Here is a 57,671-nt window from a genome sequence, read left to right on the forward strand (position 1 = left end):
ATCTCAAAAATAGCAGTGTCAGATAGCGCTTCTGGAAAATTGTTCCCTAATCCAAGTTCTGGATTCGTATCACTAGATACAAGCGAAAATACTAGTGTAAAAGTGTTTGATTTTAGTGGTGCCATTGTTTGGCAAAAAAAATTCTTTCAAGAAGAAAAGGTTCTTATGGATTTAAGTGAATTAAAAACGGGAATTTACATTGTACAAACCGATGTAAATGGTACTGTTGAATCTCATAAACTAATTATCCAAAAATAAAAGAAGCTATAAGTCTAAAACTTTTAATCTTTATAGTGAGCTTCAGATAAAAAATTAACCTACGGTTCAATAAAAGTTGAATCATTTTAAATACAATTATGAAAAAAAATAAACTAAGAGGCTTTATTACCTCTTTAAAAACGATCCTTCTACTCTTAATATCTAGCTTTATTTATGGTCAAGGAGCAATCCCATTTACCATTAATAATACCTCAACATTTAATGACAATGAATTATATGTAGCAATTGTAGGTATTGATAACAACAGTGGAAATCATGTTTGGGTAAATGCCAAAACGAGTCAAGTATTACCGATGGACGCAACATACAATACAGTTACAGGACCCACTATTAACGGAAACAAAGGCCCAGGATTAAATTCAAAATACGCCAATTGCTTCACAAAACTAAGTGACATTCCTAACAAAACTTTTACTTTGCCTTTGATTTCTGGCTGTAGAGTTTTTATTGCTAGAGGACAACAATTGTATTTTTATTTTTTTGGAGCTAACGGAGCCCCTTCTGGCTATACTTCACCAAATCCTTTAAATGCATCAGACCCTAATCAAGGCATTTTATACGAAATTATTGAGTTAACAAATAATCAATATGGTTTTTTCGGAAACCCATCAAGAGTCGACTCGTATAAATACCCAATGGGGCTTGAATTGTTTGGAACTAATGGCTATCAAAAACGTGTAGGAGAACTAAAAAAACATGAAGATATTGTTGCTGCTTTCAAAGCAAATGTACCAACTGAATTTCAAGGCTGCGTAAACAATACAACAGGAGAAATTACAGCACCATCTAAAACACCCGCTTTTGCAGACGGAACAAATGGAACAACAGCTGGAGCTCAAGCCTTTTATTTGAAATCCTATATTAATCAAATATGGGAAAAATACAAAAATGAAGATTTGATATTTTACGCTGGTAATGCAGGCGTTTTTAAAGGTAGAATTATAGGAGAACAATTAGAAGTGGTTGGACAATCTGGTGGTTTTACTGGACGCACTGGAAGAGTTCAAAGCAGACCTTCAACTCAAGAAGCTCTTGAAGGCAAAGGTGTTTTAGATAGAAGATTAGTTGACGGAGATTTAGATCTTGTTATTCAAGCACAGTTAACAGCTGCCATAAACAGACACGTTATTAATGTAACAACAACAAATCCTGGACAACAAAATTGGTATGATGCGTCAAAATTCTACCAAGCTAATCCTACAAATCATTATTCAAAATTTTGGCATTTACCAGGTATCAGTGTTGATAATTTGTCCTACGGATTTGCTTATGATGATGTAGCAGATCAATCTCCATCACTACACACATCACAGCCTACTAAGGTTGTTGCTACTTTTGGAGGTTATGCCAGCTCAACCCCATCCATACCAGCAACAACAGATGTTGTTACTGCTTATAATGATTGTAATTATGGCGGTTTTTCTGGCGGTTTAACTATTGGTGATTATAATTTAGCTCGTTTAAAAGTATTAGGATTGCAAGAGGATGCCATTTCATCGCTGCGAGTTGCTAAAGGCTTTCAGGCTATATTGTTCCAAGACGACAATTTTAGTGGTGCTTCTACAAACATTAGTGCGGATATTAGCTGTTTTGATGCCATTTGGAACGATAAAGTGAGTTCTATTCGAATTCTTGCAAATGGTGCAACAAATCTAGGAAATACAACCTACTATTTGCAAAGCAGAAACAGCGAATTAAACATGGAAGTTACCGGTTTAAGCAAAGCTGACAATGCTAATATTGCACAAGGAACTCCTACAACTGCTGATAATCAAAAATTTATTTTTACCCATTTAGGTAATGGGTTATACAAAATCATAGCAAAAAATAGTGGTTTGTCTCTAGATGTAAAAGCATTTGACAAAGCAAACGGAGCCAATATTGAGCAATATACCTACGCAGGATCCTCAAATCAACAATTTGTATTAGTTTCAACTGGAGATGGATATTATAAAATTGTAGCCAAACATAGTGGAAAATTAGTAGAAGTAGCTGCTTTTAGCACTGTCAATAACGCCAACATTCAACAATGGGAAAATGTAGATCAGTTAAGTGGGCAATGGAAATTAGTACCCGCAACTACAACCGTTTCTACATTGATTCAAGCCGAAGACTACTCTTCAATGAGTGGTATCCAGACAGAAACCACCACTGACACAGGAGCAGGTTTAAATGTTGCTTATACTGACACTGGTGACTGGATGGCCTACAAAAACATCAACTTTGCAACATCTGGTTTTTACTTAATAGAATACCGAGTAGCAAGTGCAGTTAATGGAGCTAAAATATCATCTGACCTCAATGCTGGATCAATAGTACTAGGATCACTTGATATACCAAACACTGGGGCTTGGCAAAATTGGCAAACAATATCACATACCGTAAGTGTAAATGCTGGAACCTATAATTTTGGATTATTTATTAAAAATTCAGGTGTAAATATCAATTGGATAAAAATAACTAAAACAGACAGTACAGCTAAGTTAAGCGTAGACTCTGAAATTAAAATTCAAAATTTACAAGATGACACAACACTTATTATTTATCCAAATCCAGTGGAGAATACATTGTTGTTTTCTAAAGATATTACAGGAATTACTGTTAATATTGTTGACTCTCAAGGAAATTTAGTTACGCAACAAAAAATAAGTAGTAATAGCCTTGACGTATCTCAACTAAAAGGGGGGATTTATTTTATAGTGTTAGAAAAAGAAGGTGTAAAAACTGTAAAACGATTTATTAAGAAATAAAAAAAACTTTAATATATTCAATCTATTAAAAAATTATTCAGTTTGTTATGATTTGCTTTATTTGCAACGTATAGCAACTGAATAATTTTAATAACACAAAATTAATTTTATGAAAAAAGAATATAAAACAACTTTTATCTTATTGTTTTTTATGACAATGGGGTATTCCCAAAATTGGCAACTGGTTTGGCAAGACGAATTTAATAACAATACTATAAGTTCCGATTGGGTTTTTGAAACAGGTTTTGGGGTAAACAATGAACAGCAATTTTACCGCAAAGAAAACGCAACAGTATCCAATGGGAAATTAATTATAACTGCTAAAAAAGAATCTTTTGGCGGAGGTAATTACACTTCGGCTAGGATGACAACTAAAGGAAAAAAATCATGGAAATACGGCAAAATAGAAGCCAGTATTGCCATGCCTTCTTTTCAAGGAATATGGCCTGCCTTTTGGATGTTAGGAGATAATATTGATTCTGTTCAATGGCCAATGTGTGGCGAAATTGACATAATGGAACATGTGAACACAGGAGGAGATATCTATGGCACAATTCACTGGGACGATAACGGGCATGTACAATATGGCGGTCCTACAAACACCAATGTAACAGCATTTCACACTTATGGAATTGAATGGGATGAAAATACTATTAAATGGTTTTTGGATGGAGTAAAATATCATGAAGTTAGTATTGCAGGGAACGTAAATAGCACCGATGAGTTTCATAATAATTTTTTCATTTTATTTAATTTAGCTGTTGGAGGTGATTGGCCTGGACAAAATATCGACAACAATGGTTTTCCTGCAGAAATGCAAGTAGATTATGTTCGAGTATATCAAAAGGTAAACACCCCGTCAATACCTGCAACTATAGATGTTGTTACGGCTTATAAAGATTGTAATTATGGCGGTTTTTCTGGCGGTTTAACTATGGGCGATTATAATTTAGCACGATTAAAATCACTGGGACTGCAAGAAGATGCAATCTCATCTTTGCGAGTTGCCAAAGGTTTTCAAGCTATATTGTTTCAAGATGATAATTTTAGTGGTACTTCTACAACAATTACTGCTGACAAAAGTTGTTTTGATATAACTTGGAACAACAAAGTAAGTTCTATTCGTATTCTTGCAAATGGCGCAACAAATCTAGGAAACACAACCTACTTTTTGCAAAATAGAAACAGCGGATTAAACATGGAGGTTACCAGCTTAAGCACAGCTAACAATGCTAACATTGCTCAAGGAAACCCTACTGCCAGCGATAATCAAAAATTTATTTTCACACATTTAGGAGATGGATTATACAAAATCATAGCAAAAAACAGTGGCTTATCACTAGACGTAAAAGAATTCGCCAAAACAAATGGTTCCAATATCGAGCAATATACTTATGCAGGATCTGCAAATCAACAATTTATATTAGTCCCAACAGGAGATGGATATTACAAGATTGTAGCCAAACATAGTGGGAAATTAGTAGAAGTAGCTGCTTTTAGCACTGCCAATAATGCTAATATTCAACAATGGGAAAATGTAGACCAATTAAGTGGCCAATGGAAATTAGTACCAGCAACTACAGCGGTTTCTACTTTAATTCAAGCCGAAAATTACACTTCTATGAATGGTATTAAAACAGAAACCACCACAGACACAGGAGGAGGTTTAAATGTAGCTTATACTGACACAGATGATTGGATGGCATACAAAAACATTAACTTTCCAACATCTGATTCTTACTTGATAGAATACAGAGTGGCTAGTGCTGTTAATGGAGCCAAAATATCATCTGACTTAAACGCAGGGTCAATTGTACTAGGTTCACTAGATGTACCCAACACTGGTGGATGGCAAAACTGGACAACGATCTCACATACTGTAAACGTCAATGCTGGAACCTATAATTTTGGATTATTTATTAAAAATTCGGGTGTAAACATCAATTGGATCAAAATATCTAAAACAGATAGTACAGCTAAGATAAGTGCTGACTTTACAAGTAAAAATCAAACTTTAGAAGCCGATAAAATACTTGCTATTTATCCAAATCCAGTTGAGAATATGCTTTTATTCTCTAAAGATATTGCAGGTACTAATTGCAATATTGTTGATTCTCAAGGTAGTTTAATTTTACAACAAAAAATAAGCTCCAATAGTCTTGATGTTTCTATGCTCAAAGCAGGAATATATTTTATTGTTCTAGAAAAAGAAGGTATCAAAACTGTAAAACGATTTATTAAGAAATAGTGATTTATCTTCTCAGTAAAAATAATTTTAAAAAAAGCCAGTAAAAAATAATTTTACTGGCTTTTTTAGGATCAAGTCTAAAAGTTGTGGGGAAATATTAAAAAAGGGATATTTGTGTTTTTAAAAATAAGATACAAATGCAAGATTCTTTTACCGAACTTCTCAAATTATTACTACCCGAAATTATTGTTGACTATTTTGAGTTAACCTCATACAAGAAAGCAGATGAAGTTTTGCATTTATACTTAAAAGAGATTAATTCCCCCCCTAAAGAATATCGTAATGAGAAACTAAGTTCCAAGGGATTCTTTGATGAAATAACAGTTCAAGATTTTCCCATTCGAGGACATCAGGTTTATCTTCATATCACACGCAGAAGATGGCTTAATGAAGACACTAGTAAAGTTGTATTTAGAGATTGGAATTTAGTAGCAGACGGAACTCGAGTAACACAAGAGTTTGCGTCTTTTTTAAAAGAGATCAATAGATTCCAAGGCTAATGACTGTAATGCCATAGCCTCTTTTTATGGAGTTAAAGGAAAAAATCTACAACATCAATACAAGGATTTTTTAAGTAATTTTAAAATTTGGGATCAAAAACCACATGCTAAACAATGGCTTCTATTTGCCCAAAATATTGGCAAACGTTTGTCTATAGACGAAACTTCACTATCCAATGGTGAACTCTATACTATTTTGACAAACAAAACTGCAAAAGGAAGAAAAGGAGCTATAGTAGCTATGATTGCTGGCACTAAAGCTGAAACAGTAATTTCAATCATTGAAAAAATCCCAATTAAGCGACGAAATTTAGTCACTGAAATCACTTTAGATATGGCAGGAAATATGGGTCTAATCGCCAAGAAATGCTTCCCAAATGCAACACGAGTTACTGATAGATTTCATGTACAAAAACTAGCTACAGAGGCTTTACAAGAAATAAGAATAAAATACCGTTGGCAAGCAATAGACCACGAAAACGAGGCTATAGAAAAAGCTAAGAAAAACAAGAAAAAATTCGAACCTACAATTTTATCAAATGGAGATACCATTAAGCAATTACTAGCCCGAAGTCGATACATCTTGTATAAAAACAAATCAAAATGGTCAGAAAAACAAACGGAAAGAGCCAAATTGCTATTCGAATTATACCCCGATATTGAAAAAGCGTACGGATTAGCTCAAGATTTACGAAATGTTTTTGAAAACACAACTGATAAAATATACGCACTAACCAGATTAGCTAAATGGCATGAAAAAGTAAATCAAGCAGAATTTAAATCCTTTAATACAATATCTAGAACGATACAGAATCATTATCAAACAATACTAAACTACTTTGATAACAGAAGTACAAATGCGTCTGCAGAATCTTTTAACGCAAAGATAAAAGCTTTTAGGTCTCAATTTAGAGGAGTAAGAAACATCGAGTTCTTCCTTTTTAGGCTAACAAATATATATGCCTAATTTTTACTTCCCCACAGGTTTTCGTTATGATCCCTTTTTTATTAAACATGTAATTATAAAAAATGTGAAATTGTAGTAATTCACAACTTAAATATGGAAATAAAAAAAGCCTTTCAATTTCTTGAAAGGCTTTGCAATTTTTGCGGTCTGGACGGGACTCGAACCCGCGACCCCCTGCGTGACAGGCAGGTATTCTAACCAACTGAACTACCAGACCCACTGCTCTATTGCGGTGGCAAAGATACAACAGAAGTCGGATATTACAAGCGTTAAATGCAATTAAAAATTATTATTTTTTCAATAAAAAACCAACTCACTGATTCTTAATAGCAATCAGAAAAAATTTAACATTTTAAAAATCTAATAATTTCCCAAAAACAGCGGAAACAGCTACAATTAGCTATTAAAAGTTTCTAAACTCATTCAAAAGAGAGAACATTTACCTCTAACTAAATCGCTAATTTCATAAACTAATACTCTTATAACAAAAAAAGGATCTAACTTTATTGAAAAGTTAAATCCTTTTTAATCTTTAAATCAGCTCCTAATCCTAATAAACTTTTGCGAAAGCAGCCTATTTTCTTGACTTAGTTGCTTTTTTCAAATCATCTCCACCAGGAATTTTCATTTTATCAGTAAGAACCGAAATCTCATTAAGATCAAAGTCACCCGTTAATGACATCAAAACTGTTTCATTAGCTTGATTAGCTCCTTCAATAAACATCAACAACTCTTTTATATTTGTATCACCAGTAGTAGATTTCACTAATATGCGAATGTTTTTTCCGTTTTCATTTACACGCATCAATTCTTCAAGACCAGCAGTTTTTACATACTTATCTGCAGTTAACTTCATATCAGCAGCAGCTTTAGTATTGGTTGTAGTAAATACTTTTAAGTTGTCTAATTTTTTTATTAGATTCATGTATTGTTGCGTTTCCTTATCTGACGCATCCACTTTTACCTTACTCATTAAGTCAAACATTTTTTTATTGACTACAACTGCAGTAATATTATCTTGGTCATTAAACCTATCTAAACTTGCTTGCGCAAAAAAAGGACTAGCTATTAACAATAGTAATGATGTAATTATAAACTTTTTCATTTTTTCTTATTTATGGATTTTTTGAAAATTAAATTCTTTGATTCTTCGTATTCTCTAATATACAATACACTTTCTATGCCAACATTTACATTAGTAGATAACATCATCAATGCTTTTTGTGTTTCTTTAAAAGCTTGTTCAGGATTGTCACAAGTACCTAAATCATTATTTTTGGATTCAGAATTCCCATTAAAACAAAGTACTAAACTTATTAAGAGCACTATAGAAGCTATTATTAACCAATAAAAACGCTTCTTTTTATTTTCCGCTTGGCTCATATGTTCCAATTTTATGTTAGCAAAACTAATAAATTAATGATTGGTATTAAGTTAAAAATTCAACCTTCCTTTTAGAACAGTATAAAACAACAAACCAGCCTTTCATTTTCAATTAAATACCGTTATAATTTTTATCGAAATCAAAACCTGTTTATCTCAATATAAGTTTTGGCCATTTACTAATAATAAATTCATACTTTTCTTAAAAAAATCAAGCGATTAAAACTAAAGACACTATTTTTACGTTTATATTTTTATACCAAATCAGTAAAAAATGAAATCTACCTACAAAATTGCACTATTATTATTTTTATGCGGATTCGCTTTTCAGAGTTGTCAAGACAATGATGATGTAGCCACAGGACCTAACGACATAGAAATTCAAAACTTTATATGGAAAGGTTTAAATCAATATTATTTATGGCAACCCGATGTGCCTAATTTAGACGAAAAAAAATATGCCTCGCAAGATGAGCTAAACATTTTTCTTAAAGGCTTTCCCGTTCCTGAAGAATTGTTTCAAAGCTTACTAAATAAACCCTCAAGCCTATATCCTGACCCTACACAAGCTATAGATAGATTTAGCTGGATTGTTAGTGACTACCTAGAACTTGAAGGTCAATTACAAGGAACTACAAAAAACAACGGAATCGATTTTGGACTAAGTCTTGTATCTAATGATAGTGATGACGTTTATGGATATGTACGTTACATTATTCCAAATTCAGACGCTGCCACAAAAAACATCTTACGTGGTGAAGTATTTTATGCAGTTAACGGTACAAAACTTACTAGAAGCAATTATTCTAATTTGCTTTTTGGATCATCAGAAAGTTATACTTTAAATTTTGCTACCATTAGTACTGACGCAAGCAGTAATACTGTAGTCACTCCTAATGGCAAATCTATTGATTTGACTAAAACGGTCTTAAATGAAAATCCTATACTGATTAATAAAATCATTAATGAGGGTTCCCACAAGATTGGTTATTTAATGTACAACGGATTCTTTTCAAATTATGACAGCCAGTTAAACAATGCTTTTGGTAGCTTGATAGGAGTGACTGATTTAGTACTTGATTTGAGATATAATGGAGGTGGATCAGTAAATACGGCTACACAATTAGCGAGTATGATTACAGGGCAATTTAAAGGACAAACATTTTCTAAATTAAAATGGAACGATAAAAACAGTGATAACAATACTAATTATCAGTTTGTAGACCCTGCAAGCATCAACAGCCTTAACCTTACTACTGTATATGTTTTAACTTCTAAAAGCACCGCATCAGCAAGTGAAATGATCATAAATGGTCTTAAACCGTACATCAAGGTAGTCCAAATTGGAGACCTGACTTATGGTAAAAATGTAGCTTCGCGAACATTATATGATTCTCCCACTTTTGGTTCTTCTAATAGAAACCCAAACCACCGTTACGCTATGCAGCCTATTGTTGCACACATTGTAAACTCAGTTAACTTTGGCGATTACCTTGGTGGCTTAACTCCTGATTATTTATTAAAGGAAAAGATCAGTACTTTAGGTATATTAGGTGATAGAGACGAACCTTTATTAAGTACTGCGATTGGAAAAATAACAGGAACTGGTAGAATGATCAAACAAAACAAAGAAAAAGGTATAGAATACTTTACCGATTCTAAAGCATTGAATCATCAAAACCAAATGTACATTGAAAATACAACTGAAAGTATTTTGAAAGATTTGGACTAAAAATAATCATCCTTTTTAAAATAAAAAAGCCAGTGAATTTTCACTGGCTTTTTATTTATCCTTTTGAAATACCACTTTCAAAGAACAGTAACAGGACTATAAACCTATTAATTAGTTATTATCGTAAAAACCATTTGGTCCTCTACCAACATTTACTGATTTTAATACTACCCCTTTATCATTGTAAACTGTAACAACACCATCAGCTGTAAAACCACTAGCATCAGCTGTATAAATTCTACCATCAATTGCAGCAAAACCATAAAATGTAGAATAGTTATTATCCGCTACTGTTAATAAAGCCGTTTCACTAAAGCTTGCTGCATTTAAATCCATTACATAAACTCCTACTCCACTTGTATAATAGATTTTAGATCCATCGATATCCATATTGTAAGAATCCTTTAACGTAGTTGATTCAAAAGAAGTAGCAATATCTGTAGTAGTATTAATTTTGAATAATTTAGATTTATCACTGTTACCACATAAAACATAAACCATATTACCAGCAGCTTCTATTGAATTAATTCCTTCTTCAACAGTAATTGTCGTTGCAACAGTATTTGTAAGTGGATTAATAACTGTCACTTGGTTTCCAGAACCATAAGCACCATTCATTACATACAACTTTCCGTTTGCAGCAACAATACGTTCATCAGTTTTATCCAAAGCTATAGATGCGATGTATTCATAAGTGTTAGCATTATAAACAGTAACAGCTTTAGAAATAGCATTTGTAACGTATAACTTACCCTCTAGAACAACACTATAACGTGGGTTCTCTAGTTTTTCAGTAATAACCCCTAAATTTTCAAATGTATAACGATTTACAACCCTAACTTCATTAGAATTATTTACAACGATAAAAGCTTTATCCCCGAAAAAACTCATTGATTGTGCAACATCTCCTAAAACCGCTGTAGCATTTACAGCATTAAAAATATCATCTTGAAAAACAGATAAATCGTTTGATAAAAAAGATACCGAAGCATTTGGTGTTCCAAAATTCCCTTCGTTCAAAATAAAAACACCGTTGTCATAAACTCCCGCAGGGTTATTGTCATCTGAGTCATTATTGCTACAAGAAGTGAATAAAAAAGCAGATGCTAGAATTCCTAAATAAAGATTTTTTAATTTCATTTTTTAATAATTAAGGTTTAAATAAAGTGTTAAATTCCTACCCGGCATGTAACGGCTAGGCAACGTTTGATAATTTTTGTTCCAAAGGTTTCCTGCCTTTAGACCCAATTTAAAAGTATTTTTTTTACTGAAATTATAGTCTACGCCAAGGTTTGAAATGGGGTAACCGTCTAATACATATTTGGGATTATTATCCGAAGTTGTAAAAGCCTCCCCATTATATAAAAATTGATAATAAGCAGCTAGTTTTTTACGACTATAAGATAATGAAGCTGTTAGTTTATGGTAAGGAACATAAAAAAGTTGTTTTTGTGTTCTTTCATCTTTGGAATTAGTATAAGAATAAGTTCCACTTAAATCAAAATTGTGTTCTCTAAAATTCTTGCGCCATCCCAGCAGCACTTCGGCTCCGTATATAGTAACTTTATCTGTATTTATTGGGGACCAATCTCCTGAGTTCGTAGGCAACCACCGAATCATATTATCAATTTTTGAAAAATATCCTGTGACTGTAAATCGAACTTTTTTATAATTAAATTCGTTTCCCACCTCAAATTGATACGCATTCTCTGGTTTTAAATCAATGTTTCCACTTCCTACCCAATACAAATCATTAAAAGTTGGAATTCTATAATTCCTTGACAAATTGAATTTTAGTTCATAAAGCTTCGAGAAATTATAGTTTGAACCAATAGAAAAAAGCACCGGACTTTTATAAACATCTGAAAATTCCTTACGAACACTTCCTTCATAATTCCATTTTTCACTAAGAAAATGTTTCCAAAAGAAACTCACTCCTGCTATTTCTCTGCTACTTTCTCCAATTCCTGAACCCTGACCTTTATTACTGGTATAATCTATAACTGTAGTCGCTTTAATATTTTCGGCTAGTTTAAAATCTAAATTGTATTTAGCAATAAAACTTTTTACACCACCCGAAGTAAAACCATCTCTTTTAATGTCTTCAAAATAGCTGTAATGCTCTGTGATATAAGCCAGTTTCAAGTCGGTATCAAATTTGCCAATAGCACTACTCCACGTTAGTAAATTTCGAATATTATAATCTTGATATTTAGTTTTAGTAGCATTAGGAGATGTTAACGAAAAATGGCGTTCTCCATCATATATTTCGCTATAGAATTTAAGGCTATTTCTAGTATTTATTTTGTACCCAAAAGCTACATCAAGAGTATTATTGTAATATTCTCCATTACTATTTCTGCCGTCTTTTTTTACAAATTTAAAATCATTGTCTGAGCTGTTGCGACTAAAACTTGCATCAAAACTAATTTTATTTGTTGCAGCTGTAATCCCATAAGTAGCACTCAAAGTATTAAAATCGCCATAGTAAATTTGCAAATCGTTTTTAAAAGAATCTGTAAATTTTAAATCATTATTTAAATGAATAGTACCACCTATAGCACCACTTCCATAAACAATACTACCACCACCTGCTTTTACATCAATCGAGTTAAAACCACGTGTAGAAACTGTATTAAAATCTGTTTGCCCTAGTAATTGCGAATTGATATTGATTCCGTTCCAAACCACAACAGTTTGTTGCGCAGTAGTTCCCCTAAATGAGGGAGAGGAAACCATTCCTAAACCGTTTTCTTTAAAGTAAATAACGGTATTATAATTTAATAGTGATGTTAGCGAAGCTTGACTTCTACTTATCAAAGTATCACTTAATCGCTGAATGAATTGGGTGTTCGAGAAAGTCTTTAATTGTTTGTCTGATACAATAACTTCCTTAAGTCTATTAATAGTATCATGCTGCCCCAAAACACATTGGCACAAAAGCAAAAAGAAGTATAAAAAAAGTTTATTTCTAGTCATAATTTCTGAACTCTTTTTCCCGAGAGTTCGATATTTGTTAAGAAAAAAGGCAGGTCTCCTGGCTTGCGTCTTGTTGTTTACCTTCCCGAGAAACTGAAAATTTCAGTTAACTTAGTGGTTTTGTAGTAACAACAAGCATAATAGCTTACAGTTGCGGGAACAGCTTAGGTCTTGAACCTAATTCCCTTTTAATGTGATTTTTGAAAAAAAATAGTATCACAACCTCAATTCGAGTGCAAATATAGAATAAATGAAAGATATTATCGAAAATCCCGCTAGAATTAACCTTAATAAAAAACATAAACACATAAACAGCATATATACAAAGAATTACAATGCTAACTATCCTTATCTTTCTTTTTAGAAAGTTTAATAATTAGCCAAGCAAAGCCGACAACAAAATGCAAAATAATAATGCCTGCCACAATATAAATAAAGGTATTTGAATTATCTCTCATGGTTTATTTTTTAAGTAAAATTACTTCATTCTTATGGAAAAAAATGTATCAAATATCACACAAGTCTATTTTTATTAAAACAAAACAATACTTTTGTAAAAAAATTAGATTTATGAAATTCGTAAAAAACACAGCATTCTTCTTTCTAATTTCTATGTTGTTTATCCAATGTAAAAAAGAAGCTCCTCTTGAAATTAATTCAGTTGTAAAGAATGAAATTCAATACGCTAAAGGATTCGAAATCTATAAATATAAAGGCTTCTCATTACTTAAAGTGACGCAACCTTGGCCTAACGCAACAGCTAGTTTTACTTATATTTTAAAAGAAAAAAACGCAATCATCCCAGACAGCTTAAAACAATATGCAGTTGTAAATGTTCCCATAAAATCGATAGTGGTAACCTCAACAACACACATTCCATCGTTGGAAATTTTAGGCGTAGAGAACAGCTTGATTGGTTTTCCAAATACCGATTATATTTCGTCTGAAAAAACCAGAAAAAACATCGACGCAGGAAAAGTTCGTGAAGTAGGAAAAAACGAAAACCTAAACACCGAAGTACTTATTGATATTGCTCCTGATGTCATTGTAGGTTTTGGACTCAGCAACAGCAATCCGTCGCTAGATATTTTACAAAAAAGCGGACTTAAAGTGTTGTTTAATGGTGATTGGACAGAACAGTCTCCACTAGGAAAAGCCGAATGGATTAAATTCTTTGGTGCCTTATATGGTCTTGATCAAAAAGCGAATACTACTTTTAAAGAAATTGAAAAAGAATATAAAACAACCCTTGCATTGGTTCAAAATACAACTACAAAACCTACTGTACTTTGTGGTGCTATGTACCAAGATCAGTGGTATGTACCTCAAGGTGAAAGCTGGGCTTCTTTGTTTTTAAAAGATGCTAAAGCAAATTATTTATGGGCAAATACAAAAGGAACCGGTGGTTTAGCATTACCTTTTGAAGTTGTTTTAGAAAAAGCCCAACAAGCTGATTTCTGGATTGCTCCAGGAGACTATGTTACATTAAAACAACTATCAGACAGTAATCCCCATTACGCTGAATTTGAAGCTTTCAAAAATAAAAAAGTATATTCTTATGCAATTCATAAAGGTGCAAAAGGAGGGATTTTATTTTTTGAGTGGTCGCCTACTCGTCCTGACTGGGTTTTAAAAGATTTGATTAAAATCTTACACCCTGAATTATTGCCTAATTATACGCCACACTTTTACCAACAATTACAATAATTTGAATCCAAACAAACGAAATAGCATTCTTTTTATAAGCTTAGCACTGGCTGTTGTAGCGCTTTTTGTCGTTAACATTAGCTTGGGCTCAGTTTCGATTCCGTTAAAAGAAGTATTTAAAAGTTTAACAGGTACTATTGCCTCTAAGGAAAGTTGGCAATACATCATTGTGAACTACCGTTTACCTAAAGCTATTACGGCTGTTTTAGTAGGAATGGGGCTTGCAACTAGTGGCTTGTTAATGCAAACATTATTTAGAAATCCGCTTGCGGGACCTTATGTTTTAGGACTGAGTTCAGGTGCTAGTTTAGGTGTCGCCATGATTATTCTTGGCGCGTCTTTTTTGCCTGCTTCTATTGCGAGTTTTTTACTTTCATCATACGGAATTGTATTAGCATCTAGCTTAGGAAGCTTTCTAGTTTTATTATCCGTACTGATGGTTTCTTTTCGATTAAAAGATACTATGGCGATTTTAATTGTAGGACTTATGTTTGGTAGTTTAACAAGTGCTATTGTAAACACTTTAACTTATTTTAGTACTGCCGAAGAGTTGCAAAAATTCACTTTCTGGTCCTTAGGAAGTTTGGGTAATTTATCTTGGACATCCATTCTTATTTTAGCAATAGCTGTTTTAACAGGCTTAGCACTAAGCTTACTAAGTATAAAATCATTAGACGCCCTTCTTTTAGGAGAGAACTACGCTAAAAGCATGGGCCTTAATTATAAAAAATCCCGATTAATTATAATTCTTGCCACAAGTATCTTAGCCGGTAGCATCACAGCTTTTGCAGGACCTATCGCTTTTATTGGGCTGGCGGTACCGCACATTGCTAAACTTGTTTTTCAAACGAGTAATCACACGGTTTTATTCTGGAGCACCTTGCTTTTGGGAGCAATTATTATGTTAATTTGCGATAGTATCTCTCAAGTTCCTGGCCATGATTTCAACTTGCCTATTAATGCCGTAACTTCCATTTTTGGTGCGCCCATTGTGATTTGGTTGTTAGTGCGAAAAAAGAAAATGATGGGGTAATCCTTCCTCCTAAAACACAACTAATGAGTTCCACTATTCTTTGCACTTCAAATTTAAGTATTGGTTATAAAACCAAGAACAACAATACGGTTATTGCCCAAAATTTGAACTTAAATTTCAACGAAGGCAAATTAATTGCTTTAATTGGCGCAAACGGAATTGGGAAATCTACGTTATTAAAAACACTAACTGGAATTCAAAAACCACTTGCAGGAAAAGTAACCATCAACGGAGCGGATATCCATAAAATGAACCCTGCGCTTTTAGCACTAAATTTAAGTGTTGTGTTAACCGAAAAATTACCACCAAGTAATTTAACAGTCTTTGAATTGGTCGCATTAGGGCGTCAGCCTTATACCAACTGGATTGGTAAATTAAGCCCTACTGATATTGCTAAAGTAAACGAAGCGATGGAACTTAGCCAAATCACGCATTTAGCAAATAAAAAACATTACGAAATTAGTGACGGACAACTACAAAAAGTACTTGTAGCTCGTGCCTTAGCTCAAGACAGTCCCATAATTATTCTTGACGAACCCACTACACATTTAGATTTATTGCATAAAGTAGCGCTATTTAAACTCTTAAAAAAACTAACGCAAGAAACCAATAAATGCATCTTATTCTCGACACACGATATTGATATGGCCATCCAGTTAAGTGACGAGATGATCTTGATGACTCCTGAAAAAATAAGCCAAGACATACCTTGCAACTTTATTCAAGATGGTAGTTTTAACCGTTTATTTCAAGATGAAAACATTGTATTTGATAGTCAAAAAGGCAAATTCATCATTAGCTAACACCTTTTTTATTTAGGAGCATTTTCCAGCTATTCGCTATATTCCCTATAAAAAACTACGGCTAAAAAGCCTTGTTTTTCAAATAGGGCGATGCCGCTGCTATCTGGGCTAGGCAATTTGTAAACCCAAACTATTTCAGTTCTATTTGGCGTTTTGCTTCCCCAATTACAAAAGCAACTGAATTCGCAATATTAAAACTCCTAATATTTTCAGACATTGGGATTTTTAAATGATTCTCAAATTGCTTCAAAACCTCTTCATTCAATCCTTTACTTTCTTTACCAAAAACCAACCAATCTCCATCTTGAAATTCGATTTCTAAATATGATTTTTCGGCATGGGAGCTCATCAGGAAAACTCGGGATAAATCAGGAATTTGAGCTTTCCATTCGGCTACATTTTGATATTCGGTTACATCAAGGTGTACCCAATAATCCAAACCTGAGCGTTTTAAATTTTTATCATTGATCACAAACCCAAAAGGATGAATTAAGTGCAACCTACTTTCTGTTCCTACACACAACCTTCCTATATTTCCGGTGTTGTTAGGTATTTCGGGTTCTACGAGAACGATATTCAACATAACTAGCTAATTTTTTAATGGATAAATTGTTAAAATGAATGCTAAAAAGTTTAATAATTAAACTCGTCTACAGCCAATACTTCTCCAGCCTTTAAGGTCTGCAAATGCACGTTTCCTATGCGTACACGAACCAATCTTAATGTAGGAAAACCCACGGCAGCTGTCATTTTACGCACTTGTCTAAACTTACCTTCATTAACAGTAATAGAAGCCCAAGTTGTTGGACCATGACGCTCATCTCTAATTTTCTTAGCTCGTGGACCAAAATCTGGAATTTCATGAATCAAGCGCGCATCACATTTTTTAGTGGTATACTTCCCGCCATCAAAACCTATTTCAACTCCTGCTTTCATTATATCAATAGCTTCTTGTGTAATCACACCATCTACTTGTACAAAATATTCTTTATCAACTTTTTTAGAACGAATAATTTCGCTCATTTTACCATCAGTGGTCAATAAAAGCAATCCTTCTGAATCTTCGTCTAATCTACCAATAGCCATTGTGCCTTCAGGAAAATCATGTAATTCACCAAGCAGTTTTTTCTTTCGTTTTAACTCATATATAAATTGACTCAAATAACCGTAGGGCTTATGAAGTATAAAATGGGAATGTGCCATAAAGAAATTTAGAATAACATTTTAAAAGGCAAAGATAACGTTGTTTTAATAGTATCAAATAGTCTTTAGAACATTAAACTACATCTAAAAGCTTTGATAATTAATTTAAAACATTCCATATTAGCGGTCTATTAAACACAAAAAGTCTTGTAAACTTTTCTCAAAAAAGCATAACACTCAAGAGTAAGTATTGTAGTAATTTTAAATAAAAAATAAACATCATGGAAAATAACAATTCAAATAACGACAATAAGGATACAAACAAAGGATTTAGCGATAAACACATTGACAAAGATGTAAAGTCACAAGACTCGCTGCTAAATAAAGAAATTGAAGTCGATAAAGACGGTAAAGAAAGAGTGGTCGATAGAGCCCGAAACGTTGATGGTTCCATAGCCTCAATTCCAGACGAAGAAAGAACTTGGAACGAAAATGAAAGCATGAGCCGCGGTGTAATCACTGAGGAAGAAGCTATGAATACTGTTGAAAATGAAGATCGAAATTCAGATATCACCGCAAAAAGATATCCAAATTCACATCCAGATAATCATAAAAACCGAGGGAATATGAAACTCGATGAGGAATAATTAATCGTATAACAAACCAAAAATGGGTATAGAAACAATTGTTTTTATACCCATTTGTCTTTAATAATAGTTAAAAACTCAAAGTTTATTCTTTTGTAATTCTTTCGGGATATTTTGGTGATACTTATCGTGGACATTTGCAACAGTAAAAACAAATACAAACTTAACACAAGCATTATGAAAAGACATTTCTTAACAATTATCGCATTAGCATTTATTTCATTATCAATCGTTTCATGTTCTAGTGATGATACCGAAACTGTTACAGTACAAGTTGACTCTACGCAACCTACAGGACAATTTACAGCAACACAAACAGGCACACTGACAGCTCAAAATGGCACACCTACTGCTGGGAAAATAGAAATAGGAACCGACACATCAAACAATACGTTTGTACATTTAGGTTCTGATTTTACTACTGAATTAGGTACTGGTACAGCAACCATTTACTTGTCTAAAACAGCAACATTTACTGCAAGTCCAGGAACTGGAAATCCAGATTTAAAATTAATTGGTATCGTATCACAAAATGGTGAGGCTTACTATAAAGTAAACGGTACAATACCAACTGATTTACAATATGTAATTGTATGGTGTGGTTCTGCAAACATCCCTTTTGGAAACGGAAAATTACAATAGATTATAGTTAATAGTTAATTAAAAGGGCATCAATTATAAAACTGATGCCCTTTATTAAAATTAAGAAAGTCATGAAAAAAACATTTTACCTTACTTTTATAATCGCACTAGTTTTCACCACACTATCTCAGGCGCAAAGTGGTTGGACAAAAGCAAAAGATACCTATTTTTTTAAACTAGATTATAGTTTTTATAACGCTACCGATTTTAGAAACATAGATGGAGACAAATTAAAAACAAGTGAGTTCACACAAAATCAAATTGCACTCTATGGAGAATACGGAATTACTGATCGTTTTACGGTTGCTACATTGGTACCTCTTTTTAAGCAAAACAGTTATGAAACTACTAATAAAGTAAGTGGTTTTGGTGATGTGAAATTAGAACTGAAATATGCGCTATTGCAAAAATCATTTCCATTATCGATAAGTGTCGCTCCTGAATTCCCAACTGGTAAAAAAGAATTATTTGCTAAAAACAATAGCAACCCACTAGATCAAATTAACCTTCCTACTGGAGATGGCGAATTTAATGTTTGGACTACGCTGGCTGTTTCGCACTCTTTTTCTCCAAAAAATCTTTACGCGAGTGCGTACGGAGCATTTAACTACAGAACTAAATACCAAGACAGGGATTTTCAAAACCAATTACAATTTGGTGCTGAAGTGGGTTATAAATTCTTTGATAAATTATGGGTAAATTCTAAAATTTCTATTTTACAAGGAGTTGGAAAAGACCCTCAAATAGCTGATTTTATCCGCGGAGACGGAACTAGCTACACCGGAATATCACTTGGAGGAATGTATGAACTCAATAAAAACTTTGGGATTACAGCACAATATTTTAATTCTAATAGTGCTATTGTGAAAGCCAAAAACGTGTATGCAAACAATATCTTGTCTTTTGGGATTGTATATCAAAAGAAATAGACACTACTCGCTATTTTTTATAAAAAAAGCCAACATTACTTCTGAATAAAGTGTTCTTATAACGCTTTGTTCAGATTTTTTTTTGATAAATACGCCAAGCATCTATATTATACCTATTTTTACTTTCAAATAAAAAAAGTTATAATGTCTACTATGTTGCCTTCGTTTTTGATCCTGTTTATTATTGCATTAGCGATAGGAATTTTCATTGGAAAACTTATTTTTTCTGCGCGATTTCAAACTGAAAAAATAAGTCTTGAAGAAAAACTATTAGCTCTGAACACTCAAATTCATCAATTGAAAGAGCAAATTAATTTTGAAAAAGTCGCTTTCGAAAAAAAAATTGAAACAGCCAACATAGATAAAGAAACAATCCGAAATGAAAAAGATAGTTTTGCGATTCAGCTTTCTAAAAAAGAAGCCGATTTTGAGAATCTCTGGGAACGAAATAAAGAACAACGAGACGAAGTAGATAAATTACAGCAAAAATTCACCAAAGAATTTGAGAATCTTGCTAATAAAATATTAGAAGAGAAATCGAATAAATTCACAGAACAGAATAAGGAAAACATGAAAAACATCTTATCTCCGTTGCAAGATAAGATTCAGTTATTTGAGAAAAAAGTCGAAGATACCCACAAAGAAAGCATTGATTATCATGCAGCTTTACGCCAACAGATTATTGGTCTCCGCGAAATGAATATTCAAATGAGTAAGGAGACTATCAACCTGACCAAAGCACTAAAAGGGGATAGTAAAATGCAAGGAAACTGGGGCGAACTTGTTTTAGAACGTGTTTTAGAAAAATCAGGTTTAGAAAAAGGACGCGAATATGAAGTCCAGCAAGCCTTTACAACCGCAGAGGGCAACCGCGTATTCCCAGATGTAGTGATTAATTTACCTGATGGTAAAAAGATGATTGTAGATTCAAAAGTATCCTTAACTGCTTATGAAAAATTTAGTAATGAAGAGGATGATGATTTAAAAGCGACCTATTTAAAAGAACACGTACTTTCTATAAAACGCCATGTAGAACAATTAGGAAATAAAAATTACCACGATTTATATCAAATTGAAAGCCCTGATTTTGTACTGCTTTTCATTCCTATAGAACCCGCTTTTGCTTTGGCTTTAAGCCAAGATGTTACGCTCTACAACAGCGCTTTCGAAAAAAACATTGTTATAGTTACCCCAGCCACATTATTAGCTACTTTGCGCACGATTGATAGTATGTGGACCAATCAAAAACAACAAGAGAACGCTTATGAGATTGCCAGACAAGCTGGTGCTTTATACGATAAGTTTGAAGGTTTTGTTGCAGATTTAATTCGGTTAGGAAAAAAAATTGATGAAAGTAAAACTGAATATAATGGTGCAATGAATAAGCTTGTAGAAGGAAAAGGAAACCTCATTACCAGTGTAGAAAAATTAAAAAAAATGGGTGCAAAAGCTAAAAAAGCCCTACCCGAAAAAGTAATACAACGAGCAGAACAAAACGAAAACCAATTATAATTTGACCCAAATGAAAAAATTTTTCACGATTACTTTAGGAATAATTATCCTTTCAACGATAAGCTATTTTAGTTTTATCTACTATGCAACGTACAGTGATGGTGTACGCTCAGGACATTTAATAAAAATTAGCCACAAAGGGATGCTCTTTAAAACTTGGGAAGGAGAAATAAGTCAAGGCCTTTCAGGATCACAAATTTTTTCATTCTCTATTTTAGACAAAGACAAACAAGTTATTGAGGATTTAAAAAATTTAGAAGGGCAATACATAAAACTTAATTATATTGAACGCTACAAAACATTTCCTTGGTGGGGAGACACCAAGTATTATGTTACAGAAGTCCACAAAGAAAATTCTCCTTTTAATTCAAAATAAATATGAACCATACTTTTAAAACAGTAGCCTGCTCAAATATCAGTATTTCAGAGCTAATGCTACCTTCACATACCAACTTTAGCGGAAAAATTCACGGGGGATATATCCTATCTTTATTAGATCAAATTGCATTTGCATGTGCCTCAAAATTTTGCGGTAATTATTGTGTAACAGCATCTGTAGATACCGTCAACTTTTTAAAACCTATTGAAGTAGGAGAATTAGTTACGATGAAAGCAAGCGTGAATTATGTGGGAAAAAGCTCGATGATTATAGGCATTCGAGTAGAAGCAGAAAACATTCAAACAGGACATATCAAGCATTGTAACTCGTCTTACTTTACAATGGTATCTAAAGACAGTACTGGAGCAAATGCAAAAGTTCCAGGCTTAATATTATCAAACTTAGAAGAAGTTCGTCGGTTTTGTAATTGCTTGAAGCAAATTTCGCTTAAAAAAGAGAAAGACCGTCACGAAGAAAACTTCAATTACAGTTCAATAGAAACATTAGCAAGTCTAGAAAAATACAATATTCGTGTAGAATTAGGGTGAATTTTTTATCAAAAATAAAACTAGAGGGTCTGAATTATTTCGCCCTCTTTTTTTATGGAAATTAATCTCGTAAAAACCTATCTATCAGTAGTTTTATTTGTAACTTTAAGAGAACGATAAAATGAAATTTTATGAACAGAACACTACTCCTATTTTTATTATTTTTCTCCAATACAATACTAGCTCAAGATAAAATTACAACTTCAAAAGGGACTATCGTATTTGAAGCATCTGTAGCTTTTTTTGAAGCGGTTACTGCCAAAAATGATCAGGTTCATTGCGTTTTATATTCACCCAAAGGACATATCAATTTTGTAGCATACGTACGTGATTTCCATTTCGAAAGAAGCTTGATGGAACAACATTTTAACGAAAATTATTTAGAAAGCGATCGTTACCCTAAGGCTACTTTTAAAGGAATTATTGAAAAGTTTGATTTAAAGAATATTACTACTACTTCAAAGACACATTATATAAAAGGAAAAATTTACATTCATGGTAAGTCAAAAGGGATTCGTGTTCCAGCGAGTATCGTTAAAACGAAAACTGGAATTAAAATCACAACAAATTTTAGTTTGAACACTGATGATTTTAAAATTGAGATTCCGTTTATGGTGAGAAATAAAATCGCAAAAGAAGTGAATGTATCGGTTGATATGGATTTAAAATAATTTCATTATATCGATTTACGCAACGCCTCTTCTATATCATTTACTTCAAAAGAAAATCCTGTTGCTAAGAGCTTATCTGAAGTAACACGTCTACCAGTTAATACAATTTTTGACATTTCGCCCATTCCTAATTTGATTAAAAAAGCAGGGACGTTAGGCAACCATATTTTATAACCATATACTGCTGCAAAAATCTTAGAAAATAAAGCATTAGTAGTGTCATCTTTTAAAGCGACATTATAGGGTCCGTGCATGGATTCGTTATTAATCGCTGCATAAAAGGAAGCGCACAAATCATCAATGTAAACCCACGGCATGTATTGTTTACCTGAACCTAAAGCAGAACCCAATCTATACTTAAAAATAGGTTTTAACTTCTTTAAAAAACCATCATTTTTACCCAGTACTAATCCTGTTCTAATTTTTACGGTACGAATTCCTAAAGCTCCAATAGTATCTGCGGCGGCTTCCCATATTTGACATGTTCTTCCTAAAAAATCATTTGCCGGCGGCGTATTTTCTGAACAAACCTCTTCACCATTTAAAGCGCCATAAATACCAATCGCAGAAGCTGATATAAAACCATCCAGTTTTTTATTGTTTTCTTGCAAAACAGTATGAAGCAATTTAATTGATAATTCTCTACTGTCTACAATAGCACGTTTCCTTTTTGCCGTCCATCGCTCACCTGCTATATTCTCACCTGCAAGATGCACGATATAATCAGCATTGAGTATGGCTTGTTCTTCAATGGTTTGTTTTTTTACATCCCAAGTATAATAGAACACATCTTTAGCATTTGTACGTTTAGTTCTACTTAATATAGAAACTGAAAATCCTTTACTTAAAAGCAATTTTGTTAAGCTTCTACCAACAAATCCGGTACCTCCCGTTATTAAAACATTCTTTTTCATAGGTTTAAAATTTAAGCTCTAACAAAGATACAATTATTTTTGTTTAACTTTAACGTATTATTGTTAAACAATTTATTATCTTTATACTCTCATTTAAAAACAAATAAAATGGCAACTAAGAAAACCCAAATATCAAAGGACAAAATAGTTTCACTATATATGGACTATACATTGGAACACAATGAAAAGCCAAAATCAGTTTATTTATTCTCGAAGGAGAACAATTTCGCTGAATCAGAATTCTATAGCTTCTTTGGAACCTTAGAAAGTATTGAAAAGGAAATTTACAAAATATTTTTAGAAAAAACGGTAACACTTTTACATAATGACCCTAATTATCCTGAATACGATATGAAGAGTAAAATGTTAAGTTTTTATTTTACTTTTTTTGAATTATTAACTGCAAATAGAAGCTATGTAAGTCAAAGTCTAAATTCAAATAAAAACCAGCTTAAAAACCTAACGCAATTGAGTAGTTTACGCACTGCATTTTTAGAATATGTAGTTACTATAATTACTGACGATCAGCGCATCAAAGTGGAGAAACTTCAAAAAATGCAAGAAAAAGCATTGCAGGAAAGTTCCTGGATACAGTTATTAATGACAATGAAATTTTGGTTAGAAGATGATTCAGCTGGATTTGAAAAAACTGATATTTACATTGAAAAGTCGGTGAAACTAAGTTTTGAATTAATGAATATCGCTCCTATTGACAGCCTAATTGATTTTGGGAAATTTATGTTTAAAGAAAAAATGCAAAAAAAATAATGAAAACGATAGACTACATACCTACCTCTAAAATTGAGAGAGCAACGAAGCTAGTGCAAACAGGTGCAAAAGTTGGCGTTAATTACTTGAAATATTACGGCGAAAAAATAGTAAATAGCGACTTAACTCGTGATAAACTAAATGAAGACAACGCCGAAGACATTTACGATGGTTTAAAAAGTTTAAAAGGAAGTGCCTTAAAAGTGGCACAAATGCTTAGCATGGATAAAAACTTTTTACCACAAGCTTATGTGGAGAAATTTTCATTATCTCAATTTTCTGTACCCCCATTATCAGCTCCATTAGTTTTAAAAACCTTTAAAACAAACTTGGGAAAAACACCTTACGAGATATTTGATGAATTTGATGCTAATTCGGTCAATGCAGCAAGTATTGGTCAAGTCCATGTTGCAATGAAAGACGGAAAAAAACTAGCCGTAAAAATTCAATATCCTGGTGTGGCTAATAGTATTTCATCTGATTTGGCTTTAGTAAAACCAATCGCTATTAGAATGTTCAATCTGCAAGGAAAAGATTCTGACAAATACTTTAAAGAAGTAGAAGATAAATTAATTGAAGAAACAAATTATATTTTAGAACTAGAACAAAGCCGAGCTGTAGTTGCGGCTTGTAAGCAAATACAAAATCTTGTTTTCCCTAATTATTACCCTGAATTTTCATCAGAGAAAATAATTACAATGGACTGGATGACTGGTGTTCACTTATCTGAATTTAAAAATACCAATCCTGAAATAGCTAACAAGCTAGGCCAAGCACTTTGGGATTTTTACATGTACCAAATTCACATTTTAAAGAAAGTACATGCTGATCCACACCCAGGAAACTTCTTAGTAAGCGATAAAAACGAATTGGTTGCATTGGATTTTGGTTGTATGAAAACAATTCCAAATGAATTCTATGTTCCTTATTTTGAATTAATAAATGAGAACGTAATTAATGACCCTAAATTATTTAGTGCTAAATTATTTGAATTAGAAATATTGAGAGCAGATGATTCTAAAGAAGAAATTGTTTATTTCACTCAAATGTTTCATGATCTATTGTCGCTTTTTACAAAACCGTTTCAATCAACTACTTTTGACTTTGCCGATGAAGCTTTTTTTGAAAGTATTGCCCAACTAGGAGAACGTTTTTCAAAAGATACTAATCTTAGAAAAATGAATGGAAACCGAGGTTCTAAGCATTTTATTTACATGAATAGAACCTTCTTTGGTCTTTACAACTTAATGTTTGATTTGAAAGCTAAAATAGTAGTTAACGAATACCAAAAATACAATTCATGAATACAACCCTAAATGACATTGACAAAGACCGAATTATTGAAATGGCATGGGAAGACCGTACAACCTTTGAAGCTATACAAATGCAATTTGGATTAAAAGAGCAGGAAGTTATTGACTTAATGCGTACTGAAATGAAGCCTTCTAGTTTTAGAATGTGGCGCGCTCGGGTTCAAGGAAGAAAAACAAAACATGAAAAGTTACGTGATTTTGAAAAAGGTCGTTTTAAATGTAGCCGTCAAAGACAAATAAATAACAATAAGATTTCGAAGAGATAATACTAAAATTATGAAAAACATTTTAATAATAGGCGGTAGTAAAGGAATAGGAAATGCTATTTTATTGCAGCAGTTAGAACATAATAAAATCTACAATATTAGTAGAAATGCTCCTGAGATAACTCATGCTAACCTAACCCATTTTTCTTTAGATGTTTTAGAGCAAGAGCTTCCTGAAATTGCAAATATTGACACAATAATTTACTGTCCTGGTTCTATCAATTTAAAACCAATAGCAAGTTTAAGTATCGAAAATTTCAGAAACGATTTTGAAATCAATGTTATAGGAGCAGTAAAAGTCATTCAAAAATACCTAGCCGTTTTAAAGAAAGGGAATAATCCATCTATCGTTCTTTTCAGTACTGTGGCTGCAAAACTAGGAATGCCTTTTCACGCAAGTATTGCTACTGCAAAAGCAGGAGTAGAAGGATTAGTAAAATCACTAGGAGCTGAATTAGCCTCTGTTGTTCGCATCAATGCTATTGCTCCCACAATTACTGAGACTTCGCTTTCAGCAGGTATTTTACGCAACGACCGCATGAAGGAAAATATGATTGAACGCCACCCAATGAAAGGTTATTTACAACCCGAAGAAGTAGCAGATATGGCAGATTTTTTAATATCTGAAAAAGCAAAATCAATATCAGGACAAATATTTGAAATGGACTACGGAATCGTTACGTTTAAAATATAATATACAATTAAATTGCAATAATAAAGCGCAGGATTAACAAGATGAAAAATTACGAGAAAAAAGAAAATTATAATACAGATATGACAGCTGTATTAGCGGAAAGTTACAAAACAATAATAAACGGTTTAGGCGAAGACGTAACCAGAGAAGGATTAGAAAAAACACCAGAAAGAGCGGCTAAAGCAATGCAGTTTTTAACGCACGGTTATGATCTAGATCCTTTAGAAATATTGAAGTCGGCTTTATTTACTGAAGATCATAGTCAAATGATTGTAGTAAAAAATATTGAGGTCTATTCTATGTGTGAGCACCACATGCTTCCGTTCTTTGGAAAAGCACATGTTGCGTATATTCCAAATGGTAAAATAGTAGGTTTAAGTAAAATTCCTAGAATTGTAGATGCTTATGCACGTAGAATGCAGGTACAAGAAAGGTTAACTGACCAAATCAAGGATTGTATTCAAGAAGCATTAGAACCTCTTGGTGTAGCTGTGGTTATAGAAGCGCAACACATGTGCATGCAAATGCGTGGTATTGAAAAACAAAATTCGTTTACAACGACCTCTTCTTTTACAGGTGCATTCGAAAAAAATAAAACCAGGAAAGAATTCATCAGTTTGATTTCAAACAAATTGAGCTAAACAAAATAATAATATGAAAATTCTCTTAACAGGCGCAACAGGTTATATCGGGAAACGACTTTTACCTATTTTAATAGCACAAGGTCACGATATAGTTTGTTGCGTGAGAGATATCAATCGTTTTTTTGTTCCAATACAATATAAGGATAAGATCACCGTAGTGGAGGTCGACTTTTTAAAAAAAGAAACGCTAAGTACCATACCTGTTGATATAGACGCTGTTTACTATCTTATACATTCTATGTCTAGCTCAGCTGATAACTATGATCAATTAGAAAAAACTTCGGCAGAAAATTTTGTCTCAAGAATCAACCAGACAAAAGCACAACAAGTTATTTACCTCAGCGGAATAATAAATGACAACTCACTTTCAAAACATTTATCCTCACGAAAAAAAGTTGAAGAAATTTTGAACACAGGAACGTATGCAATGACTACGTTACGAGCAGGAATAATTGTAGGTTCAGGTAGTGCTTCTTTTGAAATTATTAGGGACTTGATCAACAAGTTGCCTATAATGATTACCCCAAAATGGCTCAACACAAGGTGCCAACCTATTGCCATAAGCGATGTTCTGGAATTTTTATCAAAATCTTTATTGAATCCCTCAACTTATGACCAGAGTTTTGATATTGGTGGGCCAGATATTCTAACCTATAAGGAAATGTTATTGGCTTTCGCCAAAGCTAAAAAATTAAAACGTTGGATTTTTACGGTTCCCGTAATGACGCCTAAACTCTCCTCCTACTGGCTTTACTTTGTTACCTCAACTTCATACAAGCTAGCCTCGGCTTTAGTGAGTAGCATGAAGGTAGAAGTAGTTTGCAATGACACCCGGATTAATGATTTACTCCATGTAAAACCAATGCCTTATGAAGAGGCATTATCAAAAGCATTGATTAAAATTGAAGCCAATAATGTAGTATCAAGCTGGAAAGACTCCTTAGTTAGCGGACGCTTTAAAACCAACATCTCTACTTATCTTAATGTCCCTGAAAAAGATTGTTTTTTTGACCGTAGACATAAAGAAATCATTGACAAGAACTATACTATCAACCAAATTTGGTCCATAGGCGGCGAAACGGGATGGTATTATGGTGATTGGTTGTGGGATTTACGCGGTTTTATTGATAAATTATATGGAGGCGTAGGTTCCCGAAGAGGGCGAACAAACAAACATGAAATTCATGCTGGCGATGCCTTAGATTTCTGGCGCGTTTTATATGCCAATAAAGAAGAGGGGAAACTAATTCTCTTTGCCGAAATGAAACTCCCTGGAGAAGCATGGCTTGAGTTCAAAATTATAGGAAACACATTGTATCAATCAGCGACTTTCAAGCCCCGCGGTGTTTGGGGGAAATTATATTGGTATGCTGTTTTACCTTTCCACGGATTTATATTTGAGGGAATGTTAAAGAAATTGATCAAATAGTGCTTTTTCAAGGAGCTTAATCCAGCTATCCGCTATATCTTTTACTTTTTTAAATAAAAAAGAAAAGGATGCCGCTACTATCTGGGCTATGAGTCTAGACTCTCAAAATATCTAGTTTTATATTCATATATCGTTTCAGAAAAAGAAAACAAAGCCATCAAGTTTATAATATCCGCATGAAGTATATTTTGTCACTACTTAGTAATAGAAAAAAGCGAAATCAAAATAGTAAATCAATAAGTAATTATACCACATTCAGTATGCACTATTTACTTTTCTTCATGCCTTTGTATTACAAGCATCAACTCAAAAACCAATTAAACTATAAAGAAATTGAGAGACATTCAATATGCAACCCTCCTTCCTAAATGTCTCAATAATTGACAAGATTACCACCAAAACAATAAAACCATTAAAAAAATAAGAATATTAAGCTTTTAATCTTAACTTTTCTTACTCTTTAATGGTTTGTTCCTTTAAAAATTATTGGATTTTTATATTTCTATTTTAAGATTCCTGCTTTATAGGTGCTAATAGCTCGGTCACGGGCCATAGCATGTTCTACCATAGGTTGACCATAACCCAAATCAAATTCTGCGATCCATTGACGAATATACACACCCTTTCCATCAAATTTTTTCAATTGAATTTCGGGATTAAACACTCTAAAATAGGGCGCCGCATCACAACCGGTACCTGCAGCCCACTGCCAGTTTCCCACGTTTGCAGACAGATCATAATCCAATAATTTTTCAGCAAAGTAAGCCTCTCCCCATTGCCACTGAATTAAGAGATGTTTGCATAGAAAACTTGCAACAACCATGCGCACTCTATTGTGCATGTATCCCGTTTCATTTAATTGTCGCATTCCGGCATCCACCATGGGATAACCAGTTTCACCCTTGCACCACTTTTTAAATTCTTCTTCGTTATTGCGCCATTCTATTCCATCGTAAGCTGACTTAAAGTTATTAGTCATCACTTTAGGAAAATTAAAGAGAATTTGCATAAAAAATTCCCTCCATATCAATTCACTTAAAAAAACAGCGTTCTTTTTATTAGCCCAGGTCACTAATTTACGTGTACTAACAGTTCCAAAACGCAAATGAGGAGAAAGATAAGACGTACTATCTAAAGCTGGAAAATCTCTTGTTTCATCGTAATTTGAGATTTTAGTCAAATTATGCGGTTTAACCTGTATCGTACTCTCTGTAAATCCGATGGCTTCAAGAGTGGGAAATTCAAAATTAGAAGGATAGAAGTTAGAAAATTGCTTCTCTTCACTGTAATCAGGAAAAGTCCCTATTTGCTTGAATTTATCTAGCCATTTGTTTTTAAAAGGAGTATAAATGGTATAAGGTAAACCATCTGCTTTTGTGATTTCGAGTTCTTCAAATATAACTTGATCCTTGAAGGCACTAACCGCAACATTATTTTTCAAAGCAAGATCAGCAATTGCTAGGTCTCTCTTTATAGCATAGGGCTCGTAATCTTTATTAAAGAATATAGATTGAATATCATACGCTTCAAAGAGCGCTTTCCAGACTGCTAACGTCTCACCATTTTTGACTAAAAGAGCACTATTAAACGCATTTAAATCAGCGTTAATCTTTTCTAGCGTTTGATGTATAAAAGTAACACGAGCGTCATTTTTAGCCAAGCTTTCTAAAATTGCGGTATCAAAAATAAACAATGGAATCACTGGATAATCACTCTCCAATGCATGAAAAAGCCCCACGTTATCTTCTAATCGCAAATCTCGACGAAACCAAAAAAAAACAACTTTTTGTTTACTCATAATTATTTCCCGTTAAAAAGTTTGTCAACCATTTTTTCTCTGTGAGCGAATATTTCGTTTAACTTCCCTTCTACTACTAAACTATTCATAATACGTCCTAAAAAACCTAATGGTAAGCCATAGTGCACCACGTCTGTCATTTTAACGCCTTGTGGAGTAGCCTCAAAAAAATGCTTGTGGTGCCAGAAAGCGTAGGGTCCAAAACGTTGTTCATCTATAAAATGAGCTTTTTCTTTTACTTGAGTAATCTCTGTTACCCATGATATTTTAACTCCTGCCAATGGCGAGACTTTGTATTGGATTATTTGTCCTGCATACATGTCTTTTCCATCAAAATCAGTGATTTGGAAACCCATATCACCCGGAGTAATTTTTTGTAGATTTTTTGGACTAGAGAAAAAAGCCCAACATTCTTCTAGGCTAGCATTTACATACTGCACTGATTCTTTTTTATAAAGTTTCATGGTATTGTTCTTTAAAAATGAGATTTTCTCGCACAATTTACTGCGTGAGGGATTGAAGGCGGTATCCTCGTAGTCCCTTTTATTTAGGGACGTAGAGATAAAGCCGTAAAGCCCGACTCTTCTCGATTTTTATCGAGAAGAGTCACGCCCTAATACTATTATATCTTATAGTATTTAAAAGGTACAAATAACATCCCGAAACACTCTCCGTGTTCCTTACCTAAATGCTTGTGGTGTACTTTGTGGGCCTTTCTAAGACCTACTAAGTATTTGTTTTTTGTGTTTTTGAACCATTTAAAACGCTGATGAATTAATACATCGTGAATCATGAAATAGCAAAAACCGTAAGCGGTAATTCCTAGACCTATGAAGAACAAATAATTCATTCCACCTTGCACACCGTAGTAGAAAAGTACGATACTAGGAATGGCAAAAATGACAAAGAAAATATCATTTCGTTCAAAAGGGTGTGCGTATTTAGGTTGGTGATGGTCTTCATGAAAATACCACATTAAACCGTGCATAATATATTTGTGTGTGAGCCAAGTTACACACTCCATAACCAAGAAAACGCTAATGAAAATTAAAAAAGAGATCATTGAATTTTATTTAATATTTTTAATCCGTTATTGTGGTTTTGATTACTGTACTAGCCTCAATTTGTACGTTACAAATGATTGAGCAAGTAATCCGGCTTTGGTATAGTTAGATACTCTAATTCTAGCATTCCCTATCTCGTGACAAGGCGTTTTTGCTAATTTTTTTAATAATTTCTTGTAATAAACATAAGCAGTATAGACCCCAAATTTTGCTTCTATTGGTAATTTTTTAATCCCTTCATAGGCAACTTTAAAGTCTTCTTCAATTTCGGCAATAATTTGCGCTTTTGCTTTTTCATCGAAAGAATTTAAATCTACTCCAGGAAAATAATTTCTATTTAAAACAAGATTATCATCTTTTAAATCTCTTAAGAAATTCACTTTTTGGAAAGCAGAACCCAATCGCATCGCTTCTCCTTTTAACTGTTCGTATCGGGCATTATCTCCCTTAACAAATACTTTCAAACACATTAGACCTACTACATCTGCAGAACCATAAATATAGTCGTCATATTCCTCTTTACTGTTATAGTCAGACTTAACTAAATCTAATTTCATACTTTTTAAAAAAGCTTGAATAAGATCATCAGTGATATTATTTTGCTTAACCGTAAATTGAAAAGAGTTCAAAATAGGATTCAAACTAATACCTGATTTATAGGCTTTATAATATTCTTTCTCGAAATCATTTATTAACTCTTCTTTATCATATCCGTGAAAAGTATCTACAATCTCATCAGCAAAACGAACGAAGCCGTAAATACTGTATATAGCGTCTCTAATGCTTGGTGAAAGCATGTACACTGCAGAAGAAAAAGACGTACTGTAGTTTTTTGTTACTAATTTACTACACTTAAAAGATACATCGTCAAATAATTGCTTCATAATTATTGTTCTAAGATTGCTTATTTATTAAATCTGAAACTAATTTACCAGATATTAAAGCCGGAGGAACACCTGGTCCTGGCACGGTTAATTGTCCTGTAAAAAATAAATTTTCTACTTTTTTACTTTTAAGTTTTGGCCTTAAAAAAGCCGTTTGAAAAAGTGTGTTTGCCATTCCGTAGGCATTTCCTTTATAAGAATTGTATTCTGTAACGAAATCATTCTTGCAAAAGGAACGTTTAAATATAATATTTTTTCTAACACTTTGCTGTGTTAAATTTTCAAAACGAGAGATTATTTTATCAAAGTACTCTTCTCTTAATGCTTCTGTATCAGTAATTCCTGGTGCTAATGGCACTAAGAAAAAACCTGATTCCATTCCCTCGGGTGCGGCAGTTTTATCTGTTAACGATGGGAAATTTGCATAAAATAATGGTTCTTTTGGCCATCTAGGTTCGTCATAAATATCCTTAGCATGTTGCTGAAAATCAACATCAAAAAACAATGCATGATGCGATATGTTTTCCACTTTTTTATCAAAACCTACATAAAACAACAGTGAAGATGGTGCAAACACCCTACTTTCCCAATATTTTTCAGAGTATGCTCTGTGTTCTTCATCTAATAAAGTTTCTGTGTGGTGATAATCAGCACCGCTCAATACAATATCCGAATCAATTCTTTTTCCGTTTACAACAACTGCTTTTGCTGTTTTATTTTCGACAATAATTTTATCAATACTAGCATTGACTTGGAATTTTACTCCCAACTCTCTTGCCAGACTTTCCATAGCTCTAACAACATCAAACATACCCGTTTTAGGATGCCAAGTTCCTAGTCCAAAATCAGCGTAATTCATAAAACTATAAAACGAAGGCGTATCAGAAGGCTTCGCTCCTAAGAATAAAACTGGGAATTCTAAAATTTGAATTAACTGCTCATTTTTAAATTTCTTACGAACATCTTTACTAATATTACTAAAAAACTGCCCGACTTTCTTGGCTGTTTCCACGGTCACTAACTCTAGCGGGGAAACTCCTGGACGATATACTAAATCTTTAATAGCGATATTATAATTGCTTTGCGCTTCCATCATGAAATCGTGCAATATCTTACCGCTGCCTTTTTCAATCTTTTCAAACGTAGCTTCGATTTCTGGTAAATTATCAGCGATGGCAATAAAATCGTCAACACCATAATATACGCGATACGCTGGAGAAAGTTTTACCAACTCGTAATAATCGCTAGTTTTTTTTCCAAAATCAGCAAAAAAACGATCAAACACATCTGGCATCCAGTACCAACTTGGTCCCATGTCAAAAGTAAATCCATCACTTTTTAATTGTCTAGCGCGACCACCTATTGAATCGTTCTTTTCGAAAACGGAAACATCATGTCCGCTTTTCGCTAAATAAGATGCTGCAGCCAAAGCTGAGAATCCAGAACCTATAATTGTAATTTTCTTTTTCATTTGTTTAGCAAATATACAAAATGTTTAAACAAAACTATTAAAGTTCGTCTACTAATTCTGAAATTGAATTAAAAACATTGATTTGGTTGTTCCTATTTTCCTTAGTAATAAACTCTACCATTCGTCCTATGAACCATAAACTGGTATTCTCATCTACAAGCTGGTCCGTCATTTGATCTACAAATTCATCTACAGCATTACGGTCTGGTTGCACTGTTAAATAAGAAACGAAAACTATAGTAGGAAAATGTTTCTTAAGATCTTTTAAGTTCTCAATAGGCATGCTCTCTCCAAGATAAATTGCTTTATACCCTTTTAAAAGAATTTCGTAATTAATATACATCAATCCTAGTTCATGAATTTCATTCATAGGAAGTGAAAGCACAAAAACTTTGTGAGTTTTAGTAGCCGGTTGCGTTTGCAGTCCTTCAATATTCAAAACTAGTTTTTGCTTGATTAGGTAGCTCATAAAATGTTCGTGAGCTGGAGAAATAGTATCCGTTTGCCACAAAACACCCAATTCATTCATTAAAGGAATGAATACTTGATGAAAGACTTCTTTAAAAGATTTTTCGGCTATAAGCCAATTGTAAGTATTAAAAAATAACTCTTGATCAAAATTCATCATCGCCATTTTAAAAGCACTGATTGCATGATTTTTAGCATTTTTAGAAGAAGTAATTTCTCTAACAAGTGCAGGGATTTCTTCTTCTGCGTAAGCGGCAATTTTAGAAATTTTATAACCATACTCATGAAGCAGAGTAATGTTTAAAAGCTTTTGGAGACTAGCTAAATCATACAACCGAATATTAGTGTCCGTACGCATAGGTTCTAAGACATTGTATCTTTTTTCCCAGATGCGTATGGTATGTGCTTTTATTCCAGAAAGATTTTCAAGATCCTTAATGCTAAAAACATTTTTTATATTGTTCATCGTTTTTTAATATTTGATAAACAAATGTAAAATAAATTATGCTATAAAACCCTAAATTTGTTAAAAATAATTTAATTAAGCCAATACAACCCTTTGAAATTCATTTAATTTATCCAGGTTAAGTATCGTTTTAGAGTTATCTTGATTTCGAGCATACATAGGGATAAACTTAGCTCCATAGACGACTTCTTCAAAAGTATAGGAAGATCTTGTAGCAACAGTAGTACTAAACATATCGTCAAATGTTTTTATAAAAACTAAAACCTCTCCATGTATGTCTTTGTAGTCATTTTCAGCAAATTGAAATAACGGACTATCTTCAGTTATAGGATGAACCAATGTCCAACTCAATGTTAATGCCGAAATTTTCTCTAATTCTAAATCCAATTGATAGAACTTATTGGCCAGGATTCCGTTTTCCATAATACTCATTCCTAGTGTCATTTGTGCTTCAGCATCAGTAAAATTAGTATTCTTAAATGGGGAAATACGAATCATTAATGCCGTTCCCTCTCCATATGGAGCAATAAGAGCATTATGAGAAAACTTCAAGAAAGCGGTTGGTTTACTAAAGCGTCCAAAAAATAATCCTGTAGCAATAGCAAAACTCAGTAACCCCATTAGTGCTTCGGCAGCTGATAAGGCACTTGTTAAGAACCCCGTTGGACTTATATGACCGTAACCTACGGTTGTAAAAGTTTGCGCACTAAAAAAATACGCTTGTCCAAATTTTATTATTTCACTGTCTGTATTGGTTATTCCGTCAAGATGTTCAATTCCTATTCCGTAATAAACAGAAGCAAAAATAAAATTGATACCTATATAAAATGACAAGATAATGAACATAAATTTCCAGGTATTCATCTCGATCATGGTATGGTACCAGCTGATGCGATTAAAAACATGCATGCCAACTTTTTCTACATTTGCTTTTCCGTTTTTGTTAATGAAACGCCCACCATAACTATTGGAGTTGGTTCCAAAACCAGAATTCTTATCTGCTTTCGCCTTTTGATTTACTCTATCTAACAATGCCATTTTTTATACTTCTAGACGGTAAAATTAGGTAAAATGATTTTAAAACGAGTGTTCTTTAATTTTGATAAAAACAACAATCTTTATTTAATGTTTTTGCAAATAGAAAAAAAATTAAACAAACGCATTGTTTGAGTCTAAAAAAACAGCTTTAGACAATTCAAAATCTATATGCCACTTTAATAAATATGGTTATATTTGAACGTAAAATTAAACTATTACCCATGCCAGAAAAAAAAATCATTGAAGACCATCCTTATATAAGTTATAGTAAACCCATTCTTTCAGACCAAGAAATGCTGGATCGTTCACAATTATTTTACAAGAAAATGGATAGCCGACGCTCGGTTAGAGAGTTTGCTGATCGCCCTATTGCGCGCGAAGTAATTGAAAACATCCTAAAAACAGCATCTACTGCACCATCTGGCGCGCACAAACAACCTTGGACTTTTTGTGTCGTCGAAAATCCCGAAATAAAAAAACAAATACGCATTGCAGCCGAAGAAGAAGAACTTGAAAGCTATGAGTCTAGAATGTCTAGCGATTGGCTTGATGATTTAAAACCATTAGGAACTGATTGGCGCAAGCCTTTCCTTGAAATCGCACCTTACCTCATCATTGTTTTTAGACGCATTTATGAGTTTGGTCCTGAAGGAAAAAAGAAAAACAATTATTACGTTCAAGAAAGCGTGGGTCTAGCGAGTGGTTTTTTACTAGCCGCAATTCATGATGCGGGTTTGGTTTCCTTAACGCACACTCCCAGCCCTATGAATTTTATTAGTAAAATTCTAAATCGACCTGAAAATGAAAAACCCTTTTTACTAATTCCCGTTGGCTATCCAGCAGAAGAATGTTGGGTGCCGGATTTAGGAAGAAAAGAGCTTGATGAGATTGCTATTTTCTATTAACAAACGCAGCACAAATTAAGTACTAAGTTTAATAAATTATAAACTATCCATTAAATCAGGTAACTTTTTAAGGATAAGAATTGTTTTATTAGCAACTTATTAAAAAGAAATTTTCATTTAAATAATCATAAACAAAAGAATAAATATATGGCTTCAGGATTTTTTGCCCTACTAGATGATATTGCAGCACTTATGGATGATGTTGCGTTACTAAGTAAAGTTGCTACAAAAAAAACCGCTGGAATATTAGGCGATGATTTGGCTGTTAATGCTGAGAAAGCTTCGGGATTTGTATCCTCAAGAGAAATTCCCGTTTTATGGGCAATCACTAAAGGCTCTTTACTAAATAAATTAATTATATTGCCTTTTGCCTTTTTATTGAGTGCATTTGTGCCCGCCGCAATTTCAATAACATTGATTTTAGGGGCAGTGTATCTTTCCTACGAAGGGATAGAAAAAATATTCGAATACTTTTTTCCGCACCATCACGCCGAAAAAATAATCGAAACAGTTACATTATCAGAAGAAGAAATATTATTACTTGAAAAAAGCAAAATCAAATCAGCTATTATAACTGATTTTATTTTATCTGTCGAAATTGTAATTATAGCGCTAGGAACAGTTGAAGGTGAATCTATATTAAATAAAATTTTAGTAGTTACTTTTATTGCCATTCTAGCAACTGTAGGAGTTTACGGCATTGTAGCTTTGATTGTTCGTATGGACGATTTAGGGTGGTTGCTTAAAAAAAGAACTACTAAAATTGCACAATTTATAGGTGACCTTTTAATTAAAGCATTGCCCAAAGTGATTAAAATTTTAGGTTTTGTAGGAACAATTGCTTTGTTACTAGTCGCTGGTGGCATCTTTGCTCATAAAATTGAAGCTTCACATGGTCTTTTAGTAAAGCTACCTGATATGGCAAGAGAATTTCTATTTGGGCTAGTAGGTGGTATTTTTGCCTTTGCAATTGTTACGTTATTCAAGAAAATATTTAAAAAAGAAGCAGCGTTATAAGCTTCTTTCAATCAATAAAAAAAATGATTTCTGTCCAAAAAATAGATGTAAAATGACCTCATATTGGCTGTGTGTTTCGATGCCAAAATAACGAAAAGGCAAAAGTGCAATTAATACAAATGGCAGTTGAAAGAAATCAATAAGGAGTTGGAAAACTTATAGTAACCGATTTGATTTCTTTTTGAAAAAAAATATTACACAAATTATATGCCGTGCGAGAGACAATGCTGTTCTCTTTTACCTTAGCCTGAGTTTTACTATTTATGACAACCCTTTTACAAAAGAGGAATACAAAACTTTCATATTAAAATAAATTTATAAAATTAAATACATGACGATTGAAAACACCTCTTATGCTGAAACTTCTATGCTAATCAGAAAACCAATAGCAACGGTTTTTCAAGCGTTCATCAACCCTGAAATAACTACGCAGTTTTGGTTTACGAGAGCATCTGGAAAATTAGAACAAGGAAAATCAATTGATTGGATTTGGGAAATGTACGACAACCATAAGATCACTGTTAAAGTATTAGAAATAAAATCTAATGAAACGATTTTGATTCAATGGGGAGCAGATGAAAAAGCAATTGTAGAATGGGAATTTAATGATTTAGGCGAAAATAAAACTTTTGTAACAATTACCTTCAATGGTATCCAAGGGGAAATAGATGAAATATGTTCCCAAATTAGAGATACTACAGAAGCTTTTACTTTAGTTCTAGCAGGTTTAAAAGCATATTTAGAACATAATGTAATTTTGAATTTAGTAGCGGATCGTTTTCCTATAGAATTAATAATGGAATAGAAAATCATAGTAAATACTCCCCATAATAAAGCCCCATCAAGGGGCTTTTCTATTTTTTTAAATTAATACAAAATAGATTTATTATTCTTTTTTACTCCAGACAACTTTTTCTTATAATACTTTTGATACATGGGTTTTTCAAGCATTTTGTCCACACGGTACAATTGCCACATTAATTTTCCCTGGACGCCATCCCAATCTTTAATTTGCTGATAAGGAAATACTGATTTCGGCTTATTAACGTATTGAACAAGATAATCAATTGCTTTCAAAATACTTCTTCCATCTTGAGATTGCTTGTGAATCAAATCAATATCTAATATTTTTGCCATTTGCGCCATATCCAGAAAATGAGTTAGATTAAAAGTAGCATATCCCAATCCAGTTGTTCTAGCTAATTCTAGCGGTTGTGCACCATCCGCTTCTATTTGTTTAAAAAGTCGGTTCTCAGCAAACTCATTTACTATTTTTTTAGCTAAATCCTGATCACCAATAAAAATGGCGTAACGCACTAATTGCACATCAAAAGCAGTTCCGTGATTGTTTTTTGCTGTTCTTTCTTCGGCAGCCACAGTAGCTGTTTGCAACCAATTCACATACGTTTTAAACCAATTCTTTATAACAATCTGATCTTCATTTGTAAACATTTTGGATTTCTTCAGTATTTCAACGGCGTCTAACATTTCAAAAAAAGAATAGGTATCAAGTATTCCTTCTCCTCTACCCGTACCGCTATTAACTCCTGGAATTGTTTGTCCGTAATTCATATTCGGATTCATTTTTGTTTCCTGATTGACAAACCACATTCTTAAATTTTCAACCGCTTTTTGTGCATACTTCTCGTCAGAAGTTAAGTAATACGCTAAAGAAAGTGATTCAATACTCTTAGCAAAATTACTTAATGGGTAGCGATCTAACTTTTCGATTTCAGGATTAGACTGACCATCTTTTCTAATATAAGGCAAGCCATCCGTTTTTGTAATATCTGGCCACCAATAACGTCCCATACTCATATAATCATGTTTGTCTCCACTGGAGGGTGTCATCTCTTTATCAATAACAGTTGTTATCGTTTGAGCCAACTTTTTATCGGCGTCTTTTAATATCAATTGAACTTCCTTAGTCTTATTAGCTTTGGCTTGAGCCAAACTTTCCATATTCCATACACAAATTTGAGCCTGCGCATTGCTTATCATAAACAAGGGAAACAGTAACATTATCATTACTTTTTTCATGAATTATAAAATTTAAAATTATTATTGCTGGTCATAAGCGACAAATCAAGTGGTCAACCAATTTATATTTTCAAAAGTAACCGATTAAGACCTAAAATAAAAAACACTTTTCAAAAATAATTCCCATAGCCCAAAGGCAATCAACTCTCTAAAATAGAAAAAGCCCCAATTAAGGAGCTTTTAGTTATAAATATATATTGTAGCTTATTTACTCAAATACATTTTTCTTCTAGAATATAATTCGTAAAATTGATCATCTTTTAAATCATCAATGAACAAAATACTCTCTCCTGTAGATTTCATCTCTGGCCCTAATGCCTTGTTCACATTATGGAACTTACTAAAAGAGAAAACAGGTTGCTTGATTGCATATCCTTTCAATTGTGGGTTAAAAGTAAAGTCAGTTACTTTATTGTGGCCCAACATTACTTTAGTCGCATAGTTTACATAAGGTTCGCCGTATGCTTTTGCAATAAACGGTACCGTACGAGAAGCTCTAGGATTAGCTTCAATAATGTAAACAATATCGTCTTTTATAGCGAACTGAATGTTGATTAAACCTACGGTTCTTAAACCTAATGCTATTTTCTTAGTATGATCTTTTATTTGTTGCATTACAAACTCCCCTAAATTAAAAGGTGGTAAAGTAGCGTTACTATCTCCAGAGTGCACTCCGCAAGGTTCGATGTGCTCCATAATTCCTATGATGTACACATTTTCTCCATCGCAAATTGCATCGGCTTCGGCTTCAATCGCTCCGTCTAAATAATGATCTAAAAGTAATTTATTCCCTGGAATTGTTTTTAATAAATTCACCACGTGCTCTTCAAGCTCTTGCTTGTTGATTACAATTTTCATTCCTTGACCACCCAACACATAAGAAGGACGAATCAATAATGGAAAATCTAATGTATCAGCAAGTGCAGCAGCTTCGTCAGCAGTTTCAGCAATTCCAAACTGTGGAAAAGGAATATCTAATTCAGTCAATAAATCAGAAAAACGTCCTCTATCCTCGGCTAAATCCAAAGCATCAAAACTAGTTCCTATTATTTTGATTCCGTATTTAGATAATTTTTCAGCTAATTTCAAAGCGGTTTGCCCACCTAATTGCACAATTACCCCTTCTGGTTTTTCATGCTGAATAATATCGTAGATATGCTCCCAGAAAACAGGTTCAAAATACAATTTATCGGCTGTATCAAAATCTGTTGAAACTGTCTCAGGATTACAGTTGATCATGATGGTTTCATAGCCACACTCTTTTGCAGCTAGCACTCCGTGTACACAAGAATAATCAAACTCTATACCTTGTCCAATTCTATTTGGCCCTGAGCCTAAAACTATAATTTTCTTTTTATCAGTAACAACACTTTCATTATCTACATAACGAGTACCGTCAGCTTTTTCAATTTCAGCTTCAAATGTCGAGTAATAATAAGGTGTCTTAGCTTTAAATTCAGCCGCGCAAGTGTCTACTAATTTGAATACGCGATTGACATTTAAATCCATACGTTTTGTATGTACGGCGCTTTCAAGACATCCCATCATGTGTGCAATTTGTCTATCGGCAAAACCTTTTTGTTTCGCTTCAAGCAAAAGCTCTTTTGGTAAGCTATCTACTTTAAAACTCGAAATCTCTTTCTCTAAAGTATATAATTCTTCATATTGTTTCAAGAACCACATGTCGATTTTTGTGATTTCGTGAATACGACTCAACGGAATTCCCATTGCGATGGCATCATAAATTACAAAAACACGATCCCAACTTGCATAAGTCAGTTTCTCTATAATTTGTTCGTAGTTTGTATAGCCTTTTCCGTCAGCGCCTAAACCGTTTCTTTTTATTTCTAATGATTGCGTTGCTTTGTGCAATGCTTCTTGAAACGAACGTCCAATTCCCATTACTTCACCAACCGACTTCATTTGAAGTCCTAATGTTCTATCAGCACCTTCAAATTTATCGAAGTTCCAGCGAGGAATTTTCACAATAACATAATCTAATGTTGGTTCAAATAAAGCCGAAGTAGACTTTGTAATTTGGTTTTGTAATTCATCAAGATTGTATCCTAAAGCCAGTTTAGTTGCAATCTTAGCAATTGGGTAACCTGTTGCTTTTGAAGCTAATGCTGATGAACGAGACACACGAGGATTGATTTCGATAGCTACAATATCTTCTTTATCATCAGGTGAAACAGCAAATTGTACATTACAACCTCCTGCAAAATTACCAATGCTTCTCATCATTAGAATTGCATAGTCACGCATTCTTTGAAAAGTAGAATCAGATAAAGTCATTGCTGGTGCTACCGTAATTGAATCTCCAGTATGAATTCCCATTGGATCCATATTTTCGATAGAACAAATGATGACAACATTGTCATTTTTATCTCTTAATAGTTCTAATTCATATTCTTTCCAACCCATTAAAGCCTTGTCAATTAAGACTTCGTGAATAGGAGAAGCTTCTAAACCTCTTGTTAGCAGTTCATCAAAATCTTCCTTTTTATATACAATAGCTGCTCCAGTTCCTCCAAGAGTAAACGAAGGGCGAATCACTAATGGAAAGCCATATTCTTGTGCAATTTCTTTTCCTCTTAAATAAGAAGTACATATCTCAGCAGGTGCAGAGGGTACATTTATTTTTTTAAGCAATTGCTTGAACTGCTCTCTATCTTCGGTGATATTGATTGCATTTACATCAACACCTATTAATTTTACATTAAAATCAGCCCAAATTCCTTTCTCTTCGGCTTCTAAACACAAGTTAAGCGCTGTCTGCCCACCCATTGTAGGTAGCACTGCGTCAATTTGCGGATGTGCTTTTAAGATTTCAATTATTGATTTTGTAGTTAACGGTTTCAAATAAACATGATCGGCCATTGTAGGATCGGTCATGATCGTTGCCGGATTAGAATTTATCAAAATAACTTCTATTCCTTCCTCACGAATGGAACGTGCCGATTGTGAACCTGCATAATCAAATTCACAAGCTTGACCAATAACAATAGGGCCTGAACCTATTATTAAAACTGATTTTATGGATGTATCTTTTGGCATTTTATTATAATTATGAGTTGTTGTTGTAGTAGTTTTTGTTTCAATCTGTGTAATTATAAATCAGCTAAATAGCTTTTTTATTTGTTACAAAAATCAGGATATGCTTCTAAAAAAAATAATAATTTAACGACAAGGTATAAAAAAAGGCGATACTAAAAAAAGTAACGCCTTATTTATGTTTATACAAACATTATTTTTTGTGTCTTGGGTCACAAGAAACAGTCAATTTATGTCTTCCTTTAGCTCTTCTTCTAGCAAGAACTTTTCTTCCATTCGCAGAAGCCATTCTGTCCATAAATCCGTGCTTATTTCTTCTTTTTCTTTTCGATGGTTGAAATGTTCTTTTGCTCATTGCTTTGTATCTTTAAATCTTAGTTATTTGTCTTCTTCCGATTTGAATAATTGTTATTCTAAAACCGAGTGCAAATATACAAAGACTTTTTTTTCTTGCAAGTAGTTTTATAAAAATATTTTTAATTCCTTTTACTATCTTTGCAATCTTAAATATATACACACTATGTTTCACAAGAATATCAAACTAATTATCGCTGGACTTATAACAATTACTGGCATTTGGCAATTTACTGAAGGCAATATAGGAAACGGAATTTTCCTTTTACTGTTAACAGCAATTCCAATTTTTATTTACTTTAAGAATGAATTTATCCTTTTAGCCTTTCTAAAATTAAGAAAACAAGATTTTCCAGGCGCTCAAAAATGGTTGTCTTACATCAAAAATCCAGAAACTGCTTTAATTCAAAAACAACAAGGGTACTTTAACTACCTTCAAGGAATCATGGTTTCTCAAACAAATATCAACCAAGCAGAGAAATATTTCAAAAAAGCAATAGAATTAGGTTTATCAATGGATATGGATTTGGCTGTAGCCAAATTAAACCTTGCTGGAGTTGCTATGTCACGCAGAAGAAAGCTAGAAGCAACTACTTTATTGAACGAAGCAAAACGTTTAGACAAACAAGGAATGCTAAAAGAGCAAATCACAATGATGAAAGATCAAATGAAAAAAATATAATTTCATTTTTTAGATACCAAAAAAACATCCGCAATTGCGGATGTTTTTTTTTAGTACCCGCTCAACGGAATTTCAATCGTATATTTTTTATTTGTTAAGTTTTCTAACTTTCTATCTCTAAGCCATGGATTATGGATTTTTAAAATCTTATAATTAATCCCCTGCTCTTTAGCAAAAGTGGTCAAATCAGCAATCGTACTATCTACTTCAACCTTCCTTGTTGGAATCAACGTGTACAATGCTTCTTTTTTTATGTCGAAACCAAATTTTGAAGGATTTTTCATAATCTCTTTTAAAGCTAAAATTCTAAAAACATAACGAGAGGTTTCTTCAGTAAGAAGTAAATCATAGTAATTAGTTTCTCTTTGAATATCCATTTGCTTATTTACGCCGCCCATTCCGCCGTTATAAGACGCAGCAGCCAAGGTCCAAGAGCCAAACTTAGCTTTAGCGCTTAAGAAGTAACTACAAGCCGCTTGCGTGGCTTTCTCAAGATGGTAACGTTCATCAATGATATCGTTCACTTCCATCCCTCTTTCTTTTGCCGTTTCAGGCATAAATTGCCACACTCCTCTTGCTCCTACTGGCGAAACTGCATTTACGAGTCCGCTTTCAATCACTGCTAGATATTTAAAATCATCAGGAACACCATTTTGTTTTAAAATGGGTTCGATAACAGGAAAAACACGATTGGCTCTTTTTATTGCTAAAATTGTCGATGCATGCAAATTAATATTCACAATCAACTCCCTGTCCAAACGCTCTTTTACATCATCAATTTGCAAAGGTGTTTCTTCAGAAGCAAAATTAGCTTTCGACGGAAAATAATCCACAGGCTCTTCTAGCTTTAATTTTTCGTTCTCTTTAGCATTGTTTGGTACCGCAAAAATCAACAGACCACTTACAAAAATAAAAGCTGCTATTAAAATTACTCTTTCTATCATTTTCATCCTCTTCCTTTTAAATTATTTTACGAAACCTCTTTTTCAGTTTCTTCTAATTGCATTTCTTCTTTATAAGTTCCCATGATAATAGCAGGTAAATTAGTATTTAACCATCGGTATTTATTCAAAATCATTACATGTGTACCGCCTTTAACCACAATACAGTCCTTAATGTATTTTATAGGAAAAACATCATCGTTATCACCATGAATATGCACAACAGAGGCATCAACAACCGTTCTACCCCAAAGAATCACTTCCTCTACTGCCCACTCTAAATAGCGCAAGTCTCTTACTGAGAGGAATTTTTCATATAATTTTAATCGTTTATTCACTTTTTCTCCAAAAGAAAACTTAGCCAAATTCTCTATATTTAAAAGCAAACGCATTGGTAAAAGCTTATATGCTTTAGTAGACTTAGCAATCTTCATTCTGCGCGGAAACTCCAAGTTACTTTTAGCACTTGAAATAATAATTACTTTTCTAACATTTAAAAAAGCAGCCATTTCTTGCACTAATATCCCTCCAAAAGAAACCCCAATCAAAACAGGGTTATCATGAGTAATCTTTTGAGCAATACGTTTTGCATAATCAGGTAATGTTTCCTTATCTAACGGAATCTCCCACTCTAACAAGTGAACATCAAATTGTTCTTCTGGAAGTTCGATTCGTTCAAAAATAGAAGTACTTGCCGCCAAACCAGGCATAAAATAAACAGCGATTTTACTCATAATAATTATTGAATGTTTTTATAAAAAAGACTTTTTCTTGATACTATTTCTTCCATAAAAATACTTATTTTATCGAGAAACAAACTATTGCTAAAACTAAATTAGGATTAAATTATGAGCCGTCATTTTTAATTCTAAACAAAAACAACTCCTTTTTAAAGTAATAAACAAAGTCCTAAAAATGGTCCTTTAACGAAGCGTTAAAATCATTTGATATTGAAAATCAAATCGATACCTTTGTTAGAACGACATCATTAAAAGACAATATTACAATCTTTTAGTGCCATCCATTTTATTAACACACTTCACAATGTAGCTTAAGTGCCGCATCATTAAAAAAAATTACTTTAAAAATTATTATTTAAACACAAATCTATCGCCAAAAAAAGTCAGATCACCCATAATTAACAGTCATTACTGTTTCACTCCCATTTATTAAATAAATTTTTTGGAACAAAATACCATCATGGAAATTAAAGACAATACTTTTGCAAGACAATTTGAAACAACCTTTGAAGACGGGTTGATTTCAGTAGAATATTCTTTTCAGGAAAAAAAGATTTTCCTCACTAAAATAAACACCCCTGAGGATTTTGAAAACGAAGCTTTCCTCTCTAGCTTTCTAACAGAAATAATGGCTATTGCTATCGAAAAAAAACTTAGAGTAGTACCTATATTACCTAAAATAGTCGTTTTCTTTAAAAAAAATCCCGAATACAAAGAATTATTACCACCTGGAATAAGACTTTAAAAACTACACTTAATCTATTTTAAATAAAAGAAGACCTGACAGTTATCATACTACAGGTCTTCTTTTTATTTTTATCTAAAACTTTTTCTACTTCTCAATCTCTCTCATACTTTCCATTTTCTTATTTGCTAAGAAACCCGTAATATCTTCAAAATGTTCTACTACACGTTTATTTCCAAATTCAAAAACTTTTGTAGCCAGCCCCTCTAAGAAATCCCTATCGTGAGACACTAAAATTAAAGTTCCATCAAAATCACGTAGTGCGTCTTTAATAATGTCTTTAGTTTTCATATCTAAGTGATTTGAAGGCTCATCTAGAATCAACAAGTTAACCGGCTCTAAAAGCAATTTTATCATTGCTAGACGCGTTTTTTCACCTCCTGAAAGTACTTTTACTTTTTTAGTAATATCATCTCCTTGGAACATAAAAGCACCAAGAATATTTTTTATCTGCGTACGCACATCTCCAACAGCAATTCCGTCAATAGTTTCAAATATTGTAGCATTTTCATCTAATAATGACGCTTGATTTTGTGCAAAATATCCTATTTGAGAATTATGTCCTATTTCTAAACTTCCGCTATCAATGCCTATTTCTTTCATGATTGCTTTAATCATGGTCGATTTTCCTTCTCCGTTTTTCCCAACAAAAGCAACTTTTTGTCCTCTTTCGATAACAATATTAGCATCTTTAAAAACAACATGATCTCCATAAGTTTTCCCTAAATCCTTTACAATCACAGGATATTGTCCTGAGCGGGCTGCAGCAGGAAATTTTAATCTTAACGAAGAGTTATCTACCTCATCAACTTGAACAATTACCAATTTTTCTAACATTTTAACGCGGGATTGTACGGCATCTGTTTTAGAAAAAGTTCCTTTAAAACGATCAATAAAAGTTCTATTATCAGCAATCATTTTTTGTTGCTCATCATACGCTTTTTGTTGATGAATACGGCGGTCTTTACGCAATTCTAAGTAATGAGAATATTTAGCTTTATAATCATAAATACGCCCCATGGTAACTTCAATAGTACGATTTGTAATATTATCTACAAACGCTCTATCATGCGAAATTACTACTACCGCTTTTGCTTCATTGATTAAAAACTCTTCTAGCCACTGAATACTTTCAATATCCATGTGATTTGTAGGCTCATCTAGCAAAATCAAATCTGGTTTTTGTAATAAGATTTTAGCCAACTCAATACGCATTCTCCATCCTCCTGAGAATTCAGAAGTTTGGCGCGTAAAATCCTCACGTTCAAAACCCAAACCTGTTAATATTTTCTCTACTTCAGCTTCATAATTTACTTCTTCTACAGCGTAGAATTTCTCGCTTAAATCAGAAACTCTTTCGATTAACTTCATGTACGCATCACTTTCATAATCAGTACGAACAGTTAACTGCTCATTGATTTCGTCAATTTCTGCTTTCATACCTAAGATTTCACCAAAAGCCTTAGAAGTTTCCTCCATAACAGTAGCACCATCTGTAGTTAGTAAATGCTGTGGCAAATAAGCCACTACAGCTTCTTTTGGCGCCGATACATTTCCGGTTGATGGTTTACTTTGTCCTGCAATAATTTTTAGAAGCGTAGATTTTCCCGCTCCATTTTTTCCCATAAGGGCAATTTTATCATTTTCATTTATTGCAAAAGAAACATCGCTAAAAAGCGTAGTACCACCAAACTGTACTGAAACATCGTTAACTGTAATCATTATATTATTGATTTGTAGATTTGGTTACCCAAAGTTTTATCCCGGGTAATTTTTTAAAAGTGCAAAGATAGTTTAAATAGAGAATTAGACAATTTTAATACTGCTTTTGAAATAAGAAGAAAAAACTCGAGAGAAGCCCCCCTTTTAAAATTCAATCTTACCACCTTCATCATTTGACAGTAGCACACTGTATATTTGTCTTGAAATTATAATCAAACAACTAAAGCATGACTATTTTATATCTACACGGTCTTGAAAGTAAACTAAGTCCACAAAAAAAGCTTATTCTAGAACAATACGGCACTATTATAGCACCAGATTTAGACTATAAAGAAAACCCTAATATGATTGAAACACTATATAATGAATATAAAACCCAAAACATCGATATTATCATAGGTAGCAGCATGGGCGGGTTTACAGGTTTTTACCTTTCTAAATTAATGCAAACAAAAACGTTAATATTTAATCCTGCTTTACCCTATAGAACTTCAATTTTACAAAATATTCCTGCTATAGATAAGGAACACGGGCAATTATTACAAATTGTAATTGGGAATCAAGATGACATTATCAAGGCATCAGACAACATTGCGTTTATAATGAAATCACTTCCTTTTAACGCTAACTTTAGACTACATCTTATAATCGAATTAGGACACGGTATTCCTTTGAATATTTTTAAAAACGAGGTCAATTTATTTTTCAACAATCCCTCCTAATTACTTCTTTACAATTGTATTTAATTAAAATAAAAAAGCTTCTAAAACCTTTTCATTAGTCTTTAGAAGCTTTTTTATAAACTATAAATAATTTTATTTTTTATTTATGGTGTTCCAAATATGTGCATTTTTGACACCAATATCTTCTGGATCAAAAACAGGATCTTTTCCCTCTTTCTTTTGCCTTTCATAATCTTTAAGCGCCAATAGAGCAGGCTTCTGTAATAACAGAATCGCAATTATATTGAACCAAGCCATTAATCCCACTCCTAAATCTCCAATATCCCAAGCTAATTTTGCTTGATTGATTGAACCATACATAATCACAACCATCATCACCACTTTTAAAATATGATTATAAATAGGTGAACTTAAGTTTCTTGTTAAATAAGAAATATTTGTTTCAGCAATGTAATAATACGCTAGGATAGTTGTAAAAGCGAAGAAAAACAACGCAATAGCAACAAAGTAAGAACCAAAACCTGGAAAAACGCTGTCCATTGCACTTTGCGTAAATCCTGGCCCTACAGAAACATTTTGCGCTCCATGATATAAAAACTCAGCACCTCCATCAGTTCCAAAACCTGGATTTTGTACATTATACTTTCCTGTGATCAACAACATAAAACCAGTTGCCGAACAAACTAATAAAGTATCAATATAAACCGAAAAAGATTGTACCAAACCTTGCTTGGTAGGATGCGAAACATTGGCAGCAGCTGCAATGTGTGGTGCAGTACCTTGACCCGCTTCGTTAGAATAAATTCCTCTTTTAACTCCCCACTGAATAGCTAGTCCAAAAACAGCTCCAAAACCAGCTTCCATATTAAAAGCACTTCTAAAAACTAAAGAAACAACACCTGGAAGTTGATCATAATCAATAGCTATAATCACCAATACAATCAAAATATAACCGATAGCCATTATAGGCACAACAAACTCTGTGAATTTAGCAATACGTTTAACGCCTCCAAAAACGATAGCACCAAAAATTGCAGCGACAATCAAGCCAGAAACTTTTGTATCCATTTGGAAAGCATTGTTCAACCCATCAGCAACTGAATTTGCTTGAACACCTGGTAATAATAGCCCTGCTGAAATAACAGAAACTATTGCAAATAAGATTCCGAACCACTTGACTCCTAGACCTCTTTCTATATAAAATGCAGGGCCTCCACGGAACTGCCCTAAGTGTTTCTCTTTATAAATTTGTGCTAATGTAGCTTCTACAAATGCAGTACTTGCTCCTAAAAAAGCAACCATCCACATCCAAAACATGGCTCCAGGCCCTCCAAAAGCAATTGCTGTAGCAACACCTGCAATATTCCCAGTACCCACTCTACCTGCCAATGACATGGCTAATGCCTGAAAAGAAGAAACTCCAGACTCAGAGCTTTTACCATCAAATAATAATCGGAACATCTCTCTGATATGGCGTACTTGTAAAAAACGTGTTCTTATAGAAAAATAAAGCCCCGTTCCTAAACACAAAGCAATTAAAGCATTACTCCAAACAATACCATTCAACACTCCAATAATCTCTTCCATAAATTTATTTTAAATTAATAATTATCAAAAAATCAGCAAAAACAACTCTTTGCATCTATTTTTTTATAAAACTATAACATATGAAGACAAAAAACTAGTCAATACACATTTAAAAATATATTTAACGCACTAATAAACCAGAAACAACCTGCCTTAAAAAGAGGTTAATTTTAAATTAAATTCAAAAAATTAAGAAATACTTGAAATTAAACAGCTAAATTTTAAAAAAAACATAGAATAGGGCACAAAAAAAACTGCCCTATTTTTCTATATGACAGTTTAAGTTTTTTATATAATTATTTTAGAATAAAGAAAAAATACTATTCTTTTCTCCATTTTTTAGTTTCTTCAAACACATGTTCTAAAATAGCTGCTTCTTGTTCATCAAAATCAACATTACGGCGGCTCATTACTATTTTTGCCGTTTGAAATGCTTTTTTAGTGATGTAAGTCGAAAATCCCGAAGCGCCACCCCAAGAAAAACTTGGAACAAAATTACGAGGAAAACCACTTCCAAAAATATTAGCACTCACTCCAACAACAGTCCCAGTATTAAACATGGTATTGATTCCGCATTTACTATGATCACCCATCATTAAACCACAAAACTGTAATCCAGTTTTAGCAAATCCTTCGGTTTCGTAACTCCATAATTTCACCTCTTCGTAATTGTTCTTAAGATTAGAATTATTACTGTCAGCACCAATATTACACCACTCCCCTAAAACAGAATTCCCTAAAAAACCATCGTGTCCTTTATTCGAAAAAGCCGAAATAACCGAATTATTCACTTCTCCTCCTACTCTAGAATGCGGACCAACAGTTGTTGCTCCATATATTTTTGTAGCTAGTTTTACAACAGCGTGATCACAAAGTGCAAAAGGACCACGTATTACAGAACCTTCCATAATCTCAGCATCATTACCTATATATATAGGTCCAGTTGACGCGTTCAAAGTAACAAATTCTAATTTAGCACCCGCTTCTATAAAAATATTCTCTGGTGAAATTACATTAACCGACTCAGGAATAGGTTGCGAGACGCGATCAGCCGTTAAAAATTCAAAATCCTGATGAATAGCATCACTGTTTTTAGAAAAAATATCTGATGGATGGTTTATTGTAATTACCTCACCTTCGAATTCAATAATTTCATAGTCATCAAAATCCACTTGCTCTTGCTCATCATTAGAGAAAAAAGCAACTACTTCCTCCCCTTTAAAAATTGCTTGTCTTTCTTGTAAGTCGGTTATTAAATCTACTAACTCTGTCGTAGGTAAAAATGAAGCATTGATCATCACATTTTGTTCCAACTCAACCATAGGGTATTTGTCAGACAAATATTCCTCGGTTAAAGTAGTGGTTGTGGACCCAAGGTGCATTTCCCATTTTTGACGAATAGTAACGATACCAATTAAAATATCAGCAACAGGTTTAGTAAAAGTAAAAGGCAATAGCGCATTACGAGATGGACCATCAAAAAGTATATAATTCATTTTAGCGTTTTTCAAAGTTACAAAAAAGCAAAGTTACAAAGTTTTTGATTGGTATGCTTTAGAAGACAAACGCAATTAAAATGTTTCTAAGTATATTCTTTAATTTTAAAAGTCAACACAAATTACAAGAACTCCATACAGATTAAACTATTTTTAAAAAAGGCAATCTTAGTCTAAATATTATAGAACTATTAAACAACAACGTTGAAGTAGTTAATCCCAAAAAAACATTTTAATTTAAAAAAATAAAAACACGACAATAATTATTATTTCTACTAAATAAAAAAGCCTCGCAAATTGCGAGGCTTTCGGTATTTTGAAAACAAGTTAAATTATTTAACGTGTTTAGCGTATTTAGTTTTGAACTTGTCAATACGTCCTGCAGTATCAATAAGTTTGTTTTTACCTGTGTAAAAAGGGTGAGAAGTTCTAGAGATCTCCATTTTTACAACTGGATATTCTACACCTTCGTGTACAATAGTTTCTCTTGTTTCTGCTGTAGATTTAGTAACAAAAACATCCTCGTTTGACATGTCTTTAAAAGCAACTAATCTGTAATTTTCTGGGTGTACACCTTTTTTCATCTTGTAATTCTTTTTTATTTGTTTGGTTATAACTCCTTTTGAAGCTTTCCTTGTTAAAGGGAAAGGTATAAATTCATTATAACTTTTTGTTTTATTCTGTTATTTTGAGTTTGCAAATTTACAATTATTTTTCAATAAACAATTCGTTGACTGCTTTTTTTTATAAAATAGTAAAAATATTTTTTATCACTACTATAAATTGGGAATTACTATCTTTGTGCATTAATCAAAAAACTAAATTAATTATGGTAAATGAAATTGTAAAGAAAAACGGTGTGAATTTTGGTGTTATAACTGGTGTTGTATCAATATTAATGACCACTATTATATATATTGTTGATTTAAAATTATTTACCTCTCCGTGGATAGGTTTTGCTACTATGGCTATCTATATAATATTAGGTATTATATTACTTAACAAAACAAAAAAAGACTTGAAGGGAATATTCCCTTTTAAAGATGCTTTTACAACTTATTTTATATCTGCAGTAATTGGAATATTATTATCTGTATTATTTAGCATTATTTTATTCAACTATATTGATCCAGCTGCAAAAGATACCATTAGAGAATTATCTGCTAAATATTTAGCTAAAACTTTAAGCAGTTTTGGCACACCAGCCTCATCTATTAACGAAGCAATTACAAAATTAAAAGAAACAGATCAGTTTTCACCATTAGAACAATTAAAAGGATCTATTTTCAGTATTTTATTTAGTGCTATATTAGGATTAATATTAGCCGCAATTTTTAAAAGCAAATCAACACAAGAATAAAAATTAATGAATTTATCCATATTAATCCCCCTTCTTAACGAGGAGGAGTCGCTTCAAGAATTATACACTTGGATTATAAAAGTGATGCAGACTAACAATTACACTTATGAAGTTATCTTTCTTGATGACGGAAGCAGTGACAAATCGTGGTCTATTATTGCTCAATTTGCTGCCGAAAACAAAAATGTAAAAGGCATTCGTTTTATGAGAAACTTTGGTAAATCTCAAGCTCTACATGCTGGATTTGCTAAAGCTCAAGGAGACGTTATTATCACCATGGATGCTGATTTACAAGATAGCCCCGAAGAAATTCCGGGACTATATAATATGATTACCTCTGAGGATTATGATTTAGTTTCTGGATGGAAAAAGAAACGTTACGACTCTGTTGTAGCAAAAAACTTACCTTCAAAATTATTCAACTGGGCGGCTAGAAAAACATCTGGCGTACAGTTAAATGACTTTAACTGTGGGTTAAAAGCATACAAGAATATCGTTGTGAAAAACGTGGAAGTGTCTGGTGAAATGCACCGTTACATCCCCGTTTTAGCAAAAAATGCCGGTTTTGGAAAAATAGGCGAAAAAGTAGTACAGCACCAAGCGAGAAAATACGGTGAAACTAAATTTGGAATGGAACGATTTATTAATGGTTTCTTAGATTTAATCACTATTTGGTTTCTATCCCGTTTTGGAAAAAGACCAATGCACTTATTCGGGGCCATGGGTTCCGTAATGTTTATCATTGGTTTTTTACTTGCTGGATATATTGGGGTTTCTAAACTATACCACATGTACAACAACATGCGTTATAATTTAGTGACTGATAATCCGTGGTTTTTTATTGCCTTGACAACAATGGTACTAGGAACGCAATTATTTTTAGCAGGGTTTCTTGGCGAAATTATCCTGCGTACTAAAAACAACGAAGAGCGTTATAAAATCTCAAGCGAGGTTAATTTGTAATTTACCCTAGCCCTGATAGCAGCGGCATCCTTTTTATCTTGTTTTTTTCAAGATAAAAAGATAGAGCGAATAGCAGGAAAAAGCTCCTTAAAAAACAGATATAATTAACTGATAATAAATAGACATATGGATATCAAGCAAAATATTTTAGATGCAGTAAATGAGTGGTTAACACCTTCGTTTGACATAAAAACACAGGAAGACGTAAAAACATTACTTGCATCATCACCTAAAGAACTAGAGGAGAGTTTTTATAAAAACCTTGAATTTGGAACCGGCGGAATGCGCGGTGTAATGGGCGTAGGAAACAACCGAATCAATAAATATACGCTTGGAAAAAGCACGCAAGGCCTTTCTAATTATTTAAAAACGGCTTTCCCAAACCAGCCATTGAAAGCTGCTATTGCTTATGACTGCCGTAAAAACAGTGATACACTTGCAAAAACGGTTGCTGATGTATTTTCGGCAAATGGTATTGAAGTTTATTTGTTTTCAGAACTAAGACCTACTCCTGAATTATCATTTGCAGTGAAACATTTAGGATGTCAATGCGGAATCGTCCTTACTGCCTCACATAATCCACCAGAATACAATGGTTATAAAGTATACTGGCAAGATGGTGGACAAATTGTACCACCAGAAGACAAAGGAATCATTGATGTAATTGAAAATTTAAATTACAGCGAAATCAAGTTTGATGCTAATGAAGCTTTGATCCATTATATTGATAAAGATATCGATGAAGCATTTATAGCATCATCTATAAAAAATGCCAGTTTTAATACTGCAAAAGAATCGAAAGAGAATTTGAATATCGTTTTTACGTCATTGCACGGAACTTCGATCACTATAATTCCTGAAACTTTAGCTCAAGCTGGATATACTAATGTACATATTGTACCAGAACAAGCGGTTCCTAATGGGGAATTCCCAACAGTAAAATCACCTAATCCTGAAGAACCAGAAGCATTAACTATGGCGTTAGCCCTAGCTGATAAAACAAATGCCGATATTGTAGTAGGAACCGACCCTGACTGCGATCGTTTAGGAGTTGCTGTACGTGATAATAATGGCAAAATGACCTTATTAAACGGAAATCAAACGATGGTTCTAATGACTGCTTTTTTACTCGAACAATGGAAAAAGGCAGGTAAAATAAACGGAAAACAGTTTGTAGGATCTACCATTGTTTCTACTCCTATGATGATGGAATTAGCAACTAATTATGATGTAGAATGTAAAGTGGGTTTAACTGGATTTAAATGGATTGCTAAAATGATTAAGGACTTTCCAGAGCTACAATTTATAGGTGGTGGAGAGGAAAGTTTTGGATTTATGGTAGGTGATGCCGTGCGTGATAAGGATGCTGTTGCAGCTACCTTATTAGTGTGCGAAATTGCTGCTCAGGCTAAAGCCAATGGAAGTACGGTTTATAAAGAACTTATAAAACTATATATAGACAACGGCTTCTACAAAGAGCATTTGATTTCGATTACTAAAAAAGGAATGGAAGGATTACAACAAATCACTCAAATGATGATTGATTTACGCGAAAACCCATTAAAAGAAATAAATGGAGAGCGCGTAATTATGGTTGAAGATTACCAATCATCGGTTGCTAAAAACTTGTTAGACGGAACACAATCAGAAATGACAATTCCGAAATCAAACGTGCTTATTTATTACACTGAAGATGGCTCAAAAATATGTGCTAGACCAAGTGGAACAGAACCAAAAATAAAATTCTACATCAGTGTTAATACAACTCTTGACAATGTTGAAGATTTTGAAGCTGTTCAAGAAGTGCTAGACGATAAAATAAAAAACATCATTGCTTCAATGCAATTGAATTAATAGCTTTAATTCAACTATAAACTACAAGACCCGACTGCTTTTTAAAAAACAGTCGGGTCTTAATTATACTTATCACAATGAATAATTTTAAAAGAATATTCTCTTTTATCGTTCCGTATAAAAAATACGCTTACTTAAACATCTTTTTTAATGTATTGTACGCGCTATTTAGCACCCTTTCCTTCATGTCATTGATCCCTATGATGCAGGTTTTATTTGACCAAACAAAAAGAAACACAGTTAAACCAGTTTACACTGAAATCTGGGAACTAAAAACTTATGCAGAAAACTACATTAGCTACTTCATTACACACGCTACAGATACTTACGGAGTAGGATATACGCTATCAGTAATGGTAGCATTAATCATAACGATCTTTTTATTGAAAAATTTAAGTGATTATCTTGCCATGTTTTTCATTACCTTTTTACGAAACGGTATCTTGAGAGACATGCGTAATGCGATGTACAAAAAAACATTAGAATTACCTTTAGCCTTTTTCTCAGAGAAAAGAAAAGGAGATGTAATTGCAAGAATATCAGCTGATGTCAATGAGGTACAAACTTCTTTTTTATCCATTTTAGAACTAGTTGTAAAAGAGCCGTTAACTATTGTATTTACAATACTTGCCATGCTTTCTATAAGTCCACAATTAACGTTATTTGTATTTATTTTTATTCCGGTTTCAGGATATATAATTTCACTTATCGGAAAACAATTAAAAAGAAAATCAACACAAGCACAGGAGGAACAAGGTATCTTTTTATCAACGATAGAAGAAACGCTTGGTGGCTTAAAAGTGGTTAAAGGATACAACTCCGAAAATTATTTCAATACAATCTTCGGGCAATCAACACAACGATTTTTTAAATTATCAAATACTATAGGTAACCGCCAAAACTTAGCTTCTCCAATGAGTGAATTTATGGGAATAATGGTTATTGCCATCTTATTATGGTACGGAGGAAACATGGTATTGATCGAAAAAACCCTGAATGGAGCTTCGTTTATTGCTTATATGGGACTAGCTTATAACATTCTTACTCCTGCAAAATCAATCTCTAAAGCATCCTATAGTGTAAAAAGAGGAAATGCTGCCGCAGAACGAGTTTTAGAAATTCTAGACCAGCAAAACCCGATTACTTCTAAACTTGAAGCCGATTATAAAACAACTTTCGATTCTAATATATCTATTAAAAACATCAACTTTAAATATGAAGATGAAATTGTTTTAAAGGATTTTTCTTTACAAGTAAAAAAAGGACAAACCGTTGCGCTTGTGGGACAATCTGGAAGCGGAAAAAGTACTATTGCTAATTTACTAACTCGTTTTTATGATGTAAATGATGGAACAATCTCCATTGATGGCATCAATATTAAAGACATCAATCTACAATCATTGCGTGGTTTAATGGGTTTAGTGACTCAAGACAGTATTTTATTCAATGACACCATTAA

At 33.1% G+C, this 57,671-nt stretch carries 55 protein-coding genes, 1 tRNA gene and 1 riboswitch (2 of these 57 only partly in view); of the genes, 32 read left to right on the forward strand and 24 right to left on the reverse strand.

From position 1 onward, the window contains the following. From ACVEGE_RS02475 to ACVEGE_RS02495, 5 genes are all read left to right on the forward strand, one after another. Positions 1-258 carry the end of a glycosyl hydrolase family 8 gene (locus tag ACVEGE_RS02475; protein WP_192501994.1) on the forward strand. The gene continues 1,623 nt to the left of window position 1, outside the view, so only the last 258 of its 1,881 coding nucleotides appear in the window; the start codon falls outside the window, past its left edge; the stop codon is at positions 256-258. A gap of 98 nt (positions 259-356) precedes the next feature. Next, positions 357-3,029 (forward strand): beta-1,3-glucanase family protein, encoded by a 2,673-nt coding sequence (locus tag ACVEGE_RS02480; protein WP_192501993.1) that lies wholly within the window; start codon positions 357-359, stop codon positions 3,027-3,029. Positions 3,030-3,138: 109 nt separating this feature from the next. Further along, complete coding sequence (locus tag ACVEGE_RS02485; protein ID WP_458008613.1) at positions 3,139-5,277, forward strand: RICIN domain-containing protein; 2,139 nt, start codon at positions 3,139-3,141, stop codon at positions 5,275-5,277. A gap of 137 nt (positions 5,278-5,414) precedes the next feature. Then, positions 5,415-5,777, forward strand: coding sequence for an ISAon1 family transposase N-terminal region protein (locus tag ACVEGE_RS02490; RefSeq protein WP_458008540.1), 363 nt, complete (start codon positions 5,415-5,417; stop codon positions 5,775-5,777). A 13-nt stretch (positions 5,778-5,790) separates the two neighbouring features. After that, entirely contained in the window at positions 5,791-6,744 is a 954-nt protein-coding gene (locus tag ACVEGE_RS02495; RefSeq protein ID WP_370567000.1) for an ISAon1 family transposase, read from the forward strand. Between the two features lie 143 nt (positions 6,745-6,887). Here the strand turns inward: ACVEGE_RS02495 and ACVEGE_RS02500 are convergent. From ACVEGE_RS02500 to ACVEGE_RS02510, 3 genes are all read right to left on the reverse strand, one after another. Then, positions 6,888-6,961: transfer RNA gene (locus ACVEGE_RS02500), tRNA-Asp, on the reverse strand. 357 nt (positions 6,962-7,318) lie between these two features. Continuing rightward, positions 7,319-7,849 carry a DUF4252 domain-containing protein gene (locus ACVEGE_RS02505; protein WP_173856467.1) on the reverse strand — a complete coding sequence of 177 codons (531 nt, stop codon included), beginning with the start codon at positions 7,847-7,849 and terminating at the stop codon, positions 7,319-7,321. Beyond that, positions 7,846-8,127, reverse strand: coding sequence for a hypothetical protein (locus ACVEGE_RS02510; RefSeq protein WP_173852930.1), 282 nt, complete (start codon positions 8,125-8,127; stop codon positions 7,846-7,848). The genes ACVEGE_RS02505 and ACVEGE_RS02510 overlap by 4 nt, the downstream gene beginning before the upstream one ends. A gap of 274 nt (positions 8,128-8,401) precedes the next feature. Here ACVEGE_RS02510 and ACVEGE_RS02515 point away from each other — a divergent pair, with 274 nt between their 5' ends. Further along, entirely contained in the window at positions 8,402-9,859 is a 1,458-nt protein-coding gene (locus ACVEGE_RS02515; protein WP_173852929.1) for a S41 family peptidase, read from the forward strand. A 111-nt stretch (positions 9,860-9,970) separates the two neighbouring features. Here ACVEGE_RS02515 and ACVEGE_RS02520 read toward each other — a convergent pair whose 3' ends face one another. Next, positions 9,971-10,999: a YncE family protein gene (locus ACVEGE_RS02520; protein WP_192501501.1), complete on the reverse strand. Its 1,029-nt coding sequence runs from the start codon at positions 10,997-10,999 to the stop codon at positions 9,971-9,973. Positions 11,000-11,002: 3 nt separating this feature from the next. After that, a complete protein-coding gene (locus ACVEGE_RS02525) occupies positions 11,003-12,838 on the reverse strand; it encodes a TonB-dependent receptor plug domain-containing protein (protein WP_192501500.1) in 1,836 nt (611 codons plus the stop codon). Between the two features lie 31 nt (positions 12,839-12,869). After that, positions 12,870-13,080, reverse strand: a riboswitch (cobalamin riboswitch). A 328-nt stretch (positions 13,081-13,408) separates the two neighbouring features. On the opposite strand from ACVEGE_RS02525, the gene ACVEGE_RS02530 reads away from it, so the two are divergent. The 3 genes from ACVEGE_RS02530 to ACVEGE_RS02540 are packed head-to-tail and all read left to right on the forward strand — an operon-like array spanning position 13,409 to position 16,381. Further along, on the forward strand, positions 13,409-14,545 hold the full coding sequence (locus ACVEGE_RS02530; protein ID WP_173852926.1) for an ABC transporter substrate-binding protein: 1,137 nt from the start codon (positions 13,409-13,411) through the stop codon (positions 14,543-14,545). A gap of 1 nt (position 14,546) precedes the next feature. Then, positions 14,547-15,578: an iron ABC transporter permease gene (locus ACVEGE_RS02535; protein ID WP_192501499.1), complete on the forward strand. Its 1,032-nt coding sequence runs from the start codon at positions 14,547-14,549 to the stop codon at positions 15,576-15,578. Positions 15,579-15,601: 23 nt separating this feature from the next. Then, a complete protein-coding gene (locus ACVEGE_RS02540; protein WP_173852924.1) occupies positions 15,602-16,381 on the forward strand; it encodes an ABC transporter ATP-binding protein in 780 nt (259 codons plus the stop codon). Between the two features lie 130 nt (positions 16,382-16,511). On the opposite strand, the gene ACVEGE_RS02545 is transcribed toward ACVEGE_RS02540, so the two are convergent. After that, the gene (locus tag ACVEGE_RS02545; protein WP_173852923.1) at positions 16,512-16,964 is read right to left on the reverse strand and encodes a tRNA (cytidine(34)-2'-O)-methyltransferase; all 453 of its coding nucleotides are present in this window, start codon (positions 16,962-16,964) and stop codon (positions 16,512-16,514) included. 50 nt (positions 16,965-17,014) lie between these two features. After that, a complete protein-coding gene (locus ACVEGE_RS02550; protein ID WP_173852922.1) occupies positions 17,015-17,584 on the reverse strand; it encodes a pseudouridine synthase in 570 nt (189 codons plus the stop codon). Positions 17,585-17,805: 221 nt separating this feature from the next. On the opposite strand from ACVEGE_RS02550, the gene ACVEGE_RS02555 reads away from it, so the two are divergent. From ACVEGE_RS02555 to ACVEGE_RS02585, 7 genes are all read left to right on the forward strand, one after another. After that, the gene (locus tag ACVEGE_RS02555; protein ID WP_173856459.1) at positions 17,806-18,171 is read left to right on the forward strand and encodes a hypothetical protein; all 366 of its coding nucleotides are present in this window, start codon (positions 17,806-17,808) and stop codon (positions 18,169-18,171) included. Between the two features lie 177 nt (positions 18,172-18,348). Continuing rightward, complete coding sequence (locus ACVEGE_RS02560) at positions 18,349-18,813, forward strand: DM13 domain-containing protein (RefSeq protein WP_192501498.1); 465 nt, start codon at positions 18,349-18,351, stop codon at positions 18,811-18,813. 71 nt (positions 18,814-18,884) lie between these two features. Beyond that, positions 18,885-19,742: a transporter family protein gene (locus ACVEGE_RS02565; RefSeq protein WP_192501497.1), complete on the forward strand. Its 858-nt coding sequence runs from the start codon at positions 18,885-18,887 to the stop codon at positions 19,740-19,742. A gap of 144 nt (positions 19,743-19,886) precedes the next feature. Continuing rightward, on the forward strand, positions 19,887-21,254 hold the full coding sequence (rmuC, locus tag ACVEGE_RS02570) for a DNA recombination protein RmuC (RefSeq protein ID WP_173852918.1): 1,368 nt from the start codon (positions 19,887-19,889) through the stop codon (positions 21,252-21,254). A 10-nt stretch (positions 21,255-21,264) separates the two neighbouring features. Next, entirely contained in the window at positions 21,265-21,630 is a 366-nt protein-coding gene (locus ACVEGE_RS02575) for a 6-phosphogluconate dehydrogenase (protein ID WP_173852917.1), read from the forward strand. 2 nt (positions 21,631-21,632) lie between these two features. Next, positions 21,633-22,181 carry an acyl-CoA thioesterase gene (locus ACVEGE_RS02580; protein ID WP_173852916.1) on the forward strand — a complete coding sequence of 183 codons (549 nt, stop codon included), beginning with the start codon at positions 21,633-21,635 and terminating at the stop codon, positions 22,179-22,181. A 131-nt stretch (positions 22,182-22,312) separates the two neighbouring features. After that, positions 22,313-22,852 carry a YceI family protein gene (locus ACVEGE_RS02585; protein WP_192501496.1) on the forward strand — a complete coding sequence of 180 codons (540 nt, stop codon included), beginning with the start codon at positions 22,313-22,315 and terminating at the stop codon, positions 22,850-22,852. A gap of 5 nt (positions 22,853-22,857) precedes the next feature. Here the strand turns inward: ACVEGE_RS02585 and ACVEGE_RS02590 are convergent, their stop codons facing one another. Next, positions 22,858-23,766, reverse strand: coding sequence for a TIGR01777 family oxidoreductase (locus ACVEGE_RS02590; RefSeq protein WP_192501495.1), 909 nt, complete (start codon positions 23,764-23,766; stop codon positions 22,858-22,860). Positions 23,767-23,874: 108 nt separating this feature from the next. Here ACVEGE_RS02590 and ACVEGE_RS02595 point away from each other — a divergent pair, with 108 nt between their 5' ends. From ACVEGE_RS02595 to ACVEGE_RS02620, 6 genes are read left to right on the forward strand one after another with little or no spacing between them, the layout of a single operon-like run. Continuing rightward, positions 23,875-24,534 carry a TetR family transcriptional regulator C-terminal domain-containing protein gene (locus ACVEGE_RS02595; RefSeq protein ID WP_173852913.1) on the forward strand — a complete coding sequence of 220 codons (660 nt, stop codon included), beginning with the start codon at positions 23,875-23,877 and terminating at the stop codon, positions 24,532-24,534. Beyond that, complete coding sequence (locus tag ACVEGE_RS02600; RefSeq protein ID WP_192501494.1) at positions 24,534-25,838, forward strand: ABC1 kinase family protein; 1,305 nt, start codon at positions 24,534-24,536, stop codon at positions 25,836-25,838. The genes ACVEGE_RS02595 and ACVEGE_RS02600 overlap by 1 nt, the downstream gene beginning before the upstream one ends. Then, entirely contained in the window at positions 25,835-26,113 is a 279-nt protein-coding gene (locus ACVEGE_RS02605) for a TIGR03643 family protein (protein ID WP_192501493.1), read from the forward strand. Before ACVEGE_RS02600 ends, ACVEGE_RS02605 begins: the two co-directional genes overlap by 4 nt. Before the next feature lie 10 nt (positions 26,114-26,123). Beyond that, positions 26,124-26,807 (forward strand): SDR family NAD(P)-dependent oxidoreductase, encoded by a 684-nt coding sequence (locus ACVEGE_RS02610; RefSeq protein WP_192501492.1) that lies wholly within the window; start codon positions 26,124-26,126, stop codon positions 26,805-26,807. 41 nt (positions 26,808-26,848) lie between these two features. After that, a complete protein-coding gene (folE, locus tag ACVEGE_RS02615; RefSeq protein WP_192501491.1) occupies positions 26,849-27,448 on the forward strand; it encodes a GTP cyclohydrolase I FolE in 600 nt (199 codons plus the stop codon). A 13-nt stretch (positions 27,449-27,461) separates the two neighbouring features. Next, positions 27,462-28,880, forward strand: a complete 1,419-nt coding sequence (locus ACVEGE_RS02620) for an SDR family oxidoreductase (protein WP_192501490.1) — start codon at positions 27,462-27,464, stop codon at positions 28,878-28,880. A gap of 502 nt (positions 28,881-29,382) precedes the next feature. Here the strand turns inward: ACVEGE_RS02620 and ACVEGE_RS02625 are convergent. From ACVEGE_RS02625 to ACVEGE_RS02655, 7 genes are all read right to left on the reverse strand, one after another. Continuing rightward, entirely contained in the window at positions 29,383-30,678 is a 1,296-nt protein-coding gene (locus ACVEGE_RS02625) for a cryptochrome/photolyase family protein (RefSeq protein WP_192501489.1), read from the reverse strand. A gap of 2 nt (positions 30,679-30,680) precedes the next feature. After that, entirely contained in the window at positions 30,681-31,142 is a 462-nt protein-coding gene (locus ACVEGE_RS02630; RefSeq protein WP_192501488.1) for an SRPBCC family protein, read from the reverse strand. Between the two features lie 158 nt (positions 31,143-31,300). Then, positions 31,301-31,741 (reverse strand): sterol desaturase family protein, encoded by a 441-nt coding sequence (locus ACVEGE_RS02635; protein WP_192501487.1) that lies wholly within the window; start codon positions 31,739-31,741, stop codon positions 31,301-31,303. A 42-nt stretch (positions 31,742-31,783) separates the two neighbouring features. Continuing rightward, on the reverse strand, positions 31,784-32,626 hold the full coding sequence (locus tag ACVEGE_RS02640; RefSeq protein WP_173836954.1) for a phytoene/squalene synthase family protein: 843 nt from the start codon (positions 32,624-32,626) through the stop codon (positions 31,784-31,786). Between the two features lie 10 nt (positions 32,627-32,636). Continuing rightward, entirely contained in the window at positions 32,637-34,097 is a 1,461-nt protein-coding gene (locus ACVEGE_RS02645; protein ID WP_192501486.1) for a phytoene desaturase family protein, read from the reverse strand. 37 nt (positions 34,098-34,134) lie between these two features. Then, positions 34,135-35,031 (reverse strand): MerR family transcriptional regulator, encoded by an 897-nt coding sequence (locus ACVEGE_RS02650; RefSeq protein ID WP_173852904.1) that lies wholly within the window; start codon positions 35,029-35,031, stop codon positions 34,135-34,137. 75 nt (positions 35,032-35,106) lie between these two features. Then, positions 35,107-36,069 carry an ion channel gene (locus ACVEGE_RS02655; RefSeq protein WP_173852903.1) on the reverse strand — a complete coding sequence of 321 codons (963 nt, stop codon included), beginning with the start codon at positions 36,067-36,069 and terminating at the stop codon, positions 35,107-35,109. A 221-nt stretch (positions 36,070-36,290) separates the two neighbouring features. Here ACVEGE_RS02655 and ACVEGE_RS02660 point away from each other — a divergent pair, with 221 nt between their 5' ends. The 3 genes from ACVEGE_RS02660 to ACVEGE_RS02670 all read left to right on the forward strand — a co-directional run bounded on the left by ACVEGE_RS02660 (position 36,291) and on the right by ACVEGE_RS02670 (position 38,796). Beyond that, a complete protein-coding gene (locus tag ACVEGE_RS02660; RefSeq protein ID WP_173856445.1) occupies positions 36,291-36,974 on the forward strand; it encodes a nitroreductase family protein in 684 nt (227 codons plus the stop codon). Positions 36,975-37,121: 147 nt separating this feature from the next. Further along, complete coding sequence (locus tag ACVEGE_RS02665) at positions 37,122-37,991, forward strand: DUF808 domain-containing protein (RefSeq protein WP_173856444.1); 870 nt, start codon at positions 37,122-37,124, stop codon at positions 37,989-37,991. 331 nt (positions 37,992-38,322) lie between these two features. Beyond that, positions 38,323-38,796: an SRPBCC family protein gene (locus ACVEGE_RS02670; RefSeq protein ID WP_192501485.1), complete on the forward strand. Its 474-nt coding sequence runs from the start codon at positions 38,323-38,325 to the stop codon at positions 38,794-38,796. Between the two features lie 62 nt (positions 38,797-38,858). Here the strand turns inward: ACVEGE_RS02670 and ACVEGE_RS02675 are convergent, their stop codons facing one another. From ACVEGE_RS02675 to rpmH, 3 genes are all read right to left on the reverse strand, one after another. Further along, positions 38,859-40,031, reverse strand: coding sequence for an alginate lyase family protein (locus tag ACVEGE_RS02675; RefSeq protein ID WP_192501484.1), 1,173 nt, complete (start codon positions 40,029-40,031; stop codon positions 38,859-38,861). A 204-nt stretch (positions 40,032-40,235) separates the two neighbouring features. Continuing rightward, entirely contained in the window at positions 40,236-43,088 is a 2,853-nt protein-coding gene (gene carB / locus ACVEGE_RS02680; RefSeq protein WP_173856441.1) for a carbamoyl-phosphate synthase large subunit, read from the reverse strand. 190 nt (positions 43,089-43,278) lie between these two features. Further along, positions 43,279-43,440, reverse strand: coding sequence for a 50S ribosomal protein L34 (gene rpmH / locus ACVEGE_RS02685; RefSeq protein WP_026706823.1), 162 nt, complete (start codon positions 43,438-43,440; stop codon positions 43,279-43,281). A gap of 165 nt (positions 43,441-43,605) precedes the next feature. Between rpmH and ACVEGE_RS02690 the strand changes: the two genes are divergently transcribed. Continuing rightward, positions 43,606-44,121 (forward strand): DUF2892 domain-containing protein, encoded by a 516-nt coding sequence (locus tag ACVEGE_RS02690; protein WP_192501483.1) that lies wholly within the window; start codon positions 43,606-43,608, stop codon positions 44,119-44,121. A gap of 50 nt (positions 44,122-44,171) precedes the next feature. On the opposite strand, the gene ACVEGE_RS02695 is transcribed toward ACVEGE_RS02690, so the two are convergent. Next, entirely contained in the window at positions 44,172-45,071 is a 900-nt protein-coding gene (locus ACVEGE_RS02695; protein WP_173856440.1) for a lytic transglycosylase domain-containing protein, read from the reverse strand. Between the two features lie 20 nt (positions 45,072-45,091). After that, positions 45,092-45,796 (reverse strand): alpha/beta hydrolase family protein, encoded by a 705-nt coding sequence (locus ACVEGE_RS02700; protein WP_192501482.1) that lies wholly within the window; start codon positions 45,794-45,796, stop codon positions 45,092-45,094. A 466-nt stretch (positions 45,797-46,262) separates the two neighbouring features. Between ACVEGE_RS02700 and ACVEGE_RS02705 the strand changes: the two genes are divergently transcribed. Then, complete coding sequence (locus ACVEGE_RS02705) at positions 46,263-46,547, forward strand: GNAT family N-acetyltransferase (protein ID WP_173852992.1); 285 nt, start codon at positions 46,263-46,265, stop codon at positions 46,545-46,547. An 87-nt stretch (positions 46,548-46,634) separates the two neighbouring features. On the opposite strand, the gene ACVEGE_RS02710 is transcribed toward ACVEGE_RS02705, so the two are convergent. Then, positions 46,635-48,269, reverse strand: a complete 1,635-nt coding sequence (locus ACVEGE_RS02710) for an ABC-F family ATP-binding cassette domain-containing protein (RefSeq protein ID WP_173852894.1) — start codon at positions 48,267-48,269, stop codon at positions 46,635-46,637. Between the two features lie 227 nt (positions 48,270-48,496). On the opposite strand from ACVEGE_RS02710, the gene ACVEGE_RS02715 reads away from it, so the two are divergent. After that, the gene (locus ACVEGE_RS02715) at positions 48,497-48,991 is read left to right on the forward strand and encodes a YqiA/YcfP family alpha/beta fold hydrolase (RefSeq protein WP_192501481.1); all 495 of its coding nucleotides are present in this window, start codon (positions 48,497-48,499) and stop codon (positions 48,989-48,991) included. Positions 48,992-49,084: 93 nt separating this feature from the next. On the opposite strand, the gene ACVEGE_RS02720 is transcribed toward ACVEGE_RS02715, so the two are convergent. The 3 genes from ACVEGE_RS02720 to ACVEGE_RS02730 all read right to left on the reverse strand — a co-directional run bounded on the left by ACVEGE_RS02720 (position 49,085) and on the right by ACVEGE_RS02730 (position 52,619). Continuing rightward, on the reverse strand, positions 49,085-50,539 hold the full coding sequence (locus ACVEGE_RS02720) for an alanine/glycine:cation symporter family protein (protein WP_173852892.1): 1,455 nt from the start codon (positions 50,537-50,539) through the stop codon (positions 49,085-49,087). Positions 50,540-50,859: 320 nt separating this feature from the next. Next, positions 50,860-52,035 carry a GlmU family protein gene (locus ACVEGE_RS02725; protein WP_173856437.1) on the reverse strand — a complete coding sequence of 392 codons (1,176 nt, stop codon included), beginning with the start codon at positions 52,033-52,035 and terminating at the stop codon, positions 50,860-50,862. Between the two features lie 332 nt (positions 52,036-52,367). Beyond that, entirely contained in the window at positions 52,368-52,619 is a 252-nt protein-coding gene (locus ACVEGE_RS02730; protein WP_173852890.1) for a type B 50S ribosomal protein L31, read from the reverse strand. A gap of 245 nt (positions 52,620-52,864) precedes the next feature. On the opposite strand from ACVEGE_RS02730, the gene ACVEGE_RS02735 reads away from it, so the two are divergent. From ACVEGE_RS02735 to ACVEGE_RS02750, 4 genes are all read left to right on the forward strand, one after another. After that, positions 52,865-53,395 carry a DUF4199 domain-containing protein gene (locus ACVEGE_RS02735; protein ID WP_173856436.1) on the forward strand — a complete coding sequence of 177 codons (531 nt, stop codon included), beginning with the start codon at positions 52,865-52,867 and terminating at the stop codon, positions 53,393-53,395. Positions 53,396-53,401: 6 nt separating this feature from the next. Continuing rightward, on the forward strand, positions 53,402-54,358 hold the full coding sequence (locus ACVEGE_RS02740) for a glycosyltransferase family 2 protein (protein WP_192501480.1): 957 nt from the start codon (positions 53,402-53,404) through the stop codon (positions 54,356-54,358). 126 nt (positions 54,359-54,484) lie between these two features. Then, complete coding sequence (locus tag ACVEGE_RS02745) at positions 54,485-56,212, forward strand: phospho-sugar mutase (protein ID WP_192501479.1); 1,728 nt, start codon at positions 54,485-54,487, stop codon at positions 56,210-56,212. Between the two features lie 77 nt (positions 56,213-56,289). Continuing rightward, a protein-coding gene (locus ACVEGE_RS02750; protein WP_192501478.1) for an ABC transporter ATP-binding protein crosses the window boundary here: on the forward strand, positions 56,290-57,671 show its 5' portion. 448 nt of this gene lie beyond the right edge of the window; the window shows 1,382 of its 1,830 coding nt (coding positions 1-1,382); it begins with the start codon at positions 56,290-56,292; its stop codon lies beyond the right edge, outside the window.

Source organism: Flavobacterium sp. PL002, assembly GCF_054165825.1.

What these genes read in the sequence shown, in the direction of transcription:
- ACVEGE_RS02480 (WP_192501993.1), top strand. Translation starts at nt 357, where the DNA reads ATGAAAAAAAATAAACTAAGAGGCTTTATTACCTCTTTAAAAACGATC.
- ACVEGE_RS02485 (WP_458008613.1), top strand. Translation starts at nt 3,139, where the DNA reads ATGAAAAAAGAATATAAAACAACTTTTATCTTATTGTTTTTTATGACA.
- ACVEGE_RS02490 (WP_458008540.1), top strand. Translation starts at nt 5,415, where the DNA reads ATGCAAGATTCTTTTACCGAACTTCTCAAATTATTACTACCCGAAATT.
- ACVEGE_RS02505 (WP_173856467.1), bottom strand. Translation starts at nt 7,849, where the DNA reads ATGAAAAAGTTTATAATTACATCATTACTATTGTTAATAGCTAGTCCT.
- ACVEGE_RS02510 (WP_173852930.1), bottom strand. Translation starts at nt 8,127, where the DNA reads ATGAGCCAAGCGGAAAATAAAAAGAAGCGTTTTTATTGGTTAATAATA.
- ACVEGE_RS02515 (WP_173852929.1), top strand. Translation starts at nt 8,402, where the DNA reads ATGAAATCTACCTACAAAATTGCACTATTATTATTTTTATGCGGATTC.
- ACVEGE_RS02520 (WP_192501501.1), bottom strand. Translation starts at nt 10,999, where the DNA reads ATGAAATTAAAAAATCTTTATTTAGGAATTCTAGCATCTGCTTTTTTA.
- ACVEGE_RS02525 (WP_192501500.1), bottom strand. Translation starts at nt 12,838, where the DNA reads ATGACTAGAAATAAACTTTTTTTATACTTCTTTTTGCTTTTGTGCCAA.
- ACVEGE_RS02530 (WP_173852926.1), top strand. Translation starts at nt 13,409, where the DNA reads ATGAAATTCGTAAAAAACACAGCATTCTTCTTTCTAATTTCTATGTTG.
- ACVEGE_RS02540 (WP_173852924.1), top strand. Translation starts at nt 15,602, where the DNA reads ATGAGTTCCACTATTCTTTGCACTTCAAATTTAAGTATTGGTTATAAA.
- ACVEGE_RS02545 (WP_173852923.1), bottom strand. Translation starts at nt 16,964, where the DNA reads ATGTTGAATATCGTTCTCGTAGAACCCGAAATACCTAACAACACCGGA.
- ACVEGE_RS02550 (WP_173852922.1), bottom strand. Translation starts at nt 17,584, where the DNA reads ATGGCACATTCCCATTTTATACTTCATAAGCCCTACGGTTATTTGAGT.
- ACVEGE_RS02555 (WP_173856459.1), top strand. Translation starts at nt 17,806, where the DNA reads ATGGAAAATAACAATTCAAATAACGACAATAAGGATACAAACAAAGGA.
- ACVEGE_RS02560 (WP_192501498.1), top strand. Translation starts at nt 18,349, where the DNA reads ATGAAAAGACATTTCTTAACAATTATCGCATTAGCATTTATTTCATTA.
- ACVEGE_RS02565 (WP_192501497.1), top strand. Translation starts at nt 18,885, where the DNA reads ATGAAAAAAACATTTTACCTTACTTTTATAATCGCACTAGTTTTCACC.
- rmuC (WP_173852918.1), top strand. Translation starts at nt 19,887, where the DNA reads ATGTCTACTATGTTGCCTTCGTTTTTGATCCTGTTTATTATTGCATTA.
- ACVEGE_RS02575 (WP_173852917.1), top strand. Translation starts at nt 21,265, where the DNA reads ATGAAAAAATTTTTCACGATTACTTTAGGAATAATTATCCTTTCAACG.
- ACVEGE_RS02580 (WP_173852916.1), top strand. Translation starts at nt 21,633, where the DNA reads ATGAACCATACTTTTAAAACAGTAGCCTGCTCAAATATCAGTATTTCA.
- ACVEGE_RS02585 (WP_192501496.1), top strand. Translation starts at nt 22,313, where the DNA reads ATGAACAGAACACTACTCCTATTTTTATTATTTTTCTCCAATACAATA.
- ACVEGE_RS02590 (WP_192501495.1), bottom strand. Translation starts at nt 23,766, where the DNA reads ATGAAAAAGAATGTTTTAATAACGGGAGGTACCGGATTTGTTGGTAGA.
- ACVEGE_RS02595 (WP_173852913.1), top strand. Translation starts at nt 23,875, where the DNA reads ATGGCAACTAAGAAAACCCAAATATCAAAGGACAAAATAGTTTCACTA.
- ACVEGE_RS02600 (WP_192501494.1), top strand. Translation starts at nt 24,534, where the DNA reads ATGAAAACGATAGACTACATACCTACCTCTAAAATTGAGAGAGCAACG.
- ACVEGE_RS02605 (WP_192501493.1), top strand. Translation starts at nt 25,835, where the DNA reads ATGAATACAACCCTAAATGACATTGACAAAGACCGAATTATTGAAATG.
- ACVEGE_RS02610 (WP_192501492.1), top strand. Translation starts at nt 26,124, where the DNA reads ATGAAAAACATTTTAATAATAGGCGGTAGTAAAGGAATAGGAAATGCT.
- folE (WP_192501491.1), top strand. Translation starts at nt 26,849, where the DNA reads ATGAAAAATTACGAGAAAAAAGAAAATTATAATACAGATATGACAGCT.
- ACVEGE_RS02620 (WP_192501490.1), top strand. Translation starts at nt 27,462, where the DNA reads ATGAAAATTCTCTTAACAGGCGCAACAGGTTATATCGGGAAACGACTT.
- ACVEGE_RS02625 (WP_192501489.1), bottom strand. Translation starts at nt 30,678, where the DNA reads ATGAGTAAACAAAAAGTTGTTTTTTTTTGGTTTCGTCGAGATTTGCGA.
- ACVEGE_RS02630 (WP_192501488.1), bottom strand. Translation starts at nt 31,142, where the DNA reads ATGAAACTTTATAAAAAAGAATCAGTGCAGTATGTAAATGCTAGCCTA.
- ACVEGE_RS02635 (WP_192501487.1), bottom strand. Translation starts at nt 31,741, where the DNA reads ATGATCTCTTTTTTAATTTTCATTAGCGTTTTCTTGGTTATGGAGTGT.
- ACVEGE_RS02640 (WP_173836954.1), bottom strand. Translation starts at nt 32,626, where the DNA reads ATGAAGCAATTATTTGACGATGTATCTTTTAAGTGTAGTAAATTAGTA.
- ACVEGE_RS02645 (WP_192501486.1), bottom strand. Translation starts at nt 34,097, where the DNA reads ATGAAAAAGAAAATTACAATTATAGGTTCTGGATTCTCAGCTTTGGCT.
- ACVEGE_RS02650 (WP_173852904.1), bottom strand. Translation starts at nt 35,031, where the DNA reads ATGAACAATATAAAAAATGTTTTTAGCATTAAGGATCTTGAAAATCTT.
- ACVEGE_RS02655 (WP_173852903.1), bottom strand. Translation starts at nt 36,069, where the DNA reads ATGGCATTGTTAGATAGAGTAAATCAAAAGGCGAAAGCAGATAAGAAT.
- ACVEGE_RS02660 (WP_173856445.1), top strand. Translation starts at nt 36,291, where the DNA reads ATGCCAGAAAAAAAAATCATTGAAGACCATCCTTATATAAGTTATAGT.
- ACVEGE_RS02665 (WP_173856444.1), top strand. Translation starts at nt 37,122, where the DNA reads ATGGCTTCAGGATTTTTTGCCCTACTAGATGATATTGCAGCACTTATG.
- ACVEGE_RS02670 (WP_192501485.1), top strand. Translation starts at nt 38,323, where the DNA reads ATGACGATTGAAAACACCTCTTATGCTGAAACTTCTATGCTAATCAGA.
- ACVEGE_RS02675 (WP_192501484.1), bottom strand. Translation starts at nt 40,031, where the DNA reads ATGAAAAAAGTAATGATAATGTTACTGTTTCCCTTGTTTATGATAAGC.
- carB (WP_173856441.1), bottom strand. Translation starts at nt 43,088, where the DNA reads ATGCCAAAAGATACATCCATAAAATCAGTTTTAATAATAGGTTCAGGC.
- rpmH (WP_026706823.1), bottom strand. Translation starts at nt 43,440, where the DNA reads ATGAGCAAAAGAACATTTCAACCATCGAAAAGAAAAAGAAGAAATAAG.
- ACVEGE_RS02690 (WP_192501483.1), top strand. Translation starts at nt 43,606, where the DNA reads ATGTTTCACAAGAATATCAAACTAATTATCGCTGGACTTATAACAATT.
- ACVEGE_RS02695 (WP_173856440.1), bottom strand. Translation starts at nt 45,071, where the DNA reads ATGAAAATGATAGAAAGAGTAATTTTAATAGCAGCTTTTATTTTTGTA.
- ACVEGE_RS02700 (WP_192501482.1), bottom strand. Translation starts at nt 45,796, where the DNA reads ATGAGTAAAATCGCTGTTTATTTTATGCCTGGTTTGGCGGCAAGTACT.
- ACVEGE_RS02705 (WP_173852992.1), top strand. Translation starts at nt 46,263, where the DNA reads ATGGAAATTAAAGACAATACTTTTGCAAGACAATTTGAAACAACCTTT.
- ACVEGE_RS02710 (WP_173852894.1), bottom strand. Translation starts at nt 48,269, where the DNA reads ATGATTACAGTTAACGATGTTTCAGTACAGTTTGGTGGTACTACGCTT.
- ACVEGE_RS02715 (WP_192501481.1), top strand. Translation starts at nt 48,497, where the DNA reads ATGACTATTTTATATCTACACGGTCTTGAAAGTAAACTAAGTCCACAA.
- ACVEGE_RS02720 (WP_173852892.1), bottom strand. Translation starts at nt 50,539, where the DNA reads ATGGAAGAGATTATTGGAGTGTTGAATGGTATTGTTTGGAGTAATGCT.
- ACVEGE_RS02725 (WP_173856437.1), bottom strand. Translation starts at nt 52,035, where the DNA reads ATGAATTATATACTTTTTGATGGTCCATCTCGTAATGCGCTATTGCCT.
- ACVEGE_RS02730 (WP_173852890.1), bottom strand. Translation starts at nt 52,619, where the DNA reads ATGAAAAAAGGTGTACACCCAGAAAATTACAGATTAGTTGCTTTTAAA.
- ACVEGE_RS02735 (WP_173856436.1), top strand. Translation starts at nt 52,865, where the DNA reads ATGGTAAATGAAATTGTAAAGAAAAACGGTGTGAATTTTGGTGTTATA.
- ACVEGE_RS02740 (WP_192501480.1), top strand. Translation starts at nt 53,402, where the DNA reads ATGAATTTATCCATATTAATCCCCCTTCTTAACGAGGAGGAGTCGCTT.
- ACVEGE_RS02745 (WP_192501479.1), top strand. Translation starts at nt 54,485, where the DNA reads ATGGATATCAAGCAAAATATTTTAGATGCAGTAAATGAGTGGTTAACA.